This window comes from Agrobacterium larrymoorei, assembly GCF_005145045.1.
GTDB lineage: Bacteria > Pseudomonadota > Alphaproteobacteria > Rhizobiales > Rhizobiaceae > Agrobacterium > Agrobacterium larrymoorei.
Genome location: NZ_CP039691.1, coordinates 1,140,025 through 1,197,695, shown reverse-complemented (window position 1 = coordinate 1,197,695; position 57,671 = coordinate 1,140,025). Strand labels below are relative to the sequence as shown.

General features: G+C 58.4%; 49 protein-coding genes and 1 other RNA gene (1 of these 50 running past the window's edge). 15 read left to right on the top strand and 35 right to left on the bottom strand.

The features are described from left to right. Nucleotides 1-835, top strand: partial view of an MBL fold metallo-hydrolase gene (locus CFBP5473_RS05605; RefSeq protein WP_051441200.1) — the 3' portion only. The gene continues 50 nt to the left of window position 1, outside the view; 835 of the gene's 885 nt are visible here — the last part of the coding sequence; its start codon lies off the left edge, out of view; the stop codon is at nucleotides 833-835. 202 nt (nucleotides 836-1,037) lie between these two features. Here the strand turns inward: CFBP5473_RS05605 and recN are convergent, their stop codons facing one another. The 7 genes from recN to CFBP5473_RS05570 form a co-directional block, all read right to left on the bottom strand. After that, nucleotides 1,038-2,711 carry a DNA repair protein RecN gene (recN, locus tag CFBP5473_RS05600; RefSeq protein ID WP_027674395.1) on the bottom strand — a complete coding sequence of 558 codons (1,674 nt, stop codon included), beginning with the start codon at nucleotides 2,709-2,711 and terminating at the stop codon, nucleotides 1,038-1,040. A gap of 13 nt (nucleotides 2,712-2,724) precedes the next feature. Then, nucleotides 2,725-3,591 (bottom strand): outer membrane protein assembly factor BamD, encoded by an 867-nt coding sequence (locus CFBP5473_RS05595; RefSeq protein ID WP_027674394.1) that lies wholly within the window; start codon nucleotides 3,589-3,591, stop codon nucleotides 2,725-2,727. 403 nt (nucleotides 3,592-3,994) lie between these two features. Beyond that, nucleotides 3,995-4,954: a UDP-3-O-acyl-N-acetylglucosamine deacetylase gene (lpxC, locus tag CFBP5473_RS05590; protein WP_027674393.1), complete on the bottom strand. Its 960-nt coding sequence runs from the start codon at nucleotides 4,952-4,954 to the stop codon at nucleotides 3,995-3,997. 311 nt (nucleotides 4,955-5,265) lie between these two features. Beyond that, a complete protein-coding gene (ftsZ, locus tag CFBP5473_RS05585; protein ID WP_027674392.1) occupies nucleotides 5,266-7,026 on the bottom strand; it encodes a cell division protein FtsZ in 1,761 nt (586 codons plus the stop codon). A 93-nt stretch (nucleotides 7,027-7,119) separates the two neighbouring features. Beyond that, nucleotides 7,120-8,454, bottom strand: coding sequence for a cell division protein FtsA (gene ftsA / locus CFBP5473_RS05580; RefSeq protein WP_027674391.1), 1,335 nt, complete (start codon nucleotides 8,452-8,454; stop codon nucleotides 7,120-7,122). Then, on the bottom strand, nucleotides 8,451-9,371 hold the full coding sequence (locus CFBP5473_RS05575; RefSeq protein WP_272949272.1) for a cell division protein FtsQ/DivIB: 921 nt from the start codon (nucleotides 9,369-9,371) through the stop codon (nucleotides 8,451-8,453). The genes ftsA and CFBP5473_RS05575 overlap by 4 nt, the downstream gene beginning before the upstream one ends. Further along, entirely contained in the window at nucleotides 9,368-10,294 is a 927-nt protein-coding gene (locus tag CFBP5473_RS05570) for a D-alanine--D-alanine ligase (protein ID WP_027674389.1), read from the bottom strand. The genes CFBP5473_RS05575 and CFBP5473_RS05570 overlap by 4 nt, the downstream gene beginning before the upstream one ends. Nucleotides 10,295-10,874: 580 nt before the next feature. Between CFBP5473_RS05570 and CFBP5473_RS05565 the strand changes: the two genes are divergently transcribed. Next, a complete protein-coding gene (locus CFBP5473_RS05565) occupies nucleotides 10,875-11,219 on the top strand; it encodes a type II toxin-antitoxin system RelE/ParE family toxin (protein ID WP_234881782.1) in 345 nt (114 codons plus the stop codon). Nucleotides 11,220-11,265: 46 nt separating this feature from the next. After that, nucleotides 11,266-11,493, top strand: a complete 228-nt coding sequence (locus CFBP5473_RS05560; RefSeq protein WP_234881781.1) for a helix-turn-helix domain-containing protein — start codon at nucleotides 11,266-11,268, stop codon at nucleotides 11,491-11,493. 55 nt (nucleotides 11,494-11,548) lie between these two features. Here CFBP5473_RS05560 and CFBP5473_RS05555 read toward each other — a convergent pair whose 3' ends face one another. Next, complete coding sequence (locus CFBP5473_RS05555; protein ID WP_027674386.1) at nucleotides 11,549-12,457, bottom strand: HEPN domain-containing protein; 909 nt, start codon at nucleotides 12,455-12,457, stop codon at nucleotides 11,549-11,551. Nucleotides 12,458-12,726: 269 nt separating this feature from the next. On the opposite strand from CFBP5473_RS05555, the gene CFBP5473_RS05550 reads away from it, so the two are divergent. Continuing rightward, nucleotides 12,727-14,031: an MFS transporter gene (locus CFBP5473_RS05550; protein WP_027674385.1), complete on the top strand. Its 1,305-nt coding sequence runs from the start codon at nucleotides 12,727-12,729 to the stop codon at nucleotides 14,029-14,031. 871 nt (nucleotides 14,032-14,902) lie between these two features. Here the strand turns inward: CFBP5473_RS05550 and murB are convergent. From murB to CFBP5473_RS05435, 23 genes are all read right to left on the bottom strand, one after another. Further along, the gene (gene murB, locus CFBP5473_RS05545; RefSeq protein ID WP_027674383.1) at nucleotides 14,903-15,868 is read right to left on the bottom strand and encodes a UDP-N-acetylmuramate dehydrogenase; all 966 of its coding nucleotides are present in this window, start codon (nucleotides 15,866-15,868) and stop codon (nucleotides 14,903-14,905) included. Further along, nucleotides 15,865-17,280 (bottom strand): UDP-N-acetylmuramate--L-alanine ligase, encoded by a 1,416-nt coding sequence (gene murC, locus CFBP5473_RS05540; protein ID WP_027674382.1) that lies wholly within the window; start codon nucleotides 17,278-17,280, stop codon nucleotides 15,865-15,867. The genes murB and murC overlap by 4 nt, the downstream gene beginning before the upstream one ends. Continuing rightward, entirely contained in the window at nucleotides 17,277-18,413 is a 1,137-nt protein-coding gene (gene murG / locus CFBP5473_RS05535) for an undecaprenyldiphospho-muramoylpentapeptide beta-N-acetylglucosaminyltransferase (protein ID WP_027674381.1), read from the bottom strand. The genes murC and murG overlap by 4 nt, the downstream gene beginning before the upstream one ends. A gap of 6 nt (nucleotides 18,414-18,419) precedes the next feature. Further along, nucleotides 18,420-19,574, bottom strand: a complete 1,155-nt coding sequence (gene ftsW, locus CFBP5473_RS05530) for a putative lipid II flippase FtsW (protein WP_027674380.1) — start codon at nucleotides 19,572-19,574, stop codon at nucleotides 18,420-18,422. 4 nt (nucleotides 19,575-19,578) lie between these two features. Continuing rightward, nucleotides 19,579-20,988 (bottom strand): UDP-N-acetylmuramoyl-L-alanine--D-glutamate ligase, encoded by a 1,410-nt coding sequence (gene murD / locus CFBP5473_RS05525; protein ID WP_027674379.1) that lies wholly within the window; start codon nucleotides 20,986-20,988, stop codon nucleotides 19,579-19,581. 3 nt (nucleotides 20,989-20,991) lie between these two features. Further along, the gene (gene mraY / locus CFBP5473_RS05520; RefSeq protein ID WP_027674378.1) at nucleotides 20,992-22,092 is read right to left on the bottom strand and encodes a phospho-N-acetylmuramoyl-pentapeptide-transferase; all 1,101 of its coding nucleotides are present in this window, start codon (nucleotides 22,090-22,092) and stop codon (nucleotides 20,992-20,994) included. A gap of 120 nt (nucleotides 22,093-22,212) precedes the next feature. Further along, nucleotides 22,213-23,646 carry a UDP-N-acetylmuramoylalanyl-D-glutamyl-2,6-diaminopimelate--D-alanyl-D-alanine ligase gene (locus CFBP5473_RS05515; protein WP_027674377.1) on the bottom strand — a complete coding sequence of 478 codons (1,434 nt, stop codon included), beginning with the start codon at nucleotides 23,644-23,646 and terminating at the stop codon, nucleotides 22,213-22,215. Continuing rightward, entirely contained in the window at nucleotides 23,643-25,103 is a 1,461-nt protein-coding gene (locus CFBP5473_RS05510; protein WP_027674376.1) for a UDP-N-acetylmuramoyl-L-alanyl-D-glutamate--2,6-diaminopimelate ligase, read from the bottom strand. Before CFBP5473_RS05510 ends, CFBP5473_RS05515 begins: the two co-directional genes overlap by 4 nt. A 58-nt stretch (nucleotides 25,104-25,161) precedes the next feature. Beyond that, nucleotides 25,162-26,901 carry a peptidoglycan D,D-transpeptidase FtsI family protein gene (locus tag CFBP5473_RS05505; protein ID WP_027674375.1) on the bottom strand — a complete coding sequence of 580 codons (1,740 nt, stop codon included), beginning with the start codon at nucleotides 26,899-26,901 and terminating at the stop codon, nucleotides 25,162-25,164. After that, nucleotides 26,901-27,458, bottom strand: coding sequence for a cell division protein FtsL (ftsL, locus tag CFBP5473_RS05500; protein WP_027674374.1), 558 nt, complete (start codon nucleotides 27,456-27,458; stop codon nucleotides 26,901-26,903). Before ftsL ends, CFBP5473_RS05505 begins: the two co-directional genes overlap by 1 nt. Nucleotide 27,459: 1 nt before the next feature. Further along, a complete protein-coding gene (gene rsmH / locus CFBP5473_RS05495) occupies nucleotides 27,460-28,485 on the bottom strand; it encodes a 16S rRNA (cytosine(1402)-N(4))-methyltransferase RsmH (protein ID WP_027674373.1) in 1,026 nt (341 codons plus the stop codon). Between the two features lie 14 nt (nucleotides 28,486-28,499). After that, the gene (gene mraZ, locus CFBP5473_RS05490; protein ID WP_027674372.1) at nucleotides 28,500-28,940 is read right to left on the bottom strand and encodes a division/cell wall cluster transcriptional repressor MraZ; all 441 of its coding nucleotides are present in this window, start codon (nucleotides 28,938-28,940) and stop codon (nucleotides 28,500-28,502) included. 388 nt (nucleotides 28,941-29,328) lie between these two features. Next, nucleotides 29,329-29,730: RNase P RNA component class A (gene rnpB / locus CFBP5473_RS05485), an RNA gene on the bottom strand. An 81-nt stretch (nucleotides 29,731-29,811) separates the two neighbouring features. Next, the gene (locus tag CFBP5473_RS05480; RefSeq protein ID WP_027674371.1) at nucleotides 29,812-30,237 is read right to left on the bottom strand and encodes a hypothetical protein; all 426 of its coding nucleotides are present in this window, start codon (nucleotides 30,235-30,237) and stop codon (nucleotides 29,812-29,814) included. Next, complete coding sequence (locus CFBP5473_RS05475) at nucleotides 30,234-30,488, bottom strand: type II toxin-antitoxin system prevent-host-death family antitoxin (protein WP_027674370.1); 255 nt, start codon at nucleotides 30,486-30,488, stop codon at nucleotides 30,234-30,236. Before CFBP5473_RS05475 ends, CFBP5473_RS05480 begins: the two co-directional genes overlap by 4 nt. A gap of 166 nt (nucleotides 30,489-30,654) precedes the next feature. Continuing rightward, entirely contained in the window at nucleotides 30,655-30,975 is a 321-nt protein-coding gene (locus CFBP5473_RS05470; protein ID WP_027674369.1) for a BrnA antitoxin family protein, read from the bottom strand. A gap of 46 nt (nucleotides 30,976-31,021) precedes the next feature. Beyond that, nucleotides 31,022-32,215, bottom strand: coding sequence for an NAD(P)/FAD-dependent oxidoreductase (locus tag CFBP5473_RS05465; RefSeq protein WP_027674368.1), 1,194 nt, complete (start codon nucleotides 32,213-32,215; stop codon nucleotides 31,022-31,024). 107 nt (nucleotides 32,216-32,322) lie between these two features. After that, the gene (locus CFBP5473_RS05460) at nucleotides 32,323-32,655 is read right to left on the bottom strand and encodes a type II toxin-antitoxin system PemK/MazF family toxin (RefSeq protein ID WP_037170797.1); all 333 of its coding nucleotides are present in this window, start codon (nucleotides 32,653-32,655) and stop codon (nucleotides 32,323-32,325) included. A 41-nt stretch (nucleotides 32,656-32,696) separates the two neighbouring features. After that, nucleotides 32,697-33,014 carry an AbrB/MazE/SpoVT family DNA-binding domain-containing protein gene (locus CFBP5473_RS05455; protein ID WP_051441198.1) on the bottom strand — a complete coding sequence of 106 codons (318 nt, stop codon included), beginning with the start codon at nucleotides 33,012-33,014 and terminating at the stop codon, nucleotides 32,697-32,699. 79 nt (nucleotides 33,015-33,093) lie between these two features. Further along, a complete protein-coding gene (locus CFBP5473_RS05450) occupies nucleotides 33,094-34,281 on the bottom strand; it encodes an NAD(P)/FAD-dependent oxidoreductase (protein WP_027674367.1) in 1,188 nt (395 codons plus the stop codon). A 76-nt stretch (nucleotides 34,282-34,357) separates the two neighbouring features. Further along, complete coding sequence (locus tag CFBP5473_RS05445; protein ID WP_027674366.1) at nucleotides 34,358-34,894, bottom strand: lytic transglycosylase domain-containing protein; 537 nt, start codon at nucleotides 34,892-34,894, stop codon at nucleotides 34,358-34,360. Between the two features lie 246 nt (nucleotides 34,895-35,140). Then, nucleotides 35,141-35,908, bottom strand: coding sequence for an N-acetylmuramoyl-L-alanine amidase (locus tag CFBP5473_RS05440; RefSeq protein ID WP_027674365.1), 768 nt, complete (start codon nucleotides 35,906-35,908; stop codon nucleotides 35,141-35,143). Next, a complete protein-coding gene (locus CFBP5473_RS05435; RefSeq protein ID WP_027674364.1) occupies nucleotides 35,905-36,645 on the bottom strand; it encodes a J domain-containing protein in 741 nt (246 codons plus the stop codon). Before CFBP5473_RS05435 ends, CFBP5473_RS05440 begins: the two co-directional genes overlap by 4 nt. A gap of 307 nt (nucleotides 36,646-36,952) precedes the next feature. Here CFBP5473_RS05435 and CFBP5473_RS05430 point away from each other — a divergent pair, with 307 nt between their 5' ends. From CFBP5473_RS05430 to CFBP5473_RS05400, 7 genes are all read left to right on the top strand, one after another. Beyond that, nucleotides 36,953-38,164, top strand: a complete 1,212-nt coding sequence (locus CFBP5473_RS05430; protein WP_027674362.1) for a pyrophosphate--fructose-6-phosphate 1-phosphotransferase — start codon at nucleotides 36,953-36,955, stop codon at nucleotides 38,162-38,164. A 180-nt stretch (nucleotides 38,165-38,344) separates the two neighbouring features. Further along, nucleotides 38,345-38,980: a LysE family translocator gene (locus CFBP5473_RS05425; protein ID WP_027674361.1), complete on the top strand. Its 636-nt coding sequence runs from the start codon at nucleotides 38,345-38,347 to the stop codon at nucleotides 38,978-38,980. A 122-nt stretch (nucleotides 38,981-39,102) separates the two neighbouring features. Next, the gene (locus tag CFBP5473_RS05420) at nucleotides 39,103-40,206 is read left to right on the top strand and encodes a lytic transglycosylase domain-containing protein (RefSeq protein ID WP_027674360.1); all 1,104 of its coding nucleotides are present in this window, start codon (nucleotides 39,103-39,105) and stop codon (nucleotides 40,204-40,206) included. Between the two features lie 1,343 nt (nucleotides 40,207-41,549). Then, nucleotides 41,550-42,800 carry a BtaA family protein gene (locus tag CFBP5473_RS05415; protein WP_027674359.1) on the top strand — a complete coding sequence of 417 codons (1,251 nt, stop codon included), beginning with the start codon at nucleotides 41,550-41,552 and terminating at the stop codon, nucleotides 42,798-42,800. Further along, the gene (locus CFBP5473_RS05410; protein WP_027674358.1) at nucleotides 42,797-43,474 is read left to right on the top strand and encodes a class I SAM-dependent methyltransferase; all 678 of its coding nucleotides are present in this window, start codon (nucleotides 42,797-42,799) and stop codon (nucleotides 43,472-43,474) included. The genes CFBP5473_RS05415 and CFBP5473_RS05410 overlap by 4 nt, the downstream gene beginning before the upstream one ends. Before the next feature lie 166 nt (nucleotides 43,475-43,640). Further along, nucleotides 43,641-44,432 carry a glycoside hydrolase family 25 protein gene (locus tag CFBP5473_RS05405; RefSeq protein ID WP_027674357.1) on the top strand — a complete coding sequence of 264 codons (792 nt, stop codon included), beginning with the start codon at nucleotides 43,641-43,643 and terminating at the stop codon, nucleotides 44,430-44,432. 165 nt (nucleotides 44,433-44,597) lie between these two features. Beyond that, nucleotides 44,598-45,824 (top strand): lytic murein transglycosylase, encoded by a 1,227-nt coding sequence (locus CFBP5473_RS05400; RefSeq protein WP_027674356.1) that lies wholly within the window; start codon nucleotides 44,598-44,600, stop codon nucleotides 45,822-45,824. 424 nt (nucleotides 45,825-46,248) lie between these two features. On the opposite strand, the gene metF is transcribed toward CFBP5473_RS05400, so the two are convergent. The 4 genes from metF to ettA all read right to left on the bottom strand — a co-directional run bounded on the left by metF (nucleotide 46,249) and on the right by ettA (nucleotide 52,496). Continuing rightward, on the bottom strand, nucleotides 46,249-47,145 hold the full coding sequence (metF, locus tag CFBP5473_RS05395; RefSeq protein WP_027674355.1) for a methylenetetrahydrofolate reductase [NAD(P)H]: 897 nt from the start codon (nucleotides 47,143-47,145) through the stop codon (nucleotides 46,249-46,251). 1 nt (nucleotide 47,146) lies between these two features. Then, nucleotides 47,147-48,160 carry an ArsR/SmtB family transcription factor gene (locus CFBP5473_RS05390; protein WP_027674354.1) on the bottom strand — a complete coding sequence of 338 codons (1,014 nt, stop codon included), beginning with the start codon at nucleotides 48,158-48,160 and terminating at the stop codon, nucleotides 47,147-47,149. A 148-nt stretch (nucleotides 48,161-48,308) separates the two neighbouring features. Next, complete coding sequence (locus CFBP5473_RS05385; RefSeq protein ID WP_051441197.1) at nucleotides 48,309-50,615, bottom strand: methyl-accepting chemotaxis protein; 2,307 nt, start codon at nucleotides 50,613-50,615, stop codon at nucleotides 48,309-48,311. Nucleotides 50,616-50,846: 231 nt separating this feature from the next. Beyond that, on the bottom strand, nucleotides 50,847-52,496 hold the full coding sequence (gene ettA, locus CFBP5473_RS05380; protein WP_027674353.1) for an energy-dependent translational throttle protein EttA: 1,650 nt from the start codon (nucleotides 52,494-52,496) through the stop codon (nucleotides 50,847-50,849). A gap of 116 nt (nucleotides 52,497-52,612) precedes the next feature. Here ettA and CFBP5473_RS05375 point away from each other — a divergent pair, with 116 nt between their 5' ends. From CFBP5473_RS05375 to CFBP5473_RS05350, 4 genes are all read left to right on the top strand, one after another. Then, the gene (locus CFBP5473_RS05375; RefSeq protein WP_027674352.1) at nucleotides 52,613-53,548 is read left to right on the top strand and encodes an alpha/beta hydrolase; all 936 of its coding nucleotides are present in this window, start codon (nucleotides 52,613-52,615) and stop codon (nucleotides 53,546-53,548) included. Between the two features lie 245 nt (nucleotides 53,549-53,793). Beyond that, nucleotides 53,794-54,999, top strand: coding sequence for a succinate--glutarate CoA-transferase (caiB, locus tag CFBP5473_RS05365; protein ID WP_027674351.1), 1,206 nt, complete (start codon nucleotides 53,794-53,796; stop codon nucleotides 54,997-54,999). After that, a complete protein-coding gene (locus CFBP5473_RS05360) occupies nucleotides 54,996-56,660 on the top strand; it encodes a thiamine pyrophosphate-binding protein (RefSeq protein WP_027674350.1) in 1,665 nt (554 codons plus the stop codon). The genes caiB and CFBP5473_RS05360 overlap by 4 nt, the downstream gene beginning before the upstream one ends. Nucleotides 56,661-56,814: 154 nt before the next feature. Continuing rightward, nucleotides 56,815-57,579, top strand: a complete 765-nt coding sequence (locus CFBP5473_RS05350) for a HugZ family pyridoxamine 5'-phosphate oxidase (RefSeq protein ID WP_027674349.1) — start codon at nucleotides 56,815-56,817, stop codon at nucleotides 57,577-57,579. Nucleotides 57,580-57,671: the final 92 nt, after the last annotated feature.

Here is a 57,671-nt window from a genome sequence, read left to right as displayed (position 1 = left end):
CTATGCCTATTACGATGGGCGGATGGACAGGCGACTTTATTCGGAAAAACCCAATTGGCTGGATGATGGCGCCTATACGCTTGGCACGGCCTCCTATGCCATCGTGTCCGAAGGTCACGCGCTGGTCTACGACACCCACATGTCGCTCAACCACGCCCGCGCCATCCGTCGCCATCTGGAAAGCCTCGGCACCCGCACCATCACCGTCGTCCTCAGCCACTGGCACACGGATCACATTGCCGGAAACGAGATCTTTGCCGATTGCGAAATCATCGCGCTGTCACTAACGGCACGCACCATGGTCGAGAAACGCGCGGAACTGGAGGGCCGAGATCCACCCATCTCTCCCGTCATCATGCCGACAAGAACGTTCGACCGTTACCTCAGTATCAAGGTCGGCACCCGAACCGTGGAACTCCACCGCTTCGATATCCACAGCGCAGACGGCAACGTCCTCTGGCTACCGGAGGAGAAAATCTTATTTGCGGGCGACACGCTGGAAGACACTGTAACCTACGTCTCCGAGCCCGAGCATATCCCTACCCATATCGAGGAACTGAAGCGCCTGCGCGCCTGGAAGATCGAGAAAATATTGCCGAATCACGGTGCGGAGCACCTGATTGCGTCCGGTGGGTATGAGGTGAGTTTGATCGATGCCAACCGGGTTTATCTGGAGAGGCTGATGACGGCAGAGGGCCTTGTTCGTGCTGGGGCCGTTTCGTTGAAGGAGTTTGTGGTTGGGGAGCTGGAGGATGGTTCTATTCTCTACCACCCGGATTATGAGGTGGTGCATCGGCAGAATGTTGAGGCGGTTGAGCGAGTGCGGAGAACGTGAGCCTGACCCCTCACTTGCAATTTCTAACACTTAGCTAAAGCTAAGATGTTGAAATTGCTTTCTCTCCCACAAGGGGAGAGATAGAGCGAGTGCCGCCCCGCTCGCGCCTTTTCCTCTCCCCTTGTGGGAGAGGATAGAAAACCTCGATCTTCGCAAAGCGAAGTCCTAGGTTTTTTTGGTGAGGGGTTTACTGCACATAGGGTTAATCCCGCGCCGCCAACAACCGCGCCGCAGCCGCTCTCGCCTCGTCCGTTACCGAAGCCCCGGCCAGCATTCGCGCAATTTCCTCGGTCCGGTGTTCCGGCTGCATGGTTGCCACGCGCGTTGCGATCCGTTCGCTGCCATCGCCTGCCGGGCCTTTGGCGATCAGCAGATGCGTTGAAGCACGGGCCGCGACCTGCGGTGCATGGGTGACAGAAAGCACCTGCACCGTTTTCGACAGCCGCTTCAGCCGCTGGCCGATAGCATCGGCCACAGCACCTCCAACGCCGGTGTCGATTTCATCGAAGACGAGCGTCGGTGCAGAGCCGCGATCCGCCAGCGCAACCTTCAGCGCTAGCAGGAAGCGGGAGAGTTCGCCACCGGAAGCCACTTTCATGATTGGGCCGGGACGCGTGCCGGGGTTGGTCTGCACGTGGAATTCCACCACATCGATGCCATCCGCCGAGGCAGATGCGGCGTCGCTGGTCACTTCCACGGTGAAACGCGCGCGCTCCAGCTTCAGCGCTGGCAGCTCGGCCATCACGGCCTCGGAAAGTGCGGCGGCGGCGTTGCGGCGTTTTTGCGAAAGGGATTCGGCTGCTTGATCGAAATCGGCTTTGACGACACCAAGCTGCGCTTCAAGCTTCGTCAGCTTTTCCTCACCTGCATCCAGATCGGCAAGATCGCTGACCATGCGTTCGGCAAGGGCTGGCAATTCGGTAACGGGAACGGAATATTTGCGGGCCGCTGCGCGCAGCGCAAACAGGCGCTCTTCCACACGCTCCAGCTCGCGCGGGTCGAACTCCGTGCGCCGAAGGGCGGCTTCCACTTCCATCTGGGCATTGGAGAGATTATCGAGCGCCGCATCCAGCAACTGCACGGTTTCTTCCAGCAGCCCCGGCGCTTCGTGGCTCTTGCGCTCCAGACGGCGCATCATGGACGCGATGACGGGAACCGGCGAGGCATTGCCGTTGAGAAACTCGCTGGCCTCTGCAATGTCGCCCGCGATCCGCTCGGATTTCTGCATCACGGCGCGGCGTTCCGCCAACTCATCCTCTTCGCCATCGCGCGGGGAAAGCCCCTCCAGTTCCTCGACGGAAGAGCGCAGATAATCCGCTTCACGCGCCGCAGCCTCAACCTTGGCGCGGTGCACTTTCAGCGCGCGTTCGGCATCTCTCCATGTGCGATAAAGGCCCTGGACCGATATCACCTCTTCGGTCAGTCCTGCAAATGCATCGAGAAGCGTGCGGTGCGCATTGGTGTCCACCAGCGCACGGTCATCATGCTGACCGTGAATTTCCACCAGATGCTGGCCAAGCTGGCGCATCATCTGCACGGAAACAGCCTGATCGTTCACATAGGCCTTGGTGCGCCCGTCTGCGGATTGTACGCGGCGAAAGATAAGGTCGCCATCGTCATCGAGGCCGTTTTCGCGCAGCAGCAGGCGCGCGGGGTGATCCATGCCCACTTCGAAAGTGGCAGTCACCTGCCCCTTATCCTCGCCGTGGCGCACAAGTCCGCCATCGCCGCGCCCGCCAAGGGCCAGCGAAAGGCTGTCGAGAAGAATGGATTTACCGGCACCCGTCTCGCCGGTCAGCACGGAGAGCCCGGCCTCGAACCCAAGGTCGAGCCGTTCGATCAAAACGATGTCGCGGATCGAAAGCTGGACCAGCATGGATTACGCTCTCTTACGCTCCAACAAGCTTTTTGCCAGCGCGGGAAATCCAGGATTCGCGGTTTTCACGCGGCTCCAGCCCCTGGCCCTTCAGCAGCTTGTAGGAATCGTCGTACCATTCGCTGTCAGGATAGTTGTTACCCAGAACGGCAGCAGCCGTCTGCGCCTCGTCCGTCAGGCCCATTGCGTAATAGGCTTCGGTCAAACGCGCCAGCGCTTCTTCGATCTGGTTGGTGTTCTGGTACTGCTCAACCACGATGCGGAAACGGGAAACGGCAGCAAGATATTCCTTGCGCTCGAGATAATAACGACCGACCTGCATTTCGCGACCAGCCAGCTGGTCACGCGCGAAGCGGATTTTCGCCTGCGCATCGGCCACATATTCCGAATCGGGGTAATCGTTGACCACCTTGCTCATCGCTTCGATGGTTTTCTGTGCGGCGCGCTGGTCCTGCGTCACGTCGGCAATCTGCTTGGAATAGGCAAGGCCGATCATGTACTGAACGTAAGCGGCGTCCTTCGCACGCGGATACTGCTTGAGGAAGCGCGTACCGGAGGTGATGGCTGCCTCGTTCTGGTTACGGCGCGTTGCGATGAAGGTGTTCATCACCAGCGCCTTCTGGCCCCACTCCGTGAACGGATACTGCTTGTCGATAGCCGTGAACTTGCGCCCGGCTTCCGTCATGTTGCCCGCATTCATATTAGCCAGACCTTGACGGTACAGCACATCCGGCGGATCGGTTTCGACGCCGAGTTTCGTAATGTCGATGTCAGGATCGGACTGGCAGGCAGTCACCAGTGTTCCGGCGCCAAGCAGCATCAGCGATACGAGCGCAACCCGCACCGTTCCATTCATTGCACCAGACCCAACACGCTTCATTCGACAGTTCCCACTTCCTGCGTCAATACAGAGCTTTGGTTTTACAGAGGCGTTTCTAGCCATAAAAGCATCCGCAGGGCAACGCAATGATGACGCAATAACGCATTTTTATGGCAGCGTTTCGCATTACGCGAGATAATCTTGCCCTATGTCAGCAGAATTCTTGTTAGTGGACGGGAATAGACGCGGCACGAACGGCACGAAGCCGGATTTCCACCACCCTCCTCATTCCTGTGCTTGTCACAGGAATCCAGTTGGCGCGCGTCTGCGCGACATAAAGACTCGTTTCAGCCCAAGGACTTGGGCTGGCTGGATTCCTGTGACAAGCACAGGAATGAGGGAGAGAGAAATGTAAAAAGCCGCCCCAAAGGACGGCTTCAATTTCACTTCACACGACCCAATCTCAAGCAGACCAAGGCGCAAATTCCGGCTGGTTGATCGCTACGAATTCGCGGGCGCGAACCACCGGATGGCGGGCGGCAGGTGCTTCCACGATCTCATATGCGGTCGGGTCGCTCAGCAGCGCCTTCAATGCGTTGGCGTTGACCTTGTGGCCGCCGCGATAGGAACGGTAGCAGCCGATGAACTGCGCACCGGCAAGTGCCAGATCGCCAACGGCGTCGAGCGTCTTGTGACGAACGAACTCGTCCTTCTCGTAACGCAGGCCTTCCATGTTGATGACCGTGTTGTCGTCGGAGATGACGACGGAGTTTTCCAGCGACGAGCCGAGTGCGTAACCGGCGGCCCACAGGCGCTCCACATCACGCATGAAACCGAAGGTGCGGGCGCGGGAAAGCTCGTTCTTGAAGGTTTCAGCCGTCAGGTCACCCTTCCAGGTCTGGCGACCGATCAGCGGTGTGTCGAAATCGATTTCCACTTCGAATCGCGTGCCGTCGTAAGGACGGAACTCCGCCCAGGAGGCACCGGAGTCGATGCGGACCGGCTTGATGACGCGGATGTAGCGGCGCTTCACGCCGAGATTGACGATGCCGACCGATTCGATGGCTTCGATGAAAGGCGCGGAGCTTCCGTCCATGATCGGAACTTCAGGACCATCCACTTCAACGATCAGGTTGTCGATGCCCATGGCGTAGATACCGGCCATGACATGCTCAACAGTTGCGACAGACTGCGTAGGCGAGCGACCGATGACGGTGCAGAGATCCGTATTGCCGACATTGGCCGAAACCGCCTTCACTTCCACCACGGAACCATTGTCCAGCGTGCGGCTGAACACGATCCCTGTGCCCGCTTCCGCAGGCTGGAACGTCATGGAAGCCGGATTGCCCGAATGAACGCCGATGCCCTTGAGCTGAACAGGGTTGGCGATTGTGGTTTGAAATCCGAGCAGTCCGATAGTCATGCGTATTAGCCTTTTCGTGTGAACCTGCCGGTGCCACCGGCTCAGTTCCAAGTCAACCGATGGGAGATAATCATCGGCTTTTGCCGTGCTTATTCCCCCGTCCTATGCTCATACATACGCACAGTGATGCGCCATCTCAAATCACTGTTGATTTCGCTTTGTTACAGACCCAAGCTTTTGAAACATCTAATGTATCAGGCATTTATCAAAGGTGATGTTACACAAATACCCGGGCCTTTCGAGCCCGGGTATTTCGCTTAACGGAGAATCGCCGGATCGGTTCGCCGATCCATTGAAAATACGTTTTTCAATCAGTTCGACTGGCGGCGCAGGAAGGCCGGAATTTCGAGCTGATCGTCGTCGTGATGGCTGGAGGAAGCAGGCGTCTGACGGCCATGATCATCCAGATTACCGCGGCGCGGTGCATACATGCTTGCTTCCTGAGACAGCGGACGGCGCTGCTGCGGAGCCATGCTCGGTGCATCCATCATGTCGGAAGGCACGGTTTCGTCCTCATCGCGACGACCGAGCGAATTGGTGATTCGCTTCAGCAGGCCCATCGGACCACGCTCTTCCGGCGCTGCGTGAGCAGGCTGAGCGCGGTGATCCATTTCAGCCTTCACGACCGGAGGAAAGTCCTCGACCTTGGGCATACGAACCGGCTCCGGCTGGCGTGCGACAGGGGCCGGTTCGTGATGAACCTGTACCTGCGGCTGTGCCATGCGCGGAGCCGGCGCTGCGACCTGCTCCGGAGCGTGGTAAACAGGTGCCGGAGCGGCCTGAACCGGTGCTGCGGGGCGAGCAACGACCGGCGCTTCGGCCGGAGCAGATGCGAACAACTTGCTCTGTGGGCGGAACTCGGCTTCTGCCTGTGCCTGGCGCAGCTGCTGTTCGGCAGCCGCCAGGGCAAGTTCGCGTTCCATATCGACTTCTGCCGAACGGATGGTCTGAGCAATCGGGTCTACGGACTTCGGTGCCTGCGATACATAGGCAGGCTGAACTGCGGCCGGAGCAGGAGCAACGGCCGCGGAAGGACGGATAACGGGCTTTGCAGCAAGAGCGGCAGCAGCGCGCATATCGGCAGCATTCTGCTCGATCTGGCCAGGAACGCGGTCGATACCCGTGGCAACGACGGACACGCGGATAAGGCCTTCGAGAGCTTCATCGAAGGTCGCGCCGAGGATGATGTTGGCATCCGGATCGACTTCTTCGCGAATGCGGGTAGCCGCTTCGTCCACTTCGAAGAGCGTCATGTCGCGACCGCCGGTGATGGAGATCAGCAGGCCCTGAGCGCCCTTCATCGAGGTTTCGTCCAGCAGCGGGTTTGCAATCGCCGCTTCCGCAGCCTGCATTGCGCGGCCTTCGCCGGAAGCCTCACCCGTACCCATCATTGCGCGGCCCATTTCGCGCATGACCGAGCGAACGTCGGCGAAGTCGAGGTTGATGAGACCTTCCTTCACCATCAGGTCGGTAATGCAGGCAACGCCGGAGTAGAGAACTTGGTCGGCCATCGCGAATGCGTCGGCAAACGTGGTCTTGTCGTTGGCAATGCGGAACAGATTCTGGTTCGGAATCACGATCAGCGTATCGACGGACTTCTGAAGTTCCTCGATGCCCTGTTCGGCCAGACGCATGCGGCGACCGCCTTCGAAGTGGAACGGCTTGGTAACGACACCAACCGTCAGAATGCCCTTGTTGCGGGCAGCCTGTGCGACGACAGGAGCTGCACCCGTGCCGGTGCCGCCGCCCATGCCGGCGGTTACGAAGCACATATGCGTGCCGTTCAGGTGGTCGATGATTTCATCGATGCACTCTTCAGCGGCAGCGCGACCGACTTCCGGCTGCGAACCAGCGCCCAGACCTTCGGTGACGTTGACGCCGAGCTGGATAACCCGGTCGGCCTTCGTCATCGTCAGTGCCTGTGCATCCGTGTTGGCAACGACGAAGTCGACGCCCTGGAGGCCAGCAGTGATCATGTTATTGACAGCGTTACCGCCACCGCCGCCAACGCCGAAAACGGTGATGCGTGGCTTCAGCTCGGTGATATCCGGCTTTTGCAGCTGTATCGTCATTTTACCATTCCTTCTATCTATGGCCGGCAACGCCCCGCAGGCCAATTCTCTTGAACTTCACTCATTCCTTTTCCGAACACCCCCGGAAAAGGATCAAAAACTTTCTTTCAGCCACTGCCCCACACGGGCGATACGCCCGCTGCCCATTCCAAACGGCGAGAACATTCCGCTCTGCGCCGCGTGAATTTCGATGTCTGCGATCTGCGGATAGATCATCAGTCCGCAGGCCGTTGAGAAGGCCGGGCCCTTGGCCGCAACCGGCAGGCCAGCCACGCCCATCGGACGACCGATGCGCACGTTGCGGGCCAGAATGCGACGTGCCGTTTCCGGCAGGCCGGTCAGCTGGCTTGCGCCACCCGTCAGCACCACGCGCTTGCCGACGATTGGGCTGAAACCGGATTTCTGAATACGGTCCCGGATCAGCTCCAGTGTCTCTTCGATGCGCGCGCGGATGATGCGGCTGACAAGCGCCTTCGATACCTGCGATGGCTGGTCGCGGTCGTCTTCGCCAATCGGCGGAACGGCGATCATTTCACGATCGTCCACACCGCCATTGGCCAGAGACGATCCATGCACCACCTTCAGCCGCTCCGCATCCTCGATGCGGGTGGACAGGCCACGCGCCAGATCGGTCGTGACATGATGACCGCCAAGGCCGATGGCATCCGTGTGCACCAGACGACCTTCGGCAAAGACCGAAATCGTCGTCGTGCCGCCGCCCATATCGATTGCCGCGCAGCCGAGTTCGACTTCATCATCCACCAGAGCAGCCAGACCGCTTGCATAAGGTGTCGCAACAATGCCCTCGACAGACAGGTGAGCGCGGTTGATGCAGAGTTCGAGGTTCTTCAACGCCGTGCGTTCCGCCGTCACCACATGCATGTCCACGCCCAGCAGGTCGCCATACATGGAAAGCGGATCGCGAATACCGCGTTCGCCATCCAGCGAATAACCAGTGGGCAGCGAGTGCAGGATTGCGCGGTCCTGGCGCAGCGACTGCTGGCTGGCAGCCACCAGAACCTTGCGCAGATCGCCCGCTTCCACTTCCTGCCCACCCAGATCGATGCTGGCGGTATAGATATCGCTGGCAAGACGCCCAGCCGACACGTTTACGATGAGGCTATCCACCGTCAGCCCCGCCATGCGCTCGGCTGCATCGACTGCCAGACGAACAACGCCTTCCAGCGCGTCCAGATCGGCGATGACGCCCGACTTCACACCGCGCGAACGCTGGTGGCCGATGCCGATGACATCTACCTTGTGCGTGCGACCGGGCAGCACTTCACTCTCCTGACGCGGCGTCAGACGACCGATCATGCAGACGACCTTGGTCGAGCCGATATCGAGAACCGAAACGACGTGGCTGCGCTTGGAAGGCAGAGGCTTCAGACGCGGCAGGCCAAACTGGGAAGAACCGAAAAAGCTCATGTGTTCCTCTCCGCCGCCTTGAGTACCTTGGTGCGCGCCTCAACTGCCTTCTGACGACGCTCGGCGGCACCTTCCGTCAGCTGCACCGTCGTCCGGTCGGGCAGACGCAGATCCACCGCAGCGACATCGCGCGACAGAATCTTCTGCTCCATATCCAGACGCGCCAGCAGCTGCAGCGCCTTCGGCACATTCTCTTCCGGCAGCTTCACGACGATGCCGTTTTCCAGATGCAGGTCCCAGCGGCGACCGGCAACGCGGACATAGGCCCGAACGCGGTTACGAATTTCCGGCCAGTCGGCCAGCTCGTCCACGAAACCCGCAGCACCCGTCTCGGCATCACGACCGACGAACAGCGGCAGGCCCGCATATTTGTTGTCCCGCAGCGGCGCGATGACGCTTCCGCTCTTTTCGATCAGCGACAGTTCCGTGCCGTGCTGCCAGATACCGAAAGCCTGACGCTCCTTCAGACGCACATCGATGGTCTTGGGATAAATCTTGCGAATATCGACATCTTCCACCCAAGGAAGCTCGGAGAGCTTCTTGCGCGCAGCGTTGACATCGAGAGCGATCAGCGAGGTCGCCCCGTCGAGGCCCAGCAGCTGGAACACTTCGATTTCCGACGTCTGCATATTGCCGGAGACCTTCACGTCTTCAACAGCAAAACCGGCAGCCGAAGTCGTTGCCTGCGCAACCAAATCCGTATGGCCACCCAGCGACATGCCATAGAGGCCGACTGCGGAGAAAAATGCGAATGTAGAGATCGTGCCCGTATGCGCGGGAATGTGAATGCGGCCCGTGGCAAGGCTCACGCAGAAACGAAACACGCGGCGAAACGGACGCGGCAGAACGAACCGGTCATCCGCACCCGCCGATGCGTATTGCTCGCGCTTTTTAGCTGTCGATTTTTTGCCGTTCACCGCAAGCACGACGCATCCTCCACCATCCAACGGACAAGTTCACCAAAGGAGCGACCCTGATGGGCCGCCATTTCGGGCACAAGGGAGGTTGGCGTCATGCCCGGCTGGGTATTGATTTCCAGCCAGATAAGTTCGCCATCTTCTGAGAAACGGTCGTCGAAGCGGAAGTCCGAACGGCTCACGCCACGGCAGCCAATCACCTGATGCGCCATAACCGCCAATGATTGGATTTTTTGGTAAATTTTCGGTGAAATTTCCGCCGGGATGACATGCTTTGAGCCACCTTTGGCGTATTTCGCATCGTAATCATAGAAATTGTGACCGAGCGGCACCACTTCGGTAACACCCAAGGCTTCGCCATTCATCACGCCGCAGGTCAACTCGCGGCCATGAATATAGCGCTCCACCATCACGGCATCACCGTAACGCCAGTCGGCAGAACTGAGAATCTGAGGCGGATGCGATTGATCTTCCTTGACGATCACCACGCCGAAGCTCGAACCTTCACGAACCGGCTTCACCACATAAGGCGGCTCCAGCGGATGCTGGTTGCCGATATCGTGACGGTTCATCAGCTTTTCGGTCGCAACCGGAATGCCACCGGCAGCAGCGATCTTCTTCGACTGCGACTTGTTCATCGCCAGCGAGGACGCGGCAACGCCGGAATGCGTGTAGGGAATTTCGAGATATTCCAGAATGCCCTGGATCGTACCGTCTTCGCCGAAGGGGCCATGCAGCGCATTGAAAGCGACATCGGGACGCAGATCGACCAGCGTGGACGCAATGTTGCGATCCACATCTACACGCGTAACCTTATAGCCCTCGCCTTCCAGCGCGGATGCGCAAGCCTCTCCCGACGAGAGGCTGACCGGCCGCTCCGAAGAAAACCCACCCATAAGAACAGCTACGTGTTTGCCGCTCATAACAACCTCTGACACACCGAATTTCCCGAACGAGGCACCGGAACCGGAATGGCTCGCGATTCTTTCGCTCGACCCGCACGAAACACTTAAGCGTCATTAAGGTTAATGAAGTGTTTACTTTCGTTAACCGAGACGCCCAACGAAGCGATTTTTGTTAAAGAATCACTTCAGCTGCGGATTCCTTCCTTAGAATCAGAGCGTTGCGACCAATGCAAGATTCAGAATTTTAACCGAAGGCAAATAATTCCATTGCGCCCGCGCCCCACACCCGCCTCGAAAGCAAGATCGATTCGTTAAGATCAGACGGTTTTCCCCAGCCATTTTGGGACGAAACAACGCGGCGAACGATCCCGCATCCTAGCGATAGTGCCCTTGCCCGTGCAGCACGGGTTGCGATCCAAAAAATTGAAGAACTTGATATTCAAAGCTAGAAATCAACCTTAAGCTGCCCAAAGTGAGTTTTGCGTCATGAGCGGCAGTCTTGAGAGAAAACTTGAATTTATATTACGGAGTGATATAGATATTGCGATTAAGAATTCTAAAGGACGTGGAGTTCAACAACTGGGCCATTGGACACGGCGTGACCGATACCATGCTGTACGATGCAGCGAAGGAGATCGAAAACGGTCTGATAGACGCGCGGCTCGGCGGCTTTCTGATAAAGAAACGGGTTGCGGCACCCGGTCGAGGCAAATCAGGAAGCTATCGAACTATCATAGGCTACCGTCAGTCTGACAGACTCATCTTTGTGCACGGTTTCGCGAAAAACGAGTCTGAAAATATCAAGAAGAATGAGAAGGCCGCCCTTCGGAAACTATGCGACATCTACATGAGCGCAGACGAGCAGCGGCTCAAAGACATGATTGAAAAGCACATCATACTGGAGATTGAAGGCGATGAGCCGAATACTGAAAAACGTCCATAAATCAGCCGAGAGGCTGCATGAAGCAGGCTTCGTTGATGATATGACGATGAGAGAGTTCGATGCGCTTTGCCTCCCTCCTCTTCGTGATTATACGCCCGATGAAATAAAGAAGATCAGAGCGGGAGCAAAGGTTAGCCAAGCTGTGTTCGCCAACTTCATCAACGTCAAGACGATCACGGTCGCCGCGTGGGAGCAGGGTACGAAAAAGCCCAACGGTACGGCCATCAAGATTCTCGATCTTGTGGAGCGCAAGGGATTGGACGTCCTGCGCTAGCATAGAAAATTGCTTGTGCGCCCGGCATCACAAAGAATGCAACATTATTGCTGGGCTAGGATGGCGTTTCGCCCAGCCGCTCCCGGCACACCTCCTCCACCACGTCCCGCAAATGCGCCACGCGCTCCGTCAGCCACGCCAGTTCCTCGGTCGTGATCTTATAGTGGAGTGAATAGCGCGCCTCGACATAGGCGCGCTTGAGCAGGCTGAAGCAGCGTCGGGAGTGCTTCGTGTTGCGAGGCCAGACCTCGATCAGCCGCGGCGCTATATCTTCGGACTGCGAGCGCAGGAACGTCAGATTATGCGATGCCGGACTGTAGAGCGTGAAGACGAGCAGCACGCAATTATAAAGCCGCTCTGCGGTCTGGTGGAGAGTGAAAGCAGCCTCATTGTTAAATCCGCTACTGACGGCTACGGCTGCCAGCTCTCCAAACCTGTCTGCACTCGAAAACCAGTGATCGAAATGCAGCCTTGCCTCGGAGGCAATCTCCTCCGGCGCAAGCAGCTTCGGCTCAGCCAGCGGATAACCTGCAGCCTCATAGAGCGCGATCCCGTCCCTTGCGACATCCACGAAGAACGGACGGCCCTGCGCAAGCTCGGAATTCAGCTGATCATAGGCATGAACGATGACACTGGGCTGCGTTTTCAGGCGGCGCGTGACCTGCAAGTCCTGAATGAACCTGTCATCGACCTTGTCCCAAACGTCGTGCTCTTCGGCAAAACGCGCAGAGTTGACGACGACGAGAATGTCGTAATCCGAATAGTAACCGCTCCCGCGATCCTCCACCCAATCGCCGCGGGCATGGGAACCGTAAAGAATAAGCTTGAGAATGCGACCGCGCCTGTCCTTGTCCGAAAGCTTGGTCTTAAGCGCGTCCTCGAACTCTTCGAACACGATGGAGGCCACGCGCTGCAACTCGCGGCGCTTGCGAAGCGGCAGATGCGCCAGCCTCTCATCATCCATCGAAAAGTCCTGCACACCTCATCCCCTTCTACACCGGCACGATAACCCTCTTAGCAGAATCGTTTGCATCAGGTGAAGCCGTATAGCCGTGGCCGTCGAAAATCACGACCCCAAACGATGAGAGAAGAATGCGAATGCAAAACGTTACCAATTCATCCGTTTTTTCCAAAATATTGCGCTTTAACCGTTTCAAAGGATCAAAAATTACGTTAACGCAATTTCAGCCCGGTAAAGGGTCATAAGTCTTACTTAACAATGGAACGACTACCATGTCCGAAGCGATATCCCGTGTATCGCCGACAGCTGACAAACCGAACGATGTAAAGACAAATTCGCCTGCACGAGTTCTCACTGCCAGCCTGGTCGGCACGACCATCGAATTCTTCGATTTCTACGTTTATGCGACTGCCGCCGTGCTCGTGTTTCCGACGCTGTTCTTCCCGAACAGCGATCCGATGACGGCGCTGCTTGCATCGTTTGCCACCTTCTCCATCGCCTTCTTCGCCCGCCCGCTCGGCGCGCTGGTGTTCGGCCATTACGGAGACCGCGTGGGCCGCAAGACGACGCTCGTCGCCGCTCTTTTGACGATGGGCATTTCCACCGTCGTCATCGGCCTTCTGCCCTCGTATGAAACTGCCGGTGTTCTCGCGCCTCTTTTGCTGGCACTTTGCCGTTTCGGTCAGGGCTTCGGTCTTGGTGGCGAGTGGGGCGGTGCCGTTCTTCTGGCAACGGAAAATGCACCTCCCGGCAAGCGCAACTGGTACGCCATGTTCCCGCAGCTCGGTGCGCCGGTCGGCCTGTTCCTGTCTTCGGGCATTTTCTGGCTGCTTCTGCACGTCATGTCCAACGACGCGCTGATCACATGGGGCTGGCGCATTCCGTTCATCGCCTCGATCCTGCTGATCGGCGTCGGCCTGTGGGTTCGCTTGTCGATCACGGAAACGCCCGACTTCCAGAAGGCCATCGAAAAGCATGAACGCGTTGCCGTTCCTGCCAAGGAAATCTTCACCAAGTACAAGCGCAGCCTGTTCCTCGGCACCTTCGTCGCGCTCGTTACCTTCGTGCTGTTCTACATCGGCACGGCATGGCTGCTGTCCTACAACGTCAAGGTTCTGAAGATTCCATTCCTCGACGCTCTGGAAATCCAGATTCTCAGCGCCGTCGTCTTCGGCATCTTCATCCCGCTCACCGGCATCGTGGGTGATAAGGTAGGCCGTCGCCTGTCGCTCATCGTCATCACGGTCCTGATTGCCGCCTTCTCCTTCCTGCTCCCGGTTCTTCTGACCGGCGGTGAAGCAGGCGTCGCGGTCTTCGCCGCCAGCTCCATGGCGCTGATGGGCATGACCTACGCGCTGATCGGCGCAGCGCTTGCCGCACCGTTCCCGACAAGCGTTCGCTACACCGGCGCATCGCTGACCTTCAACTTCGCAGGCATCGTCGGCGCATCGCTCGCACCTTACATCGCCACATGGCTCCAGACGAACTACGGCATGGCAGCCGTCGGCTACTACCTCGGCCTCGCCGCGGTCATCACGCTGGTCTGCATCCTGCTCTCGGGCAAGGACGAAGTGTAAGGACTTCTGGAACAGAAGCGGCGCACCACACCGCTTCACCCTGAATCAAAAGCACAAAAAAGCCCGCGAAGTTTCTGACTTGGCGGGCTTTTTCGTTTGATATTGTTCAGCGAACGGGATGTTTATAGTGATCGTAAGCGAGCCAGCAAATTTCCGATACCAATCCGGAAAAACATACCACATGAAAATCCGAGAGGTCATTGCCGTTTACTGCACTGCTTGTGACTTCATTCACCCGGATGAATTTTGTGTCGACGCGCACGCTTCATGTCGCTGATCCAGATAGCAGACCAAACGCCTGCACCCAGCAGCAAAGGCAGAATATAGAGAAAAAAGAACGCCGCAGAATTCATGGATATAACCTATTTTGCTGAACCATCTAGCGTCTGAGGCACCGGTGGACACCTATCGCTGACCGTGGCGATACTTATCATATGCCAGCCAGCACAGGCCGGATGCCGACACCAGCCACGGGAATACGTACCAGAAAAATTCCTGCGAGCTCATACTCTCAGCCCTCCAAGGACGCGTCTTGCAATTAAATGTAGTATAATCGCGCCCGAAATCCACCACCCATCATGCCGGTGTTGAAGATAACTGCCTGCCTTGCTCTTGCCACCAGCACTTGGGGCAAGATGATCGAAACACCCACTGCCGTCATCCTCGGGCTTGACCCGAGGATCCACAACCCTCTGCTTTCGTTAGTGAAGATGGATCCTCGGCTCAAGGCCGAGGATGACGGCGGTGGGTTTGCTATGGCACCATCTCCACCGCAAATCGGGCACGTTCAACGTGTGCCCAACCGGCTTCGAAAGTGAGGGACAAACAAAGCTCTATCCCACATCGCCCTATTTAAACCGGACACCGCCGATCAAGCCCCAAGAAACGGCTCGACTTCCCGGCCCGGCATGAACAACCCAAGCCGTTTGATTTCCCATTCCAGCCGAATACCGGCATTCTCGAACACGCGCTTGCGCACGGCTTCACCCAGATATTCCAGATCGTAGCCGGTTGCGTGGCCGGTGTTGATCATGAAGTTGCAATGCAGCGAAGACATCTGCGCGCCGCCGATGACCATGCCGCGACCGCCCGCTTCGTCGATCAGTTTCCAGGCCGAATGGCCCTCCGGGTTCTTGAACGTGGAGCCGCCGGTCTGCTCGCGGATCGGCTGCACCGTCTCGCGGTGATGGCGCACGGCATCCATGTCGGCACGGATTTTGGCGCGATCTTCCGGGTAGCCTTCGAACAGCGCGCCGGTGAAGATCAGGCCCTTGTCAGCGCCCGAGTGGCGGTAGCTGTACTGCATTTCGGCGTTGGAACGCGTGTGCTGGTTGCCCTGACGGTCCACCGCATAAACCTCCACCACGCGGTCCCGCGTCTCGCCGCCATTGGCGCCCGCATTCATGCGCAGCGCGCCGCCGATGGAGCCGGGAATGCCGTAATAGAAATGGAAACCGCCAATGCCGTTATCCATGGCCATTGCGGCAATATGCTTGTCCGGGCAGATCGCACCGGCCTTGATGCGGTTTTCACCGGCAAGCTCCACCTGGCCGAAGCCCTTGGCGGAAAGGCGCACGACGACCCCCGGAATGCCGCCATCGCGCACCAGCAGATTGGAACCGACACCGACGACCGTCAGCGGAACATCTTCCGGCAGAAGCTTGAGGAAGGTAATGAGATCGTCCGTATCGTGGGGCTGGAACATCAGTTCCGCAAGACCACCGGCTCTGAACCACGTTACGCGATCCATCGGCGAATCCGGCGTCACACGTCCTCTTAGTTCCTTAACTCCGTCGCCGAGCCTTTCCAGCAACTTTACCCCATCCACCTGTCTCATGCAGACTTTCCTGAAATGCTATCCAATTCCGAGGGCAGCGCCGCTGCCCACTGTGTAATATTACCAGCCCCCAAGAGAACCACGAAATCACCCGGATTCGCAATGCCTGCGACCGTCTTTGCCAGATCGTCCCGAGTGCCAAGATAGCGCACATCCCGATGGCCGGCTGCCCTGATGGCGGAGACCAGCGTTTCGGAATTCGCACCCTCGATTGCATCTTCGCCCGCCGCATAAACCGGAGCAAGAAGAATCGTATCCGCATCGTTGAAACAATGCGCGAAATCTTCAAAAAGGCTCGATAAACGCGAATAACGGTGTGGTTGATGCACGGCAATAATTCGGCCTTTGCAGGCCTCGCGCGCTGCCTTCAGCACCGCTTTAATTTCCACCGGATGGTGGCCGTAATCGTCAAAAACCTGCACGCCATTGGAGGAACCGGTCAGCGTGAAGCGGCGCTTGACACCGCCGAAGGAGGCAAGCCCCTTCTTGATGTCGTCTTCCGAGATGCCCAGACGATTGGCAACGGCAATTGCCGCAGTCGCATTGGACACGTTGTGACGGCCGGGCATCGGCAGCACGAGATCCTTGAAGGAGAAAATCCTTCCCGTGCGGCGACGGCGGATTTCCACGTCGAAAATCGATTTGGTACCATCAATGCGCACATTCGAGAAGCGAACGTCGGCCTGCGGGTTTTCACCATAGGTGATGACCTTGCGGTCCTCGATCTTGCCGACCAGCGTCTGCACTTCAGGATGATCGATGCACAGCACGCCGAAACCGTAGAACGGCACATTCTCCACGAACTGGCGGAACGCCTCGCGCACGGCATCGAAATTGCCGTAATGGTCCAGATGCTCCGGGTCGATATTGGTGATGACGGCCACATCCGCAGGCAGCTTCAGGAAGGTGCCGTCGGATTCGTCGGCCTCCACCACCATCCACTCGCCCTCGCCCATGCGGGCATTGGTGCCGTAAGCATTGATGATGCCGCCATTGATGACGGTCGGGTCCAGATTGCCCGCTTCAAGCAGCGTCGCGACCATGGAAGTGGTCGTCGTCTTGCCATGCGTACCGCCAATAGCGATGGCATTGCGGAAGCGCATCAGTTCCGCCAGCATTTCCGCGCGGCGAACAATCGGCAGGTGCTTTTCACGCGCCGCGATCAGTTCCGGGTTGTTCTTCTTGATGGCGGTCGAAACGACCACCACTTCCGCATCCCCAAGGTTTTCCGCCTTGTGGCCGACGAACACCTCGATGCCCTTGTCGCGCAGACGCTGCACATTGGCGCTGTCTGCCTGATCGGAACCCTGAACGCGATGACCCAGATTGTGCAGCACTTCGGCAATGCCGCTCATGCCAATCCCGCCAATTCCGATGAAATGGACAAGACCAATGGCTTTCGGCATCTTCATGGATGCACTCCTTCATTCTTCGATTTGAATTGCTGAACGCTCTCGCCCGCCGCAATGGCTTCCACCAGATCGGCAAGGCGCTGTGCAGCGTCCGGCTTGCCGGTTGCTTTAGCAGCCGCAGCGGTTCTGTCCAGTCGCTCGGGGTCGCCCATCGCGTCATTCAACAGGGCGGAAAGCTTCTTGGGCGATAGTTCGGATTGCTTGATGACGCTCGCGCCACCCGCAGCGGACAGTGCCGCCGCATTTGCTGCCTGATCATGATCCAGCGCATGTGGGTAAGGCACGAGAACGGAAGGACGGCCAATCACCGAAAGCTCGGACACGGTGGAAGCACCGGAGCGGCTAATGACGAGATCCGCCCCGGCAATACGCTCGGCCATATCGCCGAAGAAGGGCGAAACATCCGCCTGCACGCCAAGCTTCTTGTAGGATTCGATCACGCTGTCCTTGTCTTCCGGGCGCGCCTGCTGCGTCACCGTCAGGCGGCTGCGCACATCATTGGGCAGTAGGCAGATGGCGGCTGGAACGGCAGCAGAAAAGAACTGCGCGCCCTGGCTTCCGCCGAAAACGACGAGCTGAAACGGCTCGCCAGCGTTGGACGGCGTATAGGCAACATTGGAGGCAGAGAGCACGGCGGGACGCACCGGGTTTCCCGTCGTCACCGTTTTACCGGCATATTCGCCCTTGTTCTCGGGCAGGAAGCCACCGGCGATTGCCTTCACGCGCTTGGCCAGCGCCTTGTTGGCACGGCCCATCACGGCATTCTGCTCATGGATCAGTGATGGCACGCCCATGCCGGTGGAAGCCAGAAGCGGCGGCACGGTGGGGTAACCACCAAAGCCGACAACTGCGACGGGCTTCAGCTTCGTCATCAAACGGCGCGCGGAGCGAAGGCCGGTCCACAGTTTCAGCAGCGATTTCGCGACATTGATCGGGTTTTTCGAGCCGATGGTCGCGGATGGCACGACATGGATTTCATCCGCCGGAAACTTGCCTGCATAGCGTTCGGCACGGCTATCCGTCACCAGATGCACGGAATAGCCGCGCTCCTTCAACTCGTAAGCCAGCGCCTCTGCTGGAAAAACATGGCCGCCGGTTCCCCCGGCGGCAAGCAAAACGATACCCTTGCTCATTACTCTTTACTCCGCAGGAAGACCCGCGCCAACGCGGAAGAAGCTGCGCTCCTGCGCACGCTTTTCAGGTCTGTGTCGTGTCAGTGCCAGCAGGAAGCCAGCGGTCACGCATATCGCCATCATGGATGAACCGCCATAGGAAATCAGCGGCAGCGTCATGCCCTTGGCGGGCATAAGCTCCAGATTGACGCCGATATTGATCATCGACTGCATGCCGATCTGAAGCACCAGACCCGCCACGGCGAAGCGGACGAAATCGTCCTTTTCCTTGAAGGCGTGGCTGAGGCCCCGCAGCACGATGAAACCGAAGATCGCGACCAGCAGCATGCAGAACAGAATGCCGAATTCTTCCGCCGCAACGGAGAAGATGAAGTCGGTATGCGCATCGGGAATGATGCGCTTGACGATGCCTTCACCCGGCCCCTGGCCGAACCAGTCACCGCGAATGATCGCCTCACGCGCCGTATCCACCTGGAATGTATCGCCCTCACCCGTCCAGAAGCGGTTGATACGACCTGCCACGTGCGGAAGCGTCAGATAGGCCGCCACGATGCCGCCAACGCCGAGACCGCCGAGCATGATGATCCACAGCCACGGAATGCCCGCCATGAAGAACATGCCGCCCCAGACGACGGAGGTCAGAATGGTCTGGCCGAAGTCCGGCTGCGCAATCAGAAGTGCTGCCACGATGCCGAAGGTGATGATGGCAAAGAGGTTGCCGGGAATTTCCGGGTGGCGCGCGCGCTCGGCAAAAAGCCATGCGCAGACGATGACGAAGGCGGGCTTCATGAATTCGGAAGGCTGAATGGAAAAGCTGCCGATGGAAATCCAGCGGCGCGCACCCTTCACCTCAATGCCGAAGAACAGCGCGAAAATCATCATCAGCAGCGATGCGATCAGCATGATGATGGCCACGCGGCGCACCTGCCGCGGCGAAAGGAAGGAAAGGCCCACCATGATCGCCAGCGATGGCACGATGAACATCGCCTGACGCTCGACGAAGAAGAAGCTGTTGAGGCCGATACGCTCGGCAACCGCAGGCGAAGCCGCGAAGGACAGCATCAGTCCGATGCCCATCAGGGCAATGAAGGCCGCCAGAAAGAAACGGTCGATTGTCCAGAACCATTCCGCGACTGGACCGCGGTCGATACGGCTTACCATGTCATCAGCGCTCCTTTGGCTCGCCCACCAGCATCGTCACGCCTTCCAGCGCAGCGACGTGTGAGACGAACGAATCACCACGTATTTCAAAATTCTTATATTGATCGAAGCTTGCGCAAGCCGGGGATAGCATCACGACATTGCCACCCGAACCGTCTGCCAGCGCATCCGCCGCCGCATGCTGCACGGCCTTGTCCAGCGTGCCGGAGATCTCGTAAGGCACGGCCTCGCCCAGCGTTGCGGCAAACTCCGCCGCCGCCTCGCCGATCAGATAGGCCTTGGCGATGCGCGAAAACAGCGGCGAAAGACTGGCAATACCGCCCGCCTTCGGCAAGCCGCCCGCAATCCAGTAAATCCGTTCGTAGCTCGAAAGCGCCGGTGCCGATGCATCCGCATTGGTCGCCTTGCTGTCATTGACGAAAGTCACATTACCGCGCCGTCCGACCGGCTGCATGCGGTGCTTGAGGCCGGGGAAAGACGTCAGCCCCGCCTTCACCTCATCTTCGGAAACACCAACCGCAAGGCAGGCCGCAATCGCCGCCGCCGCATTCTGCGCGTTGTGGCTGCCGCGCAGCGTCTGGATGCCATCGAGATCGACCAGCAACGAAGACGTACCGCCTTTAGCCTTCATGATGCGGCTACCCTCGGCGTAAAGCCCATCGGCCACCACATTGCGCTTGGAAATCCGCAGCACTTTAACGCCCGCGCGCTCGATGCGGTCGGCAATCAGCGTGCAATAGCTGTCATCGACCCCGACGACCGCCGTATCGCTGCCCGCAACCAGACGCTCCTTCACATCGGCGTAATGCTGCATCGTGCCGTGACGGTCGAGATGATCCGGCGTCAGGTTCAGGAGAATGCCCGCAGTCGGGTTCAGCGTCGGCGCAAGATCGATCTGGTATGAAGAGCATTCCACCACATAGAAGCGCTCGGCCTTCGGCGGATCGAGGCTTAAGATAGCCGTGCCGATATTGCCGCCAAGCTGCGTATCGCGCCCGGAAGATTTCAGAATATGCGCAATCAGCGCCGTCGTGGTGGATTTGCCGTTGGTGCCGGTAATGGCAATGAACGGGCAATCCGGCGCATGCGCGCGCCGTTCGCGCACGAAAAGCTCGATATCGCCAATCACCTCGACGCCCGCCGCTTTCGCCAGATCGACGGACCAGTGCGGCTTGGGATGCGTCAGCGGAACGCCCGGCGCCAGCACGAAAACCGAAACCTTGGACCAATCCAGCGTGCGCAGATCGGCAGTCTGGATACCCTCAGCCGCTGCCTTGGCAACGCTATCGGGATTGTCATCGAAAGCGGTGACATCCGCGCCACCGGCAACCAGCGCCTTTGCAGTCACGAGGCCCGAGCCGCCAAGCCCGAACAGCGCAACCTTTTTGCCCGAAAGTGAGGTGACGGGGATCATCGCTTACCTCAGCTTCAGCGTGGCAAGGCCGAGCATGGCAAGACCGACAGAGATGATCCAGAAGCGGATCACGACCTGGCTTTCCGTCCAACCCTTCTTTTCGAAATGGTGGTGGATCGGCGCCATCAGGAATACGCGTCGTCCGGTGCGCTTGAACCAGAACACCTGAATGATGACCGACAGCGTTTCCATGACGAACAATCCGCCGACGATGACCATGACGATCTCGTGCTTGATGGCAACCGCAATCGAGCCAATCAGACCGCCAAGCGCCAGCGAACCCGTATCGCCCATGAAAATGGCGGCAGGAGGCGCGTTGAACCAGAGGAACCCGAGGCCTCCACCGATGACGGCAGCCACGATCACGGCCAGCTCACCCGTGCCGGGAACGAAATTGATCTGGAGATAATTGGCGAAGATCGCATTACCCACTAGGTAGGAGATGACGCCGAAGGTCGCCGCCGCGATCATGACCGGCACGATGGCCAGACCATCGAGACCATCCGTCAAATTCACTGCATTGCCTGCGGCAACGATGACGAAAGCGCCAAACAAAATAAAGAAGTAGCCAAGGTTGATCACCAGTTCCTTGAAGAACGGAAAGGCGATGGAACTTCCCAGCGTGCCGCCATGCGGTGCCGTGGCAAGCGCAACGCGCATCATGAAAAACACGGCAATCGCCGCAATCACGAACTCGATGCCGAGACGCGCCTTGCCGGAAAAGCCCTTGTCGCTCTGCTTCGTCACCTTCAGGTAATCATCGTAGAAACCGATAGCGCCGAAGCCGAGCGTCACCATCAGAACGGCAACGACATAGACATTCGAGAGATCAGCCCAGAGCAGCGAACCGCCGAGAATGCCCGCAAGGATCATCAGGCCGCCCATGGTGGGCGTACCCGCCTTCTTGAAGTGCGTCTGCGGTCCATCGGCACGGATCGGCTGGCCCTTGCCCTGGCGAATGCGCAGGGAATTGATGATTGCCGGTCCGAACAGGAAAACGATGAGAGCGGAGGTGAAGAGTGCTGCACCTGCCCGGAACGTAATGTACCTGAACAGATTGAAGATTTGAACTTTGTCCGACAGTTCAACGAGCCAGATCAGCATGATTGCCCTTTCAAAAGGCGAAGAAAGCGGCGGCTGGGAATTGGGAGCCCGCGCCGCTTCGAGGTCTTTGTTTTCATATCGAGCGCATGAAAGCCGCTAAATGCGGTGCATTTCATTGCTCTAATTTTGGCGTTCCGTCTCGGGGAATGCCGGATACTTGTCAAGCAGGGCAGAGACAATCTTGCCGAAACCGATGCCAAGTGACGATTTTATCATCACGACATCGCCCGGCTGGACCCATTTCAACACGAATTCGGCCAGTTCCGCCGTTGTCGGGAACCACGAAACATTCACGCTTTCCGGCAGCGCATCGCGCAGATAGGCCATCGATTCTCCGGCAAGCCACACATGCTCGATACCGGCGGAAAGGATCGGGCCGGATAATTCCTCATGCACTTCCGCTGCAAATTCACCCATTTCCAGCATGTCGCCCAGCGCGGCAATGCGCCGCCCGTTGCCGCGCACTTCCGCCTGCGCCAGAAGCGCAATCGCCGCCCGCATGGAGGCCGGGTTGGCGTTATAGCTCTCGTCGATCAGCAGGAAGGAGCCGTCGCCAACGGAAAGACGGTGGCGTTCGCCCCTGCCCTTCACCGGCTGAAGCGCGGCAAGCGCATCGAATGCCCGGTCGAGATTGGCGCCAGTGACCGCAACCGTGCCAAGAGCCGCCATCGCATTTTCCGCAATGTGACGGCCCGGCGTGCCAATATTCAGTTCGCTCGTCTCGCCATTGATGATGGCCCAGATGGTGGAGCCGCTCGGCGTGCTTTCGAAATCCGCCAGACGGAAATCGGCCTTGGCGTGCTGACCGAAGGTCAGAACATGCTCGACACCGGCATTGATCGCCGCCGCTTCCAGCCGCTCGAACTGCGCATTGTCGCGGTTCAGGATGACCGCGCCACCCGGCAGAACGCCTTCGAAAATTTCGGCCTTCGCATCGGCAATCTCTTCAAGACTGGTAAAGTTGCCCAGATGCGCCGCTGCAATAGTGGTGATGATCGCCAGATGCGGCTTTACCTGTTTCACCAGCGGACGAATTTCGCCCGGATGGTTCATGCCCACTTCGAAAATGCCGAATTCCGTATCGGCAGGCATACGCGCCAGCGTCAGCGGCACGCCCCAATGGTTGTTGAAGGAGGAAACGGCAGCATGCACCTTGCCGGAGGGGGCAAGCACCTGCCGCAGCATTTCCTTGGTCGTGGTTTTACCGACAGAACCGGTCACGGCGATGATGCGTGCTGAAGTGCGCTCGCGTGCTGCGATGCCAAGCTTCACCAGCGCCGAAAGCACGTCCTCGACAACGATCATCGGCACGGTCAGGCGGCCCAGCGCTGGCAGCTTCGCCTCGGAAACGACCATCAGCCCGGCGCCATTGGCAACGGCAAAGCTTGCATAATCATGGCCATCGACACGGTCGCCCTTGATGGCGAAGAAGGCTTCGCCCGGCTGCACCGTGCGGCTATCGATGGAAATGCCCGTAATGCCAAGCGGCAGGTTGCCGACCGGACGACCGGCCATGACGGCGATCATATCCGAAACTGTCCATAACCAGCTCAAATCTTCAATCCTTCCAGCGCGGAACGCACCTGTTCATGGTCGGAAAACGGCAGCGTCACGCCGCCAATGATCTGACCTTCCTCGTGCCCCTTGCCCGCTACGATCAACGTGTCTCCATTCCCCAGCATGGATACGGCGTGGCGGATCGCCTCCGCCCGGTCTGCAATTTCCAGCGCACCCGGTGCCGCCGCCATGATCTCGGAACGGATCGTGGCTGGCTCCTCGGAGCGTGGATTGTCGTCTGTCACGATCACGATATCGGAAAGCCGCGTTGCCACCTCGCCCATGATCGGGCGCTTACCCTTGTCGCGATCACCACCGCAACCGAACACGGTGATGATGCGCCCGGAGGTGAAAGGACGCACCGATGTCAGCACCTTTTCCAGCGAATCCGGCTTGTGAGCGTAATCCACATAAGCCAGCGCCCCGTTTCCGGAGTGGCCAACGAGCTCCAGACGCCCCGCCGCGCCAATCAGCTTTTCCAGCGCCTTCATCGCAACGGACGCGGAAACGCCGGTGGACATGGCAAGGCCAGCGGAAACCAGCGCATTCGCCACCTGAAAATCACCCGCCAGCGGAATATCCACCTCGTAGATCGCGCCCTCGTGGTGAACTTCGATCATCTGCTTGTGGCGGAAATGCTCGACGCGCTTCAGCGAAAGATAATCGCCCTTGCGGCCAACGGTGCGCACATCATGCCCAGCCTTCGTCGCCACGTCTATTGCCTGTGCAGACCATGGATCGTCAGCGAATATGATGACGGGCGAACCCTTGGGCAGAAGCGTCTCGAACAGCCGCATCTTCGCAGCCATATAGTCTTCCACCGTTGGGTGGTAATCCATGTGATCACGGCCAAGATTGGTGAAACCGGCAGCGGAAAGCTTCACGCCGTCAAGACGGCGCTGGTCCAGACCATGGCTGGACGCTTCCATGGCCGCATGCGTCACGCCCTCATCGGCCAGTTCGGCCAGGAGCGCGTGCAGCGAAACCGGATCGGGCGTGGTCAGCGAACCATATTCCTCACGGCCCGGCGCGATGACGCCAGTCGTGCCGATCTGCGCTGCGGGATGCCCGGCAAAAGCCCATATCTGGCGCGTGAAGGAAGCAACGGATGTCTTGCCCGCCGTACCGGTTACGGCAACCATGGTTTCCGGCTGCCTGCCATAAAAGCGGGCGGCTGAAAGCGCGAGATAAAGCCTTGCATCGGAAACGACGAGAACCGGCACACTGACATTGAGCGGCTGGCTGGAAACGATGGCGGCTGCACCTTTGGAAATCGCGTCCTGCACGAAAGTCGCGCCATCCGCCTTGTTTCCAGCAACCGCTACGAAAAGCATGGCCTGCTGGACCTTGCGGCTATCCGCCGTAATCCCCGTAATCGTCAGCGCCCCGGCTTCAGTCCGAAGCAGTTCATTCAGTTCCGGGAACTCGGTCCCGGAGAGGTCTCGCAAATTCATCGATGTGTCCGTCTTGTCCCCCCGACGCGAATCGCCGGTCCATCATAAGCTGTACCAATCAATAAGACACGAGCAAGGCCGAGCCGTCGCTGCCGAATTTCGGTTTTACGCCAAGCATGGAAGCCGAACGGCTGATAATATCGTGGACCATAGGTGCTGCGGTGTTACCGGCAAGCGCTGCCCCGTTGCCCTTGTCCGTGCGCGGCTCGTCGATAAACGTCAGCACCACATATTGCGGATCGTAGATCGGGAAGGCGCCAAGGAAGGCGTTGAAGTTCTTGTCGTGCACGTAGCGGCCATTGACGACCTTGTCCGCCGTACCCGTCTTGCCACCCACATCGAAGCCTTCGACGCGTGCGTTGCGGCCAGAGCCCTTGGTGCCGTTCCAGTCGAACAGGAAGCGCATGTCCTTGCTGGTCGTCGGCTTCATCACCTGCTTGGCCACCAGATCGGCCTGCTCCCTCGTGCGCGGCAGGAATGTCGGCTCGATCAGCTTGCCACCATTGACCAGCGCTGCACCGGCAATCGCCGTCTGAAGCGGCGTGGTGGACACGCCGTGACCGAAGGAAATGGTAATGGAGTTGATCTTCTTCCATGTGCGCGGCTGCGATGGCATGGCCACTTCCGGCAATTCCGTCTGCATTTTCGACAGAAGACCGAGCTTCGTCAAAAAGTCCTTGTGGCCGTCGATGCCCACGGTGTCGGCAATCTTCGCCGTACCGATATTGGAGGAATACTGGAAGATTTCCGGCACGGAAAGCATGCGGCCCTTGCCGTGGAAGTCCTTGATCGTAAAGCCGCCGATGCGGATCGGCGCGCGGGCATCGAACATATCGTTGATATGCACCCGGCCGGAATCGAGACCCATGGCAATGGTGAAGGACTTGAAGGTGGAGCCCATCTCGAACGTACCGTTCGACATGCGGTTCAGCCAGCCTTCCTTGGCGCCTTCCGCCGGATTGTTCGGATCGTAATCCGGTTCGGAAACCATAGCGATGATTTCGCCCGTATGCACGTCCAGCACCACGGCGCCAGCGCCAAGTGCTTCGGTCTTCTTGATCCACTCGCTCACCACCTCACGCGCAATTGCCTGCACGCGAAGGTCGATGGAAAGCTTCACCGGCTCAAGCGGCTGGTCGGAGGTCATGCCCAGCGCCGTCAGGTCCGCAAGACCCTGGCTGTCCAGATAGCGCTCCATACCGGCCACGCCGCGGTTGTCGATGTTCACATGGCCCACGACGTGCGCCGCCGTTGGGCCGCCCGGATAGAAGCGGCGCTTCTCCGGACGGAAACCGATACCGGGAATGCCCAGCGCCAGAATCTGGCTCTGCTGCTTCGGCGTCAACTGACGGCGCAGCCACTGGAAGCGGGAATTGGAGGTCAGCTTCTGATAGGTGCCGCGCGTGTCCAGATCCGGCAACACGGTGCGGATTTTTTCGATAGCTTCATCCACATCCACGATGCGGTGCGGCTCGGCAAACAGCGAAACCGTGCGAATATCCGTCGCCAGCACTTCGCCGTTACGATCCAGAAGATCAGGACGCGACGCCATAAGACGGTCTGCGGGCGCAATGCTGGACACGGTTTCCGGCATCGCCATGCCATATTGCACCAACCGTCCACCGACGACGCCGTAAAAACACACGAAACCGAAAATCAGCAGGCCGACGCGGCTTTTCGCCTGCGATGCCCGCTTCTTGCGCGCACCCTCGAAGGCAGCATGGTCGGCACCGCCGGTCGTGCTGGCGGAAAAATGGGCTTTGCTCTTCAAAACCATGACGCGGGAGAGAAAAGACATCAGTCCACCGATCCTGTTATCGTTCCATCCATATCGCCAGACTCATCACCCGCATCGGGATCGATTGTGGCGACGGGCTTTGGTCGTGACGCGCCGATACGCGGTGTCGGCACCGGCATGGGCTTGGCCCCGCTGGCAACGATCTGGCCTGCGGGCGCCGATTTAGGCTTTACGCCACCAAGCGTCGCACCCGGCTTGGAGCCGTTGACGGCAGCGGCAATCACATCCTCGACGCTCATGCCCTCAGGCTCGGGCGGCTTAGGCAGCTGCGAACGCAGCATCGGAAGTTCCTGCGGCTGCGCCAGCTGCGTCGGCTGCGTCGCCGCCAGCCCAAGATCGCCCTGATAGGCGTTGACCAGACGGTGAAGACGGTTCGGCTGCGTCAGCAGCGCCCAGTCGGCGCGCAAAAGATCGATCGTGTCTCTTTCGAGCTTGATCTCTGCTTCCAGCTTCTTCACCGATTCAAGCTTGAGATCGGCCTGGTGCTTGATCGAATAGGTGACGACGGCTGCTGCCACCATCACGCCTACGAGAATGAGGTCGAGCGTGCGCAGCATATCAGCCTCCCATCTTTTCTAGACTGGCGAGATCGGGAAGATCGAAGATGGACACATCCGCCGGACGCGCCGGAGCCGTCGTGCGAATACCTGCACGCAGCTTGGCGGAGCGGGCGCGTGGATTGATATCCGCTTCCTCGTCACTTGCCGCGATCATCGGCTTGCCCAGCGCATCGAAAATCGCAGGCTTGTCTTCCACCATCGGCATATGGCGAGAGCCCGCCGCACGGCCAGAACGATCCGCGAAATATTTCTTCACGATCCGGTCTTCCAGCGAATGGAAGGTGACGACCACAAGGCGACCGCCCGGCTTCAGCGCCTGCTCTGCCGCAAACAGCGCCTGCGCCAGCTCACCCAGCTCGTCATTGACGAAAACGCGCAGCGCCTGAAATACCCGCGTCGCCGGGTGGATCTTGTCCTTCGCCTTGCGCGGCGTGACGATTTCGATCAGCCCGGCCAGATCGCGCGTCGTGCGGAACGGCTCTTCGGCACGCTTCTTCTCGATGGCGCGGGCAATGCGCCCCGACTGCTTTTCCTCACCGAGAAAACCGAAGATGCGAATGAGATCGGAAACCTTGCAGCGATTGACCACATCCGCCGCAGAAACGCCGGAAGCGGACATGCGCATGTCCAGCGGCCCGTTCTTCTGGAACGAAAAACCGCGCTCGGCCTCATCGATCTGCATGGAGGAAACGCCGATATCCAGCACCACGCCATCCAGCCCCTCGGCAGGCGCGTGCGATGCGAGATCAGAAAACTGCGAGTGAATAAGCGAAAGCCGTCCGCCATTTGCCGCAACCATCGCCTGCCCGCCCGCAATCGCGGTCGGGTCACGGTCAAGCGCGATGACATTTGCGCCTTGGTCGAGAATGGCCTGAGTGTAGCCGCCAGCACCGAAGGTGCCGTCCAGAATGACCTTGCCCGGTGCAGGCTCGAGCGCCGTCAAAACTTCGCGAAGAAGAACCGGAATGTGGCGAACCGGTCCGCCACCGGCATCAGAAGATCGTCCGCCAGAATTCGCCGCCATTCCGTTTCCCCGTCTTAACCGGGACGAACAGCCGAAAAACTGCGCCCCGTTCTTGCCGCCTTCTGCGCCTCGTGAAACGCTTCCGGCTGCCACAACTGAAAATGATCCGCCCGACCGACAAAGGTGATTTCGGAGGTGATGCCGGTAAAGTCCCGGATGAAATCCGTAACCATCAACCGCCCTTCCCCGTCGAGCTTCATGAAAATGCCGCCACCGTGAACCAGCAGCGACATAGCATTTGCTTCCGGCGAAAACGCATCCATGGATGCGATCTGCCGTTCGTAACGTTCCAGCAAGTCCGGCCCGCCAATGCTGATTGCCGGAAACGCGAAATCCTGAAGACAGTAAAGCTCCTGGATATTGCGCTCGGACAGCACCGAACGAAACGCTGAGGGAACCGAAACGCGCCCCTTGGCGTCGATCCTGTTCGTCACGTTCGATAAAAAGCGACCCATAAGCCAACTCACCAAAACCACCCGAACCCGCATGTTCGGACGACACCGTTACGCACGACAAATCGCTGACCGGCAGGGCAATGAACCCTGCAGACCTGTTCAGGCCTTCCATCCGTTTCAGCGATTGCGGGTCAAAAACACGACCCTCTGTGGTGTGCATTTGGGATACCATGGGACACTATGGGCGTCAATGGGAGAAGGCAGCGTGAACCGACTTCGGATTCGAATATTCATATCCCGTTAAGTTTAATGAATGGTTTACCGGCAGGCTTTCACGCCAACCGAAACAACTGCCCTAACGTGAGTTGGCCGAGAAATTTTATAAGCAATAACAATTGGCTACGCGAATCACCCGAATCATCGCGAGAGAAATTTCAAAAAAGGGAAAATAGCCAGTTGGCCTGTAAGCCGGGTTCTGTATGGCCCCGGTTTGACCCGGAACGTGGCAGCCATTCATCTGGGACGACGTTTGCACGCCGCCTCTCGCAACCCACCCGGATAACTCGCCCAAAAACCGGCTGTAGGCCCGCTTGCGCAGGCCCCGCGTTATCCCTATTCGGTCTTGCTCCCGGTGGGGTTTACCTTGCCACCCCTGTTACCAGCGGCGCGGTGGGCTCTTACCCCACCCTTTCACCCTTACCACCAAAAAGGTGGCGGTCTACTCTCTGCGGCACTTTCCCTGGGGTCGCCCCCGCCGGACGTTATCCGGCACCGTGCTTTTGTGGAGCCCGGACTTTCCTCACCCTACCGTCTTTCGACATTGATAAAGCGCGGCTGCCCGGCCAACTGGCACGCGCTCCTTAGACGGGTTCAGAATGAAAAGCCAATGGAAAATCGGGATAGAGCGATATCGCGAAGTGCGACCTGTGCTTTACCGTTTCGCTCGGGCAAGCCTGTTCTTTGCAACAGCATCGGCGAGACGCCTGCGAATTTGGAGAAAAAACGCCTCAGGTATCATCCCGTAATCGCTCCTAGAGGGATCGTCGGGACGAGGCCGGATATCAGAGCTAGGCCATTCGAACTCATTGACCTCTGAGACCCGCACCCAGTTCCGCTCCTGGTCCAGCCCGATCAAAGCGCAGATATCCGCCGGTATTTCCAGCGAATAGTCCTCTTCACCCATCTCTGGATAGGAGTGAGAAATCGGAACCACCAAAGTCTTGTTGGATTTTTTCGCGTACAGCACGATTGCGCAAGGCCTCTCCTTTTCGCTGCTTGAGAGACCTTTTTGACTATCCGCATGCCACAGGTAATCGAAGCGGATTACAAGACCCGGTACAGGTTCGGGATAGTTCACTCGGAGGCTTTACCGTATTCCGCGTCCATGATCGCGGACAGCATCTCGTCATCCATCTCTTCAACATGGATCGCCCGGCGCTCTTTCTTCTTCAAACGCTCATAGTTCTCGAGCTCTTTCAAGCTGATGTAAGCACCGATTGGACGACCATGGGACGTAACTTCAACACCGCCTGAAGCCAGCGCTTCATCGCTATATTTGCCAAACTCTTTGGCGAACGTCGTTGCGGCCACTCGCACCGGATAACCCATCAATCCACCTCAATTTCTGGCATTTAAAAATACGGAACTTCCGTAATTTGTCAATGTTTGGGCGAGTTAGCTTCCTCCAGATTACGCAAACGGCGGCGAAAACTCCCTGCACGTCTCCATGCTGCGTCCGCCCGTTAAAACGCATCAAACGGCAATGCACCGATAATCAAAGGCCCGCCGTTTTTCTCAAATCGTCATTGATGCGCGATTGCCAGCCCTTGCCCATTGCCTTGTAGTGCTCCACCAAATCCGGATCGAGCCTTATCGTCACCGGCGTCTTCGTGTTTTCAGCTTTCGGCCTGCCTCGGCGGGTGATCTCCTGGTCGATACTTTTCGCAAGATCAGGAAATGCATCGCGAAAAGGCTTTGCATACGCGAGCTCCTCATCCGTCGCTTCAGGCGCATCCGGATCGGAAGTGATCATACGCTGCACTTCCGCCTCCTCCGCATCCGAAAGCGGGCGCTTTGACGAAAATCTAACAGGCATTACAGCCTCCTTAGAATGAGATAGGGTCTAATCTAGCCTGAAAAATCTAAGCATCAAAAACAGGCGAAAAATCCGCCTCATACCCCTGCCCGCCGACATGTCCCGCGGTCAACAGCACCGCACCCAGCCGCCCGATCTCGTCCGAACTCTTCGCCGCGGTTCCACAGCCGCCCGTCAAGACAGCAATCCGCTCAGACCCGCTATATCCAATCGCCGGAAAACCGCTCGGCGTGTAGGACACGACACACGCGGCCATCGAGATGCGCGCTCGGTCTATGGTCGGTATCAGCGAGGCGATGATGTCGGAGAAATCGTCGCGAACCTGCGCCCTTCCTCCTGCGCGGAACCATGCCCGCATCTCCGCATCCGTCCGCAGCGGAACATTGACCGGCTCACCACCGATCTTGAGATAGGTCTTGCCATCTGGATAACGTACCGGAGGCAGCAGATAGATATGCTTCTTCGGATCGGTTGGCTCGTAGATCAGCGACGGCATGTCCGCATATTGAGGCAATTCCGCTTCGGGAATTTCGAACAGGGCAATCGTTCGACCATAGACATTCATCGAAAGCCTTTGCGGCAGCAGCCCTTCCGCAATGGAAAATCCTCCAGCGGCAACCAGCACCTTTTCCGCCGTGTAGCACTGGCCCGATTCCGTCATAACCGTCGCCACGCCGCCCTCGTCACGCACCGAAACCGCAATATCATCGAACCGCGTCACGCCGCGCTTCTCGGCAGCGATAATCTGCGCCCGCACCAGTGCGCGTGGATCGACGTAACCAGCGTTGCTCCGCTCGAATACGCCTTCGCAACCGCTTTCAAACGCAAAATACGGGAAGCGTTCGACGAGCGCCGCATCACCAAGCATCTCGGTTTCGACACCAAGTTTCCCTGCCGCCGCACAAACATTCTCGATATAGGGAAAGCCAGTACCCCGCGCCTTGCCGACGATCAGGCAGCCCACCTCCCCGTAAAAATCCACACCGCTCTCGCGGGCAATTTCCTCGTAACGAACAATAGAACGATTGGCGAGAAGCGCCCAATCCGCGTTCCCATCTATCGTGCGCGTAATCCGCGCCGCATCGTAATGGCTGGCAAAAACACCTTCATGCCGCGCAATATTCTCAGGCTCCTTCGGCCCGATCAACGCCACGCCATCCACCCCCAACGAAAGATGCCGCGCTGCCGCCGCCCCCATCATACCCGCGCCGACGACGATATATTTGAACTGCGCTGCCATGCCCGCTCTCACCAATTTTCAGATTCTGTTTCAGCCATTTGTAGCCGGTTCCTGAATCGATGTCAGAGGGAATTCATGCGAGCGCCACCCACGCCTTTATCGGACAATTACTCTTGATCCGGCAAAGCAAAAACGAGACCGAATATTGGCGCAAAGCGCTCCAGCACCTCTTCCATGATGTCATCTGAAACTTTATCGGCGGACTTCTGGGCATTACGGTTGCGCCAGTCCAGGGACTTAACCTGATCTATTTGAATGACGCCAGTCACGCTCGTCCCTGCACCGCTCAACTGAACCGCGAAACCATTCGCTCGTGACGCAGTGCCTGTCGTCGTAATCGGTGCGATGAATGCAAAACCTGTCGCCATATTGAACTTGAACGCCGACAATATCAGCCCGGCATGTCGTCCGCGCTGCTCTTTCCCGGCAGAGGGCTGCATATCGAGCCACCAGACTTCACCGGGCGACGGAATATTCGGCCTTACCAAGTTTCATTTCCCGCTGAAGGCGCATTGATCCATTCATCTTCTTCAGGCGAGCGCGGGGAATTTGCGTCATAGCCCTCAAGCAATTCATCGAGCGTATATTTCGGCTTGCGGACCTTGATGGTTTTGGGGCGAGCAGAAACTGCTTCGGCAATGACCTGCTTTCCCTTGACAGACACGATCATCTCTTGACCTTCGGTAAGGCCAAGCATGTTGCGTGCAGCCGCTGGAACCGTCAGCACCAAAGATCCACCCGCCTTTTTAAGCTTGGAAGTCGTTGAAAACTCTTCTCTGGCTGACTGAACTTTCGGCATGAGCTTCACCTCGAAAATGTAGAACTTTTATATAACACTTCGATCTACGTACAGCAAGTTTTGCCATTTCAAGAATTCATCAAACAAAAACCGGCGCCATCTCCCGCGCGAAATCCTGTTCCCCCAATTGCCCCTCAAGCAAAAGCACCGCTCCTAGCCGTCCAATCTCGTCCGAAGACTTCGCTGAGACGAAATTGCCGCCGGTCAGTACGGCGATGTTGGAGGATTGGGTGTAGCCGATATAGGGGTAGCCGGTGCGGGTGATGGAAGCCACGCAGGAACCGGACGTGACGGGGCAGCCGGAAAGCTCGGGCATAAGCTCCGTCGCACGACGGATAAGGAAATCGACTTCGCTTGGCGTTCCATCCGAGTGAAACCATTCAACTGCTTCACCCAGCGTCTCAAGCCTGCCCTTCTCGCTCTCCCCACCGATCTTCAGATAGACTTTTCCGTCAGGATAACGAACCGGAGGAAGAATATAGACGATGTCGTCGGCGTTTTCGGCCAGCACGATTGTCGATGGCATGTCGGCGAAAGCCTGCTGCTTTGCCTCGTCCAGTTCGAAGAAAGCGATGGTACGCCCCGTTGCGGCCATGTCCACCTTGGAAGGCACGATATCGGCCATGTTGGTAAAACCGCCCGCCGCAACGATGATCTTTTCCGCCGTATAGCGCTGGCCCTCGGAGGTCGCCACCGCGACGCCGGACCCGGTATCCGATACCTTTGCGACAGTCTCACGGATGATCCTCGCGCCTTGTTTTTCGGCAATCGCAATCTGCGCCTTCACCAGCGCACGCGGGTTAACATAGCCAGCATTGCGCGGCTCGAACCAGCCCTGATGATCCTGCGGTAGCGAGAACATCGGAAAGCGCGATGCAAGCGGAGCAGGCCCATAAGTTTCGATAGAGAACCCGAGCGCGTCCCGACTACCCATTGCGCCCGCCACATAGTCGCCACCCAGACCCTCGCCATTGCCGACGAAAAGGCAGCCCACCTCGTGGTAAAAGCGGATGCCGCTCTTCTCTTCGATTTCGGCATAACGGCCAATAGAACGCTTCGCCAGCTCGGCCCAAACCGGGTCGCCGTCGAAACCGCGTGTGATGCGGGCTTCATCGTAATGGCTGGAGAAAACGCCGCGGTGGGCTTTCCGGTCCGCAGGCTCGGCAGGGCCGATCAGTGCCACGCCATCCGTCTGCGCGGAAAGATGGCGCGCCGCAGCGGCCCCCATCATTCCAGCCCCGATCACGATGTATTTGAAGTCCGGCATAACAGCATTTCCTTTTGCTACCCATCCAGTAGCAAACCCGATACGCCGAAAGAAGCCCCCGCCGCGTTGATGTCCATCAACCCTGCAAAAGCGCCTGCACCTTGCCGCAGTAACGCTTCGAGACCGGGTTCATGCGCGTGGCACCGTGGCCTGCATTGTAACGCAGAATGGTGCCGCACACTTCGCCGCCGCCCAGCTGGTGCGCGGTTGCCAGGTACTGCATGCCCCAGCGTATATTGGTTTCGGGATCGTAGAGAGCCTTGGTCGTGCCGCGATAGCCCATCATGCGCGCGGTTGCGGGCTTGATCTGCATCAGCCCCACTTCCCCGGCACTGCCGCGAGCCTTGGGGTTGCCCTTGCTCTCCACCGAAACCACCGCGTGGGCGAGGTTCACCGGCACGCCGTAACGCTTGGCATATTTAACGATGAGATCGGAGTAATCGTTCTTCAGCGTCGTTGGAAGTGTTCGTTCAGGGATGGGATAACCCGGCTTACGGAAATAGGTCTGCAGGGTCACGGTTTTGGTCTTCACGTCATCCTTGGCAAAAACAAGTCCAGTCTGCGCGGCCAGCATGGATATGCAGACCGAGACAGCAACAATTACGCTTCTCATCAGAGTTAAGAGTCTCCAGGCATGAAGTCTGTCAGTAGAGCGGATGCAAGGCGCATCCATCCGGAAAGTCCAATCGAACGATCCGTCGAAGTCTTCATCATTGTTATTGACGGCTACACACGCAATATCGAGCCAGCCGCAGTTCGATGAGGCTGTTAAAGTGGCCCAATAAGGATTTACTGTGGCAGATCGGGAAAAACGCGCTCCGCGATGCTTTTTAGCGGAACGATTTTGCGCAAAACGCGTTTATGCGGACCGAAATTTCGGCAGCGATGAAATAAGCCGATGCAGGGTGTCGATGGTCGAGAAATCCGCGATGCCATCCACCAGAACGGGGCGGAAGTGACGCTGAAACGCTGCCACCGCACCTTCGGTCCTGTCGCAATAACTGCCCGAAATTTCAACGCCGTAACCATAGAGCGACAGCATGGATTGCAGCGCCTCCACAGGCTGGCCGCTATCGCCGCGCTGGAAGAAGCGACCGCCGCCGATCGCTGCTGGCGCAACCCAGTGCCCGATGCCCTGCTGCGACAGGATGTCCCACGGGAATTTCTCACCGGGATCGACCTTGCGAACCGGCGCGATATCGGAGTGCCCCAGCACGCGCTCAGGCGCGATGGACCACCGCGCGCCGCAATCGCGACATAATTCGATGACCGCGTTAATCTGGGGTTCAGGAAACTCCGGCAGCCCGGCAGGGTGCCCGCCGTTGGCAATCTCGATACCGATGGAGCGGGAGTTCAGATCGGTCGCGCCTGCCCAGAAGCTCTTGCCCGCATGCCACGCACGGCGGCTTTCCGACACCATCTGGATGACGCGCCCGTCTTCGAAAACGAAGTAATGGCTGGAAACCTGGCTTTCGGGATTGCACAGCCAAGACAGCGCGCTGTCGGCACTGCCCATGCCGGTATAATGAAGAATGATGGCATCGGGTGCCGTCACCTCCACCCGCTCACCGTGGTTGGGCGAAGGCTGGACGATAGCACCGGCATAATCCGGCTGGAAGTCACTCATGCGACGCGGCGTTCTTTCTCGATTGCCGCATAGGCGGCGTTGAGAGCCGCCATACGCTCATTTGCCGCCGCATGCAATTCCATCGGCACGCCACGCGCAATCAGCTTGTCGGGGTGATGTTCCGCCACCAGCAGCCGGTAACGCTTGCGAATATCGGAGAAATCGTCAGATGGCGAAACGCCGAGCACACGATAAGGGTCGCGCCCTTCCATGTGCACATGCCGCGCCATGATCGTCTCGAAATGATCTTCGGTAATGCGGAAAATTTCCGCGATGCGACCGAGGAAGGCCAGTTCGCGCTCATGGATCAGCCCATCCGCCTTGGCGATATGGAACAGACCATCGACCACGCTTTCCAGCATCTCGCAGTTTTCACGGCCCGTGCCACACAGGCCCGCAAGCCGCTCGGCATAAGCTTCGTAACCTGCCACATCCTGACGCGCGAGATTATACAGCCTTGCGACGTTCTTCGCTTCTTCCTCGGGAAAATCGAATATCTGGCGGAAAGCGCGCACTTCGGCGTCATTCACCACGCCATCCGCCTTCGCCATCTTGGCCGAAAGCGCGATGATTGCGACAGAAAAGGAAACCTTGCGACGCGTTTCCGGGTCGCCTTCGAACACGGTCCGAACCGCCTCGATAACACGGCTCAGGACGTTGCCTGCCGCATCGCCGATTGCGCCGAGCAGCCGTTCCCACAAAGATGAAAGTTGCAAACAGGCAAAATCGAACATCATGTCTCTAAGCATGACGGCTCCGTTTGACGAATGCAATATACATAAAGGTCGCAGATCATTAAGTTTTATTCATCTTCCGCTGGTTGCGGCAGCACCAGAAATGCAGCCGAAACAGGTTTTCCACAGGCTCACTTTCGCGCCTCTTTCGCTTCTCATCATTGAAACGATTATATTCGAGCGTCAGTTCACCGATATTCGAAAATACCGCGAAATACCCGTTTTTCTTGAGAAATTCACTTTACATGCCACATTCGCTGTCGCATCCATTTGGCCTATCACGCATTGAAACCGACAAAGGAGTGCCCCGATGGCCAAACAGAAAGTCGCAATGTTGACCGCAGGCGGTCTTGCGCCCTGCCTCTCTTCCGCGGTTGGCGGATTGATCGAGCGCTACACCGACATCGCGCCTGATATCGACATCGTGGCCTATCGCTCCGGCTATCAGGGCGTGCTTTTGGGCGATAGCGTCCAGATCACCCAGCAGATGCGCGAAAAAGCTCCGCTCCTGCACCGCTATGGCGGCTCGCCCATCGGCAACAGCCGCGTCAAGCTCACCAATGCCGCAGACTGCGTCAAGCGCGGGCTGGTGAAGGAAGGCGAGAACCCGCTGCAGGTCGCAGCAGAGCGTCTCGCCAAGGATGGCGTCACGATCCTCCACACCATCGGCGGCGATGACACCAACACGACGGCAGCGGATCTCGCCGCCTATCTCGGCGCCAACGGCTATAATCTCACCGTCGTCGGCCTGCCGAAGACGGTCGATAACGACGTGGTTCCGATCAAGCAGTCGCTCGGCGCATGGACGGCGGCCGAAGTCGGCGCCAACTTCTTCGATAATGTCAGCAACGAGCAGAGCGCAGCACCCAAAACCTTCGTCATTCACGAAGTCATGGGCCGCCACTGTGGCTGGCTGACGGCGGCCACGGCGCGCGCCTACATCCAGAAGACCAAGGGTAATGAATATGTCGAAGGCCTGCTGATGGGCGAGCAGCTCAAGAGCATCGACGGTCTCTACCTGCCGGAAATGGCTTTCGATATTCAGGCCGAAGCCGAGCGCCTGAAGAAGATCATGGAAAAGACCGGCTTCGTCACGCTTTTCGTATCGGAAGGTGCAGGCCTCGATTCCATCGTGGCCGAGCGCGAAGCGGCGGGCGACACGGTCAAGCGCGATGCCTTCGGCCACGTCAAGATCGACACGATCAATGTCGGCGGCTGGTTCCAGAAGCAGTTCGCAAGCCTCATCGGCGCGGAACGCACCATGGTTCAGAAGTCCGGCTATTATGCCCGCTCCGCTGCGGCAAATGGCGAGGACCTGCGTCTCATCCAGGGCATGGTGGATCTTGCCGTCGAAAGCGCATTGAACAAGGTCTCCGGCGTCACCGGTCATGATGAGGATCAGAACAGCAAGCTGCGCACCATCGAATTCCCGCGCATCAAGGGCGGCAAGCATTTCGATATCTCGGCCAAGTGGTTCGGCGAAGTGATGGATCACATCGGCCAGCCTTACAAGGCGGCCTGACATCCTCCCGGCAACTGTGGCCTAAACACACTTAAGAAAATTTGATGCATCCATCGGCTCAGAATCCCGTTTCGGTTTCGGGGCCGATGCTGTAGTCTGTGATATGATAACGACAGGGCGGCGAGGTCTATTCATCCTCCGCACGCTTTGTGATGTCAGGGAGGGCAAGGAGGAAAGTAGATGTCCGCACAAGTCTGGCTGGTTTTCTGCGCAGCCTGTGCTGTTCTTTTTGCGCTCCCCTCGCCAATCGCCTTCAAGGTCGCGAGCTATTCCGCCGTGCGCGGAAAACGCACCATGATAGCCTCCGTCACCGGCGCCACGCTTGGCACCGTTACCACCCTCACGGCAGCCTCCCTGATTGCGATAGCCGCAGACCTCATTCCGGACTCCTTTCTGGATGTCATCCAGTGGGCTGGCATCGGCTGGTTGATGCTGTTCAGCCTGTGGACCATCGCCACTCCCGCCGCACGCGAGGCGAATGCAGATAACGATAATCTGCGCGCCAAAACCTACGGTGCGATCTTCGCCGATTGCTTTCTTCTGGCCGCTCTGCGCCTGCGCTATTTCGGCTTCTTCGTCGCCTTCCTGCTGCAATTCCTCAATGGCACGCGCGATGTGGTGGAGATGCTGGCGCAAATGCAGGCTATCGTTCTGGCCATAGCTTTGATTTGCCTCACACTTCAGGCATCTTTCGCACGTTTCACAATCGCGCTTGTGCGCCGGTCTTCGCTCACCAAAAAGGTCAGAAATCCGCGCGGAACCCACTTCATTGCGGGCCGCGCCGTCACCGCCGGATACCGCCGCATTGCGGCCTGATCAACAACGCGCCCTTCCCGTCTTGCCGGAATCCCTACGATAGGTTAATGATCGCAGCGATGGGACTGCCTGCTTCGTTTGAAACGGGGGCGTCGACGGACAGGCATATTAGAGGCGGCAGCATGACAACTTCTGACAATTTGCGCCGAAAATCGGCGTTACTTTTGTCGTCCACCATGGGCCTTGCGCTGGCATTGGCAGGATGCACCAGCGTTGAAGTCGCAGACAAAACCGAGATTCATTCCCCAAAAATAGCGGCAGCCGCCGCAACACCTCAGGCCGCTCCCGGCACGCCAGAGGCATCCGCCCAGCCGCAGACACAGCAGGCGGTCGCAGCGACAGCAGCAACTCCCGCAGCCGGCCCAACCGGCGCTCCGGTCGAAGTTGCTTCCAACGCCGCCGTAACGCCTCTTCCCTCTGCCGCAGCCGTCAAGGGCGGTCGCGTGGCTTTGCCCCCGGCAGCAGAAATCGCCGCCGCAGCAGCCATTTCCGCGCAGACGCAGCAGCCCGAAACCCAACAGATCGCTTCCGTCACCACCGATGCATCGCTCGGCGCAACACCGGTTGCCGCAACCGCGATGACGACAACCAGCGCCGCTGGCCTTCACGCTGCCGCCAACACATCGGGCACCGCATCCTTGCCGCAGGTCGTTGCCGTCAAGGGCAGCTTCCCGCCAGCGCCGCCACCACCCGGTACGCCTTCCTCGGCGCCAGTGCAGTTGACGGAAGAAATGGTGCGTGAACAGACCATCGTGCCTCTGCGCAAACCGGAAGGCACCATGCTCGCCTATGCATCGGCGCCACAAAACGCAGCACTCGCCGCCATCAGCACCCGCGAGGGCCTGACGACCGCACCAGAGGGTCCGCAGCCTGTCGGTCGCGAAAAACTCAGCGGCCTCATCTCCAAATACGCGACCATGTATCATGTACCGGAAGATCTGGTGCACCGCGTGGTCATGCGCGAAAGCCGCTATAATCCGGCAGCCTATAATGGCGGCCACTTCGGCCTCATGCAGATCAAGCACGCCACCGCCCGCTCCATGGGCTTCAACGGCCCGGCCAACGGCCTCTTCGACGCCGAAACAAACCTCAAATACGCGGTCAAATACCTCAGCGGCGCCTGGAAAGTCGCCGAAAACGACCGCGACGGCGCCGTCCGCCTCTACGCCCGCGGCTACTACTACGACGCCAAACGCAAAGGCATGCTCCACGTCCTGCGCCAGTAACGGCACTCCCTCCGCCTTGAGCCTGGGTGCGAGAGTCTAATTGACTTCGGAGCGGAACCCCTCACCTGAAAAATCTATGACTTAGCTAAAGCTAAGATCATGATTTTTCTTCCTCTCCCACAAGGGTAGTGGTAACCCGAGGCACCGTTCCTACTCTCAAGAAAGCTTGAGAAACAGCGAAACGGTGCGGCACATTTTCCTCTCCCCCTGTGGGAGAGGATAGAAAACCTCGACTTCGCAAAGCGAAGTCCTAGGTTTTCTTGGTGAGGGGTAACCTTTGCCCCACCAACGCACAACCCACCCTCCGTCATCCTCGGGCCTGACCCGAGGATCCACAACCACTTGATTTCGTTGAAGTACGTGGATCCTCGGGTCAAGCCCGAGGATGACGGCAGTGGGTGCCTTAGCCTTGTTGCCGAATTACGGCTGCATCAGCACGCCCACATAGTGACCCGCCCCAACCCCAGCACCACGAATTTTTCTAAAAAACCAAAAAATAATCCCCCCAACATTTTTCCCCACCCCCAAAACCACCCGTACACTCCCCCCATCCCGTCGCGGATACACCGCAAGGCGTTGCGGCGAGGCGGGGTCGGCGCTGGTTGGGAGAAGACGACGCAAAGTCTCTCAATCGGGGTTCGTGAGAATGGCCACCTCCGGCGACAAGGGAGGAGCATGTGAACGTCGGACCGTTCGTTTGCTCCAGTCCCAGTCAGTGCGCCGGGTTTGCTTGCGCAGCATGCAAGGTGGTGGAAGGCATGGTTTCGGTGCTTCACGTCCGGCGGCAAGCCACACGAAGCACCGGCGGCGCTTCGCCCTGACCGGCTAACCGGCGGGGACGAGACTAAGGCGTCAGACGAACACCATGTTTTCTACCACTGCAGAATGGCCGAGTTCACGAGCATAAACCGCTGAACGGGGCGCTGAGAGGTGCCATATACTAAACTACCAAACGAGGCAGCTTTCAGTGCCCCGTCCGGAATGCCATGGCCTGAAGGGGCAATGGACAAGAATGAGAAGATCAAGCCACGGGCAGGTGCTGCCGCGTGAACGGCGAAGCTTGGAATGAAGCTGGCCGGGATATTTGATAGCGACGACATTAGCTACCCTCATCCTGAGGTGCGCAGGCGAAGCCGGAGCCTCGAAGGGCGAGGGTTGCGGGCCGCATACTCGAGCTTGTGGTCGGATGCTTCGAGGCCCCTGCGGGGCACCTCAGCATGAGGGTGGTGGGTGTGGCAACGTCAAGACTACGGCACGACACAGCAACCCTTATCACACCCCCGTCATCAAACTGTTGCGTCCCGGCGCTAAACGCCTGTCACCCGAACGAGAGGTGGAATCATATGACGAGTGCCGCACCCAAGACCGGCTTCAGCAAGAACGCCAAGCTCAAGGACGCTCTTCTCCAGCACAAGGCATTGTCCACCAGCGGGCTGTCCGAGCGGCTGTTTGGCGTGCTGTTTTCCGGCCTCGTTTATCCGCAAATCTGGGAAGATCCCGATGTCGACATGCAGGCCATGGAGCTGCGGGAAGGCCATAGCATCGTCACCATCGGCTCCGGCGGCTGCAACGTACTGGCATACCTTTCGCGCAATCCGAAAAGCATCGATGTGGTCGATCTCAATCCCCACCACATCGCGCTGAACAAGCTGAAACTTGCCGCTTTTCGCCATCTGCCGAACCATGGCGATGTCGTGCGCCAGTTCGGACGCGCGAATGTGCGCTCCAATGCCGATGGCTATGACCGCTTCATCGCGCCGCACCTCGATGAGCAGACGCGCGCTTACTGGTCGAAGCGCAGCATGACGGGCCGTCGTCGCATCTCTGTGTTCAACCGTAATATTTATCGCACCGGCCTGCTTGGTCGCTTCATTGGCGCAGGCCATGTGCTGGCCCGTCTGCACGGCGTAAAACTCCAGGACATGGCGCAGGCACGCTCCATCGAAGATCAGCGCCGCTTTTTCGATGAGAAGGTCGCCCCCCTCTTCGACAAGCCGATGATCCGCTGGCTGACCAAACGCAAAAGCTCGCTCTTCGGCCTTGGCATTCCGCCCAAGCAGTATGACGAGCTTGCGAGCCTCTCGGACGGCAACACAATCGCTCCGGTTCTGCGCCAGCGGCTCGAAAAACTCGCCTGCGATTTTCCGCTGAAGGAAAACTACTTTGCATGGCAGGCCTTTGCGCGGCGGTATCCGGATGACCATGAGGGCGCCCTGCCCGATTACCTGAAGACGGATTACTATCCCGCAATCCGCCAGAACGCCGCCCGCGTCGCCGTTCATCACGCCACGTTCACGGAGCTTCTCGCCTCCAAAGCCGCATCCTCGGTGGATCGCTACGTGTTGCTCGACGCGCAGGACTGGATGACCGATACCCAGCTCAACGAATTATGGGCGCAGATCACCCGCACTGCGGTCCCGGAAGCCCGCGTCATCTTCCGCACGGCTGCGGAAAAAAGCGTCATCGAAGGGCGCCTCTCGCCGGATATCGGGGCGCAGTGGTCCTACCTCGAAGAACGTTCGCGGGAGCTGAACGCACAGGACCGCTCGGCTATTTACGGCGGCTTCCACATCTATCAGAGGGCTCTGGCATGAAGATCATCGGAGACAGCGTCAGCCTCAACGATGCCCATCACGCTGGCCTGATGGACAAGATGTATCGCCACCAGCGACACATTTACGATATCACCCGCAAATACTACCTGCTCGGGCGGGACCGGACCATCGAGAAGCTTGACGTGCCGCAAGGCGGAAGCCTTTTGGAAGTGGGCTGCGGCACAGGTCGCAATCTGCTGCTCGCAGCGCGCCACTTTCCTTCCGCCAGACTCTATGGTCTCGATATCTCCGCCGAAATGCTGACCACTGCCAGCGAGAATTTTACTGGCAAGCGTGAACGCCCCACGCTGCGCGTATCAGATGCGACAACCTTCAAGCTCAGCGAATTCGGCCGCAGCGAAGGCTTCGATCGCATCATGATCTCCTATGCGGTCTCGATGATCCCGGAGTGGGAAAAAGCCATCGAACGCGCCCTCCTCTCGCTTGCGCCGGGCGGCTCGCTGCACATCGTGGATTTCGGCCAGCAGGAGAATCTGCCGGTCTGGTTCCGCAACATGCTTCAGGCATGGCTGACGAAGTTCCACGTCACGCCGCGCGCAAACATGCGTTACGTTCTGGAAACGCTGGCTGGAAGCCACAATGCAAGCCTGGAATTCGAACCGATTGCGCGTGGCTATGCATGGCGTGCGGTTCTGACGTTGCAGGGGGCCTGAAGCAATCCCGACAACCTCTTGCCTCGTCAAGTCAGGTGGGAGCAAATGAAGAAGCCCTTGCAATAACCGCTTGTTTACCCTGTTATGGTAAATGGGAGTTAACGATATGCGCCGCGTTTCGCGCGCAAGATCGTCGGCGGGACATCATTTATCGACTGGGAACATCATGCGGCGGCTCATTCCGGCTCTTCTCACCACCCTGCTCATCGTCAGCGGCTGCACCTCCACCAGTTACGATTTCCTCGAAACAGCCTCCGTCGCAAGGCCGAAATTCAAGGATAACGATCCGCAGGATTTCGGCTCGAAATCACCTCACCGCCACGAGGTGCACGGCATCGACGTATCCAAGTGGAATGGCGATATCGAGTGGGCTACGGTACGCGAGTCCGGCGTGTCCTTCGCCTTCATCAAGGCAACCGAAGGCACCGACCGTGTCGATTCCCGCTTCGATGATTACTGGCGTGGTGCCGCCGCCGCAGGCGTTCCGCATGCGCCCTACCACTTCTATTACTTCTGCGCCCCGGCGGATGCGCAGGCAGACTGGTTCATTCGCAACGTGCCGAAGGAATCGATGAAGCTGCCGCCGGTGCTGGATGTGGAATGGAACCCCGCCTCCCCCACCTGCAAGACGCGCCCGTCGCCCGAAGTGGTCCGCGCCGAAATCCAGCGCTTCCTTACCCGCATCGAGAACTATTACGGCAAGCGCCCGATCATCTATACCAGCGTCGATTTCCATCGCGATAATCTGGTCGGTCAGTTCAAGAACTACCATTTCTGGGTCCGCTCTGTCGCAGCGCATCCATCGCAGATTTACGCGGACCGCCAATGGGCCTTCTGGCAATATACCGGCACCGGCGTCATCCCCGGCATCAGCACACCGACCGACATCAATGTGTTTGCGGGTAGCGAGAAAAACTGGCGCACATGGGTTGCCGCGGCCTCTCAGGCGCGTAGCTGAAGAAGAAGGCTTGCTTTTTCCGCTGAGAAAGGCAGATGTGCAGCGAAATAATCGCAAAGGTCGGGAAACCAAACCCTTGCGAAACGTCTTTCCACGATCTCGCCCACGCTTCCGCCACAAAGGCTAGGGAAACGAATGGGGCAAATCGCACATTGAGGAATTCCGATGCTCAGCTTTTCGCAACGCAGCCTCGCGCTTGCTGCCACGCTCTTCACACTGTCTTGCGGCTCTGCGCTTGCCGTCACCCCAACCGTTTCGCCGGATGATCCGAAGCAGGTTGCCTGCGGCGGCGATCTCTCGGCATTTTTGAAGGGCGTGAAGGACGAGGCCATCTCCAAGGGCGTGCCCGCAGAGGCCGTGGACAAGGCGCTGGCTGGCGCGCAGATCGACCAGAAGGTGCTGTCGCGTGACCGCGCTCAGGGCGTGTTCCGCCAGACCTTCCTCGAATTTTCCCAGCGCACCGTCAGCCAGGGCCGCCTGGATATGGGCCGCAAGAAGCTTCAGGAATACGCTTCCACCTTCAAGCGCGCCGAAGACGAGTTCGGCGTCCCCGCCGGCGTCATCGCCGCATTCTGGGCCATGGAAACCGATTTCGGCGCCGTTCAGGGCGATTTCAATACGCGCAACGCGCTGGTAACGCTGTCGCATGACTGCCGCCGCCCAGAGCTTTTCCGCCCGCAGCTGATTGCGCTTACGGAAATGGTGCAGCATGGCGATCTCGATCCGGCCACCAACACCGGCGCATGGGCCGGTGAAATCGGTCAGGTGCAGATGCTGCCCAAGGACATCATCGCATTCGGCGTCGATGGCGATAATGACGGCCACATCAACGTCAAGGGTAGTTCCCCTGACGCGATCCTGACGGCTGCCAAGTTCATCCAGCATCTCGGCTTCAAGAAGGGCGAACCCTGGATTCAAGAAGTCTCGGTGCCTGAGAACCTGCCTTGGGAAAAATCCGGCCTCGGCGGCACACTGACGGCGGGCGAATGGTTCAACCTCGGCGTCACCCCGCGCGATGGCGACAAGAAGTTTGCCAACCTCCCCGCCGCACTCATCATGCCGCAGGGTCGCAAGGGACCGACCTTCCTGACCTATCCGAACTTCAACATCTATCTGGAATGGAACCAATCCTTCATCTACACCACGTCTGCCGCCTACTTCGCGACACGGCTGATGGGTGCGCCGGTCTATAACAAGGGCAACCCAGATCCGGGCCTGGACGATGCGGCGATGAAGGAATTGCAGACCAAGCTGGACGCCAAGACGCATGATGTCGGTAAGATCGATGGCATTCTCGGCTCCGGCACGCGCATCGCCGTTCAGCGAGAACAGCAGCGCCTTGGCCTGCCCGCCGATGGCTGGCCGACACGCGAGCTGCTCGACAAGCTTTGATCGTTACGCATCCAAATAAACACGCTGAAATGGCCGGGCAAACGCCCGGCCATTTACTTTTTTTACGGTCCGAATAACGATTTTTTCACCCTGTAATATAAGTTGTTTTTCAAAGGATTGGTGCCGCAATTTCATCCAGATTGAGCCTAATCGGTGTGCAGCGCATCATAAAAACCGCTTTTCAAAAGACACAAAACGGTCATAATGGTTGATGTCAACGAAAAGGAGGCAGAGCATGGGACTTACAAATTCTCTTAATGCCTTAGCAGTCGGTGTGGCGTTTGCGTTCGTCGGGGTGATGCTTTTCATCTAACGCGGACGTTGGGGTTTAGGACGCATACCGCTAAGTTGATCCACATAAGCCATTAAAAAAGCGCAGGTTTTGGTACCTGCGCTTTTTTCATTTTGAAGATTGGTGTTGGCTTTACGCTGCGGATTTCCGCGCCGGGCGAAAGCCGACATTCTCCAGAACCGCATTGACCAGAGGCGCGCGGTTCATCGTGTAGAGATGAAATTCGTTAACGCCGCGGCGCTGCAGGTCGAAAATCTGCTCCGCCGCCACATCGGCGGCGACCTTGGCACGCTCTGCCGGATTGTCGTCATAACCGGCGAAGCGATCATCCAGAAACGACGGAATGGTGGTGCCGCAGCGGCCCGCAAAGCGCTTCAGCTGCGTGAGGTTCTGGATCGGCATGATGCCCGGCACGACCGGTATTTTGATACCAGCTTTTGTCACGCGCTCCATGTAGCGCTCGAACACATCATTATCGAAGAAGAACTGCGTCAGGGCGCGGGTTGCGCCAGCATCCGCCTTCAGCTTCAGCATTTCGATATCCACCGCGTCGCTTTCGCTCTCCGGGTGCTTTTCAGGATAGGCTGATACGGAGATTTCGAAATCGCCACGCTCTCGCAGACCACGCACAAGGGCTGCGGCGTTCTCATAGCCTTCAGGATGCGGCTTGTAAGCCGTGCCGATGCCCGTGGAGGGATCGCCGCGAAGTGCCACGAAATGCGTCACGCCGATCTCACGGAACTCGTCTACGACCTCATGAACTTCACGCTTGCTGGCATCCACGCAGGTCAGGTGAGATGCGGTGGCAAGACCGGCGACCGAAATCATCCGGCGCACCGCTTCCAGCGTCGGCGCCTTGGTGGTGCCGCCAGCGCCGTAGGTGACGGAAACGAAATCCGGGTTCCAGCGGGAAAGCTCTTCCACCGTTTCCCAAAGCTGCACATCCATGTCTGGGCTTTTCGGCGGGAAGAACTCGAAGGAAAGTTTGAAATCGCCAGAAGGGTGGCGGTCGGTGTCTTTATTGGTCATATCATGCCCTCCCGGCGGAAAGAAGCGGAGCCTCTGCCGATGTATCTCCGGCAATCAGCAGTCGCGGATCGCGTGCGACCCAAATTGTTACGTCAAGCGATTGAGCGGAAGCCTTGCCCGAATGCAGGTCCTGAGACTTCTCCGGCGAGAGCCCGGCCTTCTTCAGCCATTCTTCCATTGTCTGATGGGAAAACCCGAGGCGAACATGCGCATGCTCTTCCCGCAGATATTCCAGCGAGTGCGGCGCAAGATCGATGACGACCAGACGGCCATTCGGGCGCAACATGCGCGCAGCCTCGGCAATGGCCATTTCCGGGTGGTCGAGAAAATGCAGAACCTGATGCACGACGACGAGATCGAAATCCTGACCTTCCAGCGGAAGGTTCAGAATATCGCCATGGCGCACGGAGGCGTGTGCAACCCCTGCCCTGTCCAGATTGGACCGCGCCACCGCCAGCATGTCACGGCTGGCATCGATACCGATGGCGCGGCGATAGATGCCGCTCAGCAACTGCAGAATACGGCCCGTCCCCGTGCCGAGATCGAGCATCGAATTGACTGGCGTCGTGCCAATGAGCTTCAGAAGCGCCGCTTCGACAGCTTCATCGCTGACATGTAGACGGCGAAGCTCATCCCAGGCAGAAGCATTGCGGCTGAAATACTCCTGCGCACGGGCCGCCCGAACGCGCTTGACGCTTGCAAGACGCTCGCTATCACGCGCCAGAACCGCATCTGAAGGGGACGCGATGGAAAGAAGCTGTTTTACCAGCTCGGCAGACTTGCCATCCAGCTTCAAACGGAAGTATGCCCAAGCACCTTCCTGATAACGGTCGATCAAATCCTCTTCCGCCAGAAGCTTGAGGTGGCGCGAGATGCGCGGCTGCGACTGACCGAGGATTTCCGTCAGATCGGTCACGGTCAGATCGCCAGCAGAAAGAAGCGCAAGCAAACGAAAGCGCGTCGGCTCTCCCGCCGCCTTCAACAGATCTACCAGATTATCCAACCCAAGCGCCAAGGCTTCCACCTCAATCCAATCAACATATAAAGATATCTTTATACGCTTTTGAATCTCGCTGCAAGAGCGGTTGGTGGCTGTTGGCACAGGCATCCACGAAAAAGAGGCAGGACATGCCCGCCTCTTTTTCGTTCTGAACGATGTTCGCTCAGAACTCGGTCCAGTCTTCGGAGATGGCAACAGCAGCGTTTCCGTGCGAGAGCGGAACAGCGCGCGTTGCCCGCGCAGATGAGGGCCGTGTGGCAGGTTCAGGAACAACGGCACGTCGCATGGTTTCTGCCGTGTTGCGAAGTTGGTGGGATGCATGGCCAAGCTGGAAATGAGACAACAGGCCTTTCAGCTTGGCGCTTTCCTGTGCGAGCGCCGCACCCGCTGCGTTCATTTCCTCCACCATCGCCGCATTCTGCTGCGTGGCCTGATCCATATGGTTGACGGCGGTATTGACTTCTGCAAGCCCGGCAGACTGTTCCTGAGCCGCCGTTGCGATGGCATCCATGTGAGCATTGACGGACTGGACCAACTGTGCGATTTCGTTGAGGCCGGAACCGGTGTCACTAACGAGACGCACGCCTTCGCTGACAGCGATTTCGGAATTGCCGATGAGTTGCTTGATTTCCTTGGCTGCCTTGGCGGAACGTTGCGCCAGTTCTCTTACTTCCTGAGCGACGACGGCAAACCCCTTACCCGCCTCGCCAGCGCGTGCAGCCTCTACGCCTGCATTCAAGGCAAGCAGGTTGGTCTGAAATGCAATTTCATCGATAACACCAATGATCTGACCGATCTGTTTCGAGGAATCCTCGATCTTGCCCATGGCAGCGACGGCATTGCGTACCACGTTACCGGAGCTTCCCGCCTTCTCTCTGGCATCCCGCACGACTGCACGGGCTTCCGCTGAACGTTTGGAAGTCGATGCGACATTGGCCGTGATCTGTTCCAACGCGGCTGCCGTTTCCTCCAGCGAAGCTGCCTGCTGCTCCGTGCGTCTGGAAAGATCGTCAGAGGCAGATGAGACTTCCTGCGAACCACCGGTAACTGTTGAAACGGACTGGCCGACGCTTGCAAGCGTTTCGCGCAACTGATGAACCGAACTGTTAAAATCATGCCGCAACGCTTCGAACTGGGAAGACAAAGGCTCGTGCAGTTCGCACAGCATATCGCCAGCAGCCAGCCGCTTCATGCTGGCGGCAAAGGTGCTGGTTGCCTGCGCCAACCGAGCCTCCGCCTCTTCCTCGGCAGCACGCTGCATTTCTGCACGTTCCCGTTCCGCCCTTTCGCGGTTGCCAGCCTCGGCGGCTTCAAGCTCTCTGTTGCGAATGGCGGACTGCCGGAAAACTTCGACCGCCTGTTCCATATCACCGATTTCGTCGCGTCTGCCGGACGAAATCTCTCCGCTGTCGATCTGCCCCGCAGCAAGCCGCCCCATAGCACCAACCATCTGCCGGATGGGGCGCACCACCGTCATGGCCATGACACTGGAGAAAGCGATCATCAAACCCGCACCAAGGAAAATAATGGCAGCCATCAGAACGAGATTATCGAAGGCGGAACCCGCATACTTCTTCGCCAGAGCAGAGATATCGTCCAGCGTTTGGTTTTCGATCTGCTTCAACGCCTCGATGCGCTTCGTTGCAGCGGCAAACCACGCCGCACTATCCAAGCCACTAAGATCCGCATTCTCGCCGTTGGCCAGAAGTTTTGAACGGAATTCGCTGACAGGCTTTGCAACTTCGTTGAGCAACCCGTCAGCGATCCTCTTGCGCTCGGAATCCTGCGCTGCAAGAGATGCATCGATCAAGACCTGCTGCCCACCAGCCATGGAAGCGAACTCGGCAAAACGCGCCTGATCCATGTGCTTGGCGGCAATGAAACCGTTGGCGAGGCCACGTTCCTGCCCGGCAATTTCCTTGGCGTGCATCAGTTGGGCGTAGGCAGCAATACGTCTGGAAATATCCGGGTTGGCAGTCTCGGCAGCCAGATCGTCGGCAATGGACATGATGCTCGCGACCGCAGCGGTGTAGGCAGCGAAAGCAGCACTTCCGGTGGCAGAAAGACCATCGACAGACGCACGAATATTCACAGCATCAGACAGATTTTTTCTCGCCAATGACTGTCGCGCGGAAAAAGAATTTCCAGCTACATTCATCAATACTTCAGAAATTCCAGGAAAACCACCCACCACACCATCCGTGTCTTTGCGCGCAGATGCGAGTTCGCCAATATTCTTCGTACCCTTCGAGCCGATGAAGCCCGCAGTCAATCCACGCTCAACCTGAAGCGCATGGGCAATGCCGCTCAGCTTTTTCAGCTGATCACCGATGACCACGACCTCATTCATGTTGTGATAATCGCTAAGTCGCTCGGAAATCTGCACATAAGACAGATAACCCGCGCCAAGCATGGGGAGAATGACAGCAGCCCACAGCCTTTTGCTGATGGGGATATCGACGAGTTTCATAGAGGCACTCCTACAGCGTGACCTCATGCCACCCACGGCGCGCAACTCATCCGCGCGTGATTATTAGGAGCCAATCATGTTAAGGAATACTGAAAAACAAGTATAAATGGCGACTTGCCGCACCATTTGATAATAATCAAAAGTAAAAATCAAATAAAGAGTGCACAAACAAAAAGCCGCCACCCAAAATATGGGCGGCGGCTTTATGCATTATGCCTGTTTTACGAGCAATCAGCGCGTCAGGCGCTTATAAGCCTGGCTGCCGGGGTTCAGCGCATCCGGGCCGAGGCGGCGGATCTTGTCCTGTTCGTAGTCTTCGAAGTTGCCTTCGAACCATTCCACATGGCCATCACCTTCGAAGGCGAGGATGTGGGTGGCCAGACGGTCGAGGAACATGCGATCGTGGCTGATGATGATGGCGCAACCGGCGAAGGCTTCGAGCGCGCTTTCCAGAGCACCCAGCGTTTCGGTATCGAGGTCGTTGGTCGGTTCGTCGAGGAGGAGAACGTTGCCGCCCGCCTTCAGCATCTTGGCCAAGTGGACGCGGTTACGCTGACCACCGGAGAGATTGCCGACCTTCTGCTGCTGATCGCCGCCCTTGAAGTTGAACGCGCCGCAGTAAGCGCGGCTGTTCATGTCGAACTTGCCGAGCTTGATGACTTCAGCGCCGCCGGAGATTTCTTCCCACACGGTCTTTTCGGCATCCAGCGCATCGCGGCTCTGGTCGACATAGCCAAGGTGAACCGTCTCACCGACGCGGATGGAGCCCGCATCCGGCTTTTCCTGACCCGTGATCATCTTGAACAAAGTGGACTTACCGGCACCGTTCGGGCCGATGATGCCGACGATGCCGCCCGGTGGCAGCTTGATCGACAGATCGTTGATCAGCGTACGGCCTTCGAAGCCCTTGTTGATGCCTTCGAGTTCGATGACGACCTGACCCAGACGCTCGGACACCGGAATGATAATCTGCGCATCGCCCGGACGGATGTTTTCTGCGGCATCTACCAGCTGTTCGTAAGCCTTGATACGGGCCTTCGACTTGGCCTGACGGGCCTTCGGGCTGGAGGCAATCCATTCCTGTTCGCGCGAAAGCGACTTCTGGCGACCGGCTTCTTCGCGGGCTTCCTGCTGCATACGCTTGGCCTTGGCGGTCAGATATGCGGAATAGTTGCCCTCGTAAGGAATGCCGCGACCGCGGTCGAGCTCGAGAATCCAGCCGGTCACGTTGTCGAGGAAGTAGCGGTCGTGGGTAATCATCATCACGGCGCCGGGGTAATCGCGAAGGTGCTTTTCAAGCCATGCGATGGTTTCCGCGTCGAGATGGTTGGTCGGTTCGTCGAGCAGCAGCAGGTCCGGCTGCGACAGAAGCAGACGGCACAGCGCGATGCGGCGGCGCTCACCACCGGAGAGAACGGTGACGTCCGCATCCTTCGGCGGGCAGCGCAGGGCTTCCATCGCCATTTCGACCTGCTGTTCCAGATCCCAGAGGTTCTGGCTGTCGATGATGTCCTGGAGCTTCGCGCCTTCATCGGCGGTCTCGTCGGAATAGTTCATCATCAGTTCGTTGTAACGGTCGAGAACGGCCTGCTTGTCGGCAACGCCAACCATGACGTTTTCGAAGGCGGTCTTGGCCGGGTCCAGATGCGGTTCCTGCTCCAGATAGCCAACGGTAGCACCTTCGGCCAGCCAAGCTTCACCGGTGAATTCCTTGTCCTGACCGGCGATGATGCGCAGAACGGTGGACTTACCCGCGCCGTTGGGGCCGAGAATACCGATCTTGGCATCGGGGTAGAAGGAGAGGTTAACGTTCTCGAGAATCTTCTTCGCGCCATAGGACTTGTTCAGCCCGGACATGTGATAGATGAATTGGCGTGCCATTGTAGCGAATGCTCCACGTCGGATTGGAAAATGCGAATTGGGAAATTTGCCGCTATGTAAGGTAAACGGGGCTGTGGGGCAACCTCTCAGCCTATAATTAGCTGCCGGGAGAGACGATGAACGACGATCTGATGTTTGGCGAAATCCACCGGCTGGAAAGCCCCTCCGGCGCATCGCTGGCCTACCGGCATGAGCCCGCACGCGGGGAGGCACGCGGCGCTCTGCTGATCTGCCACGGGTTGGTTGAGCATGCCGGGCGCTACCGCCGTTTTGCGGATTTTATGGCAAATCACGGCTTCGAGGTTTATGCGCATGACCATCGCGGCCATGGACGCACGAAGGCCGACGACGCGCCGATTGGCCGCTTCGCCTGGAAGGACGGGTTCTATAAGGTCATCCAAGACGTGATGGCGATGCGCGACCTCATCGCAACACGCCACCCCGCCCTGCCCGTCATCCTCTTCGGCCACTCCATGGGCGGCCTCATCGCGCTCAACACCGCCGTCAGCCACCCCGAACGCTTCGATGCGCTGTCCATCTGGAATTCCAACTTCAATTGCGGCGTGATGGGCAGGATCGGTCAGGCCGTGCTGCGCATCGAAAAAATGCTGAAGGGCTCCGACGTGCCGAGCGGCATTCTGCCCAAGGCCACCTTCCGCATCTGGAACGGAAAGATGCCGGAAAAACGCACCACGGCGGATTGGCTGAGCCATGACAGGGAAGCGGTGGACGCTTACGTGAACGATCCGCTATGCCAGTTCGAGGCCAGCGTTTCTCTCTGGCAGGACGTGTTCGAAATGTCCTATCGCGGGCCGAAACTCTTGGGTCGTTTGCCGAAGAATTTGCCGATCCTGCTTGTCAGCGGAGATGAGGACGCCGCGACGAATGACGGCAAGGAAATTCGCTGGCTTGCCGGGCGTCTTCGTGAAGCGGGTTTTACCGACGTGAAAGACACGATTTATCCGGGCATGCGCCATGAGACGTTGAACGAGATTGGCTGGGAAAAACCGGCGGCGGATTTTGCGGATTGGGCGGGGAGAGTATCGCTCTAACCTCCCTCATTCCTGCCCTTGTCACAGGAATCCAGTCATCGTGCGTCTGCGCGATGGGAAGAGTCTTTCAGCCCAGGACCGGGCTGGCTAGATTCCTGTGACAAGCACAGGAATGAAGGAGGAGTATGAAGGCACGCCTCGGTATTCTTCACGACTTTTCCCAAACGGAATAAACCCATGAGATAATTTCACATGCGCGCATTCATCGGCCCGTTTATAAGGCCAGATGAAAGCATAGGGAATTCATGGTCGAACCGTCTTCATCAAAGCAGCCGCCTCTCAAGGGCATTCGTGTCATCGAGCTTGCGCGTGTTCTGGCCGGGCCTTGGGCGGGGCAGATGCTGGCCGATATGGGGGCCGATGTCATCAAGGTGGAGAGCCCGGAGGGTGGTGACGATACGCGCGCCTGGGGGCCTCCCTTCGTGGAAAGCAGGGATGGCGATAATCTTTCCGCTGCCTATTACCACTCCACCAATCGCGGCAAGCGCTCCATCACGGTCGATCTGAAAACCGAGGAAGGTCGCCAGACCATTCGCCGTCTGGTCAAGACTGCCGACGTGGTGATCGAGAATTTCAAGCGTGGCGGGCTGGAGAAATACGGGTTGGATTACCAGAGCCTGCGAGCGCTGAACCCGAAGCTGATCTACTGTTCCATCACCGGTTTCGGCCAAACCGGGCCTTACGCGGATTTTGCCGGTTACGATTACATCGTGCAGGGCATGTCCGGCTTCATGTCGATTACCGGCGAACCGGACGGTCAGCCGATGAAGGCGGGCGTGGCGGTGGCCGATATCTTTACCGGCATCTATTCCGTCACCGCCATTCAGGCGGCGCTCATACATGCCATGAGAACGGGTCAGGGCCAGCATATCGATATGGCGTTGCTGGACGTGCAGTCCGCGGTTCTGGCGAACCAGAACATGAATTATCTGATTTCCGGCAAGGCTCCGGTGCGACTGGGCAACGCGCATCCTAATATTTCTCCCTATGAAGTGGTACCGACGGCGGATGGTTTTCTGATCCTTGCTATTGGCAATGACGGGCAGTTCCGCCGCCTGTGCAAAATCCTTGGCATAGAAGCGATTGCCGATGACGAGCGTTTCGCCACCAACAAGGCGCGCGTGGCGCACAAGCTTGAGGTGAGACAGATCATTTCCACCGAAACGCTGAAATGGATGAAGCGCGACCTGCTGACCGCCTGCGAAGGCAATGCCGTGCCTGCTGGGCCGATCAACTCCATCGAAGAGATGTTCGCCGATCCGCAGGTACAGGCACGCGGCCTCCGCGTCGATCTTGAAGCGGCGGACGGCACGGTCATTCCGGGCGTTCGCACGCCCATTGTGCTATCGGAAACGCCGTTGCGCTATGAACGTCCAAGCCCGCGTCTTGGAGAACATCAGGCCGAAGTTCTGGCCGAACTGGAAGATATTGAGAGGAACATTGCGCCATGACCACCTTGGGAAAAAGAACCGGCGGGCAATTGATTGTCGAGGCGCTGAAGGCGAACGGCGTTTCGCGCGTTTCCTGCGTGCCGGGTGAAAGCTATCTGGCGGTGCTGGATGCGCTTTACGAAAGCGGCATCGAAACCGTGGTCTGCCGTCAGGAAGGTGGCGCGGCGATGATGGCCGACACCTGGGGTCGCCTGACGGGTGAGCCGGGCATCTGCATGGTAACGCGCGGTCCGGGCGCAACCAATGCCGCCGCTGGCCTGCATGTGGCGCGACAGGATTCGATTCCGATGATCCTCTTCATCGGCCAGGTGCAGCGCGAAGCGCGGGAACGCGAAGCGTTTCAGGAAGTGGAATATCGCCGCGCCTTCACCGAATTTGCCAAATGGGTGGGCGAGATCGACGATGCGCGCCGCATTCCCGAATTCGTGACCCGTGCTTTTGCGGTGGCCACCTCCGGTCGCCCTGGCCCAGTCGTGCTGACACTGCCGGAAGATATGCTGGTGGAAGAAGTCGAGGCCCCGGCAGCCAAGGCCTATACGCCGGTGGAAAACCATCCCGGCCCCAAGCAGATGGCGAAGTTCGCCGAACTGCTTTCCAATGCCAAGCGCCCGATGTTCATCGTTGGCGGCACGCGCTGGACGGAAGAGGCCGTCGCAAAGTTCAAGAACTTTGCCGAAAGCTTCAAGCTGCCGGTCGGCTGCTCCTTCCGTCGCCAGATGCTGTTCGATCACCTGAGCCCATCCTACGCTGGCGATGTCGGTATCGGTATCAATCCGGCGCTGTCCAAGGAAATCAAGGAGTCCGACCTCATCGTGCTGCTGGGCAGCCGCATGTCGGAAATGCCATCCTCCGGCTATACGATGCTGGATATCCCCTACCCTTCTCAGACGCTGGTGCACATCTTCCCCGAAGCAGAAGAGCTTGGCCGCATCTATCGCCCCGATCTCGCCATCTGCGCGTCGACCGGCGATTTCGTGGATGCTCTTGAGACGCTTGACGTTCCTTCCGAGCCTGTCTGGGCAGATCGCACCGCCTCCATGCATGAGGCCTATCTGAAGTGGTCCACCCCGCCGAAGACAGGCCCCGGCAATGTGCATATGGGGCCGATCATGGAATGGATCGAGGCCAATGTGCCTGCGGATGCCGTTTTCACCAACGGCGCGGGCAACTATGCCACATGGCTGCACCGCTTCCACCGTTTCCAGCGTTTCAACACCCAATCGGCCCCCACATCCGGCTCCATGGGCTACGGCCTGCCGGCGGCAGTTGCCGCGAAACATCTGTTTCCAGAACGCGAAGTCGTCTGCTTTGCCGGTGATGGCTGCTTCATGATGCACGGTCAGGAATTCATCACCGCTGTCCGCTACGGCCTGCCGATCATCACGGTGCTGGTGAACAACGGCACCTACGGCACCATCCGCATGCATCAGGAACGCGAGTACCCCGGCCGCGTCAGCGCCACCGACCTCGTCAACCCGGATTTCGTTGCCTACGCCAAGGCGTTCGGCGGGCATGGGGAACTGGTGGAGAAGACCGAAGATTTCGGCCCCGCCTATGAGCGCGCACGCGCCAGCGGCAAGCCTGCAATCATCGAGGTGAAGCTGGATGCGGAGGCGATCACGCCCGCGCGGACGTTGACGCAGATCAGGGAGCGGAGCTAATTTCCGCGAAGGTTCGCTCTTGCTCCTCCCTCATTCCTGTGCTTGTCACAGGAATCTAGTCAGCCCAAGTCTTTGGGCTGAGAGGAGTCTTCTCATCGTGCAGACGCACGATGACTGGATTCCTGTGACAAGCACAGGAATGAGGGAGAGAATTATGGTGACAGCGACTACCCCACCCATCACCCCACGCACCGCAGAAATCGAACCCTCCGCAGGCGCTCCCTTCGAAGCCGTTCGCATCGCACGCGACGTTCTGCTTACATCCCGCACCGCGGGCCTCGCCACGCTCGACCCCACAAGCGGCTACCCCTACAACACCGCAACCAACATCGCGGTCGAGCCGGATGGAACGCCGTTCTTCTTTGCCGCGCGGCTCGCTCTCCACGCCCGCAACATAGAAGCAGATCCGCGCATTTCGCTGGTGCTGGCGCCGTTCAACAAGGGGGACGCGCTGACGTTGCCTCGCTTGACGCTGGTGGGCAAGGCGGAGTTGATTGGCGAAAGCGAAGTGAACGTCGCCAAGGCGCGTTACATTGCGCGGTATCCGAAGGCCAAGCTCTATCTGGCGCTACCAGACACGTTGCTTTACCGGCTGAACATCGAAGGCGTGCAGATCAATGGCGGGCCAGCGCGTAATGCCAGCAATATTACGCCAGCCGATCTTCGTACCGATTTTGCTGATGCGAATGCGTTGATGGCTGCTGTGGACGACGAGATTGGGCGGATCAATGCGATTAAGGGTGAGGCTTCTCGAATTGCGGTGATGGCGGACAGAAAGGCGGGCGCATGGAAGGTGACGTCTATTGATCCTGATGGCATCAATCTGGCATCGGCGGGTGATCTTGCGCGGCTGTGGTTTGCGGAGAGGGTGACGAGTTTGAATCAACTTGAGAAGGTGATGACTCAACTGTCGAAGTGATGGGGCTAAGGAGTTGAGAAGTAAGTGGAAAACTGCCGAGGCATGAACCCCTCACCAAGAAAACCTATGACTTCGCTTCGCGAAGATCGAGG

Excerpts from the sequence above, each read along its gene's own strand:
- recN (WP_027674395.1), bottom strand. The coding sequence starts at position 2,711 with ATGCTGGTCCAGCTTTCGATCCGCGACATCGTTTTGATCGAACGGCTC.
- CFBP5473_RS05595 (WP_027674394.1), bottom strand. The coding sequence starts at position 3,591 with ATGAAGCGTGTTGGGTCTGGTGCAATGAATGGAACGGTGCGGGTTGCG.
- lpxC (WP_027674393.1), bottom strand. The coding sequence starts at position 4,954 with ATGACTATCGGACTGCTCGGATTTCAAACCACAATCGCCAACCCTGTT.
- ftsZ (WP_027674392.1), bottom strand. The coding sequence starts at position 7,026 with ATGACGATACAGCTGCAAAAGCCGGATATCACCGAGCTGAAGCCACGC.
- ftsA (WP_027674391.1), bottom strand. The coding sequence starts at position 8,454 with ATGAGCTTTTTCGGTTCTTCCCAGTTTGGCCTGCCGCGTCTGAAGCCT.
- CFBP5473_RS05570 (WP_027674389.1), bottom strand. The coding sequence starts at position 10,294 with ATGAGCGGCAAACACGTAGCTGTTCTTATGGGTGGGTTTTCTTCGGAG.
- CFBP5473_RS05560 (WP_234881781.1), top strand. The coding sequence starts at position 11,266 with ATGAGAGAGTTCGATGCGCTTTGCCTCCCTCCTCTTCGTGATTATACG.
- CFBP5473_RS05555 (WP_027674386.1), bottom strand. The coding sequence starts at position 12,457 with ATGGATGATGAGAGGCTGGCGCATCTGCCGCTTCGCAAGCGCCGCGAG.
- CFBP5473_RS05550 (WP_027674385.1), top strand. The coding sequence starts at position 12,727 with ATGTCCGAAGCGATATCCCGTGTATCGCCGACAGCTGACAAACCGAAC.
- murB (WP_027674383.1), bottom strand. The coding sequence starts at position 15,868 with ATGAGACAGGTGGATGGGGTAAAGTTGCTGGAAAGGCTCGGCGACGGA.
- murC (WP_027674382.1), bottom strand. The coding sequence starts at position 17,280 with ATGAAGATGCCGAAAGCCATTGGTCTTGTCCATTTCATCGGAATTGGC.
- murG (WP_027674381.1), bottom strand. The coding sequence starts at position 18,413 with ATGAGCAAGGGTATCGTTTTGCTTGCCGCCGGGGGAACCGGCGGCCAT.
- ftsW (WP_027674380.1), bottom strand. The coding sequence starts at position 19,574 with ATGGTAAGCCGTATCGACCGCGGTCCAGTCGCGGAATGGTTCTGGACA.
- murD (WP_027674379.1), bottom strand. The coding sequence starts at position 20,988 with ATGATCCCCGTCACCTCACTTTCGGGCAAAAAGGTTGCGCTGTTCGGG.
- mraY (WP_027674378.1), bottom strand. The coding sequence starts at position 22,092 with ATGCTGATCTGGCTCGTTGAACTGTCGGACAAAGTTCAAATCTTCAAT.
- CFBP5473_RS05510 (WP_027674376.1), bottom strand. The coding sequence starts at position 25,103 with ATGAATTTGCGAGACCTCTCCGGGACCGAGTTCCCGGAACTGAATGAA.
- CFBP5473_RS05505 (WP_027674375.1), bottom strand. The coding sequence starts at position 26,901 with ATGTCTTTTCTCTCCCGCGTCATGGTTTTGAAGAGCAAAGCCCATTTT.
- ftsL (WP_027674374.1), bottom strand. The coding sequence starts at position 27,458 with ATGCTGCGCACGCTCGACCTCATTCTCGTAGGCGTGATGGTGGCAGCA.
- rsmH (WP_027674373.1), bottom strand. The coding sequence starts at position 28,485 with ATGGCGGCGAATTCTGGCGGACGATCTTCTGATGCCGGTGGCGGACCG.
- mraZ (WP_027674372.1), bottom strand. The coding sequence starts at position 28,940 with ATGGGTCGCTTTTTATCGAACGTGACGAACAGGATCGACGCCAAGGGG.
- CFBP5473_RS05475 (WP_027674370.1), bottom strand. The coding sequence starts at position 30,488 with ATGGGTTATCCGGTGCGAGTGGCCGCAACGACGTTCGCCAAAGAGTTT.
- CFBP5473_RS05470 (WP_027674369.1), bottom strand. The coding sequence starts at position 30,975 with ATGCCTGTTAGATTTTCGTCAAAGCGCCCGCTTTCGGATGCGGAGGAG.
- CFBP5473_RS05465 (WP_027674368.1), bottom strand. The coding sequence starts at position 32,215 with ATGGCAGCGCAGTTCAAATATATCGTCGTCGGCGCGGGTATGATGGGG.
- CFBP5473_RS05460 (WP_037170797.1), bottom strand. The coding sequence starts at position 32,655 with ATGCAGCCCTCTGCCGGGAAAGAGCAGCGCGGACGACATGCCGGGCTG.
- CFBP5473_RS05455 (WP_051441198.1), bottom strand. The coding sequence starts at position 33,014 with ATGCCGAAAGTTCAGTCAGCCAGAGAAGAGTTTTCAACGACTTCCAAG.
- CFBP5473_RS05450 (WP_027674367.1), bottom strand. The coding sequence starts at position 34,281 with ATGCCGGACTTCAAATACATCGTGATCGGGGCTGGAATGATGGGGGCC.
- CFBP5473_RS05445 (WP_027674366.1), bottom strand. The coding sequence starts at position 34,894 with ATGAGAAGCGTAATTGTTGCTGTCTCGGTCTGCATATCCATGCTGGCC.
- CFBP5473_RS05440 (WP_027674365.1), bottom strand. The coding sequence starts at position 35,908 with ATGAGTGACTTCCAGCCGGATTATGCCGGTGCTATCGTCCAGCCTTCG.
- CFBP5473_RS05435 (WP_027674364.1), bottom strand. The coding sequence starts at position 36,645 with ATGATGTTCGATTTTGCCTGTTTGCAACTTTCATCTTTGTGGGAACGG.
- CFBP5473_RS05430 (WP_027674362.1), top strand. The coding sequence starts at position 36,953 with ATGGCCAAACAGAAAGTCGCAATGTTGACCGCAGGCGGTCTTGCGCCC.
- CFBP5473_RS05425 (WP_027674361.1), top strand. The coding sequence starts at position 38,345 with ATGTCCGCACAAGTCTGGCTGGTTTTCTGCGCAGCCTGTGCTGTTCTT.
- CFBP5473_RS05420 (WP_027674360.1), top strand. The coding sequence starts at position 39,103 with ATGACAACTTCTGACAATTTGCGCCGAAAATCGGCGTTACTTTTGTCG.
- CFBP5473_RS05415 (WP_027674359.1), top strand. The coding sequence starts at position 41,550 with ATGACGAGTGCCGCACCCAAGACCGGCTTCAGCAAGAACGCCAAGCTC.
- CFBP5473_RS05410 (WP_027674358.1), top strand. The coding sequence starts at position 42,797 with ATGAAGATCATCGGAGACAGCGTCAGCCTCAACGATGCCCATCACGCT.
- CFBP5473_RS05405 (WP_027674357.1), top strand. The coding sequence starts at position 43,641 with ATGCGGCGGCTCATTCCGGCTCTTCTCACCACCCTGCTCATCGTCAGC.
- CFBP5473_RS05400 (WP_027674356.1), top strand. The coding sequence starts at position 44,598 with ATGCTCAGCTTTTCGCAACGCAGCCTCGCGCTTGCTGCCACGCTCTTC.
- metF (WP_027674355.1), bottom strand. The coding sequence starts at position 47,145 with ATGACCAATAAAGACACCGACCGCCACCCTTCTGGCGATTTCAAACTT.
- CFBP5473_RS05385 (WP_051441197.1), bottom strand. The coding sequence starts at position 50,615 with ATGAAACTCGTCGATATCCCCATCAGCAAAAGGCTGTGGGCTGCTGTC.
- ettA (WP_027674353.1), bottom strand. The coding sequence starts at position 52,496 with ATGGCACGCCAATTCATCTATCACATGTCCGGGCTGAACAAGTCCTAT.
- CFBP5473_RS05375 (WP_027674352.1), top strand. The coding sequence starts at position 52,613 with ATGAACGACGATCTGATGTTTGGCGAAATCCACCGGCTGGAAAGCCCC.
- caiB (WP_027674351.1), top strand. The coding sequence starts at position 53,794 with ATGGTCGAACCGTCTTCATCAAAGCAGCCGCCTCTCAAGGGCATTCGT.
- CFBP5473_RS05360 (WP_027674350.1), top strand. The coding sequence starts at position 54,996 with ATGACCACCTTGGGAAAAAGAACCGGCGGGCAATTGATTGTCGAGGCG.
- CFBP5473_RS05350 (WP_027674349.1), top strand. The coding sequence starts at position 56,815 with ATGGTGACAGCGACTACCCCACCCATCACCCCACGCACCGCAGAAATC.